Raw genomic sequence first — 57,157 nt, forward strand, 5'->3', positions numbered from 1 at the left:
GTGACTTCAAGCAGTTCGGTCTCTCCAGCTGTTGAATCCTACGGGGACGGCGCTTTGCGTGAGGAGAACTTCATGGATACCTTGCGGCTAATGCAGCAGCATAAAAAAATATCAAACAACGTAGCCCCATTCATTAATCTGGATGAATCCATAAGTTATCTCGGGGAGCACGGCGTTAAGCTGTATGGAGTTGTTGTTACAGGTCCGGTAAAGGAGCTCCTGAAGCTCCGGGAGGATACATGGATCAGCAATATCCGGATTGGGGAAGTTCGGCTGTGGAACTGGCGGGAATAGGGAACTGAACTATAGAGGCAATCATGCATTTTGGACTCGATCGCTTAAGGGAAACAACCGGTTTACTTGCTTCTCCCACGCGCAAATCGTACAATTAGCAGAATATTAATGATTATGGCTGCTTGCGATACTTGCGCGGGCAATATGGGGATTAGGAGCTGAAGCTGATGAAAATAGGAGTTGTATCGGATACACATATGTCACGGAACGCGAAGTCGTTGCCGCAGGCGCTTGTGGCGGAATTCCGCCATGTTGACCAGATTCTGCATCTCGGGGATTGGGTGGCGCTGGAGATCTATGAAATGCTGTCGCAGCTCGCGCCGGTTGAGGGGATTGCCGGCAATAATGATGGAGCCGAGATTATTCAGCGGTTCGGGGAGCGCAAGATCATTACGCTGGAAGGTGTGCGTATCGGGATGATCCACGGACATGCCCCGTATTCGCGCAAAGGTACGGACGGGAATGCACTGCTCGCTTTTGAAGGTGATGAAGTGGACTGCATTCTATTCGGTCATTCTCATCAGCCGCTGATGCGCAGGGAAAACGGCATTCTGCTGTTCAATCCCGGATCACCGACCGATAAGCGGCGGGAGAAGCAGTATTCATTCGGGCTGCTGGACATCGAAGACGGCATAATCAGTGCCCGGCATGTCTTCTATGACTCCAGGGACTAAGTAAGGAAATAGGAAGCATTGTCCAAACTAAAATGCATTCTCTCCATGTTCACCTGGCAGCTGAACTTTTAAAATAATGTATACATCTTATTATTGGCTGTTGCCGGAAAGTTGGAATGATGATGCCGGAGTATCGTTTGGAACGTGCTGGCCTTGAAGACCTTGAACAGATTGCTCTGTTGTTTGATGAATATCGCGTGTATTATGGTCAGGTTTCCGATCTTCAAGGCGTCCAGTTTTTCCTGAAAGCCAGACTGGAGGCGGATGAGTCCGCAATTTGGATGGCTGTAACGGGGAACGGCGCTAATAAGGAGGCCGGAGGGTTTGCCCAGCTCTATCCATCCTTCTCCTCGGTGAGCATGCAGCGGCTCTGGATACTGAATGATCTGTATGTGGCCGCGGAGCTGCGCGGACAGGGTTTGGGCTCCTTACTGCTGGACGGTGCCCGGGAGTTCGCTTTGAGCACTGGAAGCAAAGGGCTGACCTTGACTACGATGACAGATAATACTACTGCGCAGCGTCTATACGTTGCGAAAGGCTATGTTCGGGATGATGAGTTCTACACTTATAATCTATTTTTGAATACCAAGCAGGAATAGTAAGGGGCGTTAATGTGGATAACAGCAATAAACTGGCGGTTTTTTTTGATTTGGATGATACTTTGTACGATCATTTGGTGCCTTTCCGGGAAGCGGTACGCGAGGTTTTGGCCCCGGATGAGGACAGTCTGGACTATGCGGAGCTATTTTATAAAGTGAGGCATCACAGTGACCAGCTCTGGCCAAAGTATTTGCGGGGCGAGCTTGAGCTGGAGGAGACGCGGGTGCAGCGTCTGGAGCTGGCTTTTGCCGAATACGGGATGGACCTTAGCCGGGAGCAGGCAGCCCAAGTTCAGGCGTCCTACATTGGCCGGCAGTATTCCATTCAGTTCATAGACGGTGTAGAAGAGCAGCTGCGGCGGTTCATCGCTCTTGGGCACAAGGTGGGGATTATCACCAATGGCCCGAAGGCTCACCAGATGAGCAAGCTGCGCGGACTTGGCATCGACAAGCTGATTCCGGAAGAGATGATCTTCATCTCGGATGCCGTTGGGCTGGCCAAGCCGGACCCGGAGATCTTTGCCCATGTTAACCGCGTGAGCGGAACAACAGCGGAGAACTCGCTGTATGTCGGAGATACCTGGGATAATGATGTGGTTGGCGCGCTTGCAGCAGGCTGGAAAGTATGCTGGTACAATCCGCGCGGCAGACAGCCGGGAACCGGTCATAGCCCAAGCTTCACCTTTGCCAGTTACCAAGAATTCAGCGAGCTTCCGCTGATCTGAGGAGTAAGCGATACGGAATACAAAATAAGCGGCGGAGCCTCAGCTCCGCCGCTTATTCGTTCTATGGTTCCGAAAGACAAGGGGATATAGGCTTCGGATTATGAATGCCCCTTATCTTCTTCTTAGTTACTCCGCAAAGCTATACGTTGGATCCGTGAGCTGCAGTCTCTCTCTAATGCCTGAAGTGGCATAGATTTTGTTGTCATCGGTAATGAAGAAGGCTTCCACGTCCTCCGGCAGAGCTTCAAGGTAGGCCATGCCTTCCTCAAGCCCCATCAGGAATACGCCGGTGGACAAGGCATCTGCATCCGTTGCGTTCGGGCTCATAATCGTAATGCTCTTTAAGCCGTTCTGGGAAGGGAATCCTGTACGCGGGTCAAGTATATGGTGATAGCGGACATTATCCTGCATGAAGTAACGCTCATATACACCCGAAGCATCAATGACCTCGTCAGAAATCTTGATGGTGCCGAGCTGAGTGCCGCGTCTCTGATCGGGGTCCTGCAGGCCGATGTTCCACGGTGATCCATTCGGCTTGTTGCCGAGGGCAATGATGCTGCTGCCGCCAAGGTTGATCATCGCGCTGTCCAGACCCTGCTCCTTCAAATAATCGGCGATCCGGTCAGCGGCATAACCTTTGCCGATTCCGCCCATATCGAGCACCATGCCTTCTTTAGCCAGCATCACGGTCTTCGCTGCTTCATCTACAATAATATCCTTGTAATTGATCAGGCTCTTGGCATGTTCGATATTTGCTTGCGGAGGAACCTGCTTGCCGCCGTTGCCGATATCCCACAGATCCACCAGCGGACCGATCGTCGGATCGAACAGCCCGTCCATCTCTTCGGCATATTTAATGGAAAGTTTGACAATGTCCAGGGTTTCATCAGATACAGTAACAGCTTCCTTGCCTGCAGCCTGGTTGACCGCGTAGATTTCTCCATTTTCCTTAGTGCGGCTGAACTCTATATCCATCCGTTCCAGCATGGCCTGAATGTCGTCCATATTTTTCTGCTCGGCATGATCGCCGAAGACCTTAATGTTAACGACCGTATTATAAATGTAAAAAGTCTGCTCAAGGGATTTCGTTCCGCCTTGTTCCGAAACTTTTTCACCGCCTGAGGTATCGGAAGTACTGGCATCGTCTTTATCCTTGTTGCCTGTAAGCATCCAGATGCCGGCAACGGCAACGATAATGATGACGAGAGCGACCAGAATTAGCGTCGTTTTTTTGTTTTTAAACATATTCCACCATCCATAAAAGTAGTTTCTTGAACTCATCTTTACTATCATACCCCAGAAAGAATGGCAATGGATACTAATTTCATGACATTTTGCGGATTAAGAAGACCGAAAGAAGCAGTCCGCAGAAACAGCAGAAACACCCGCTTCCCGAAAGGGCAGGCAGGTGTTTCTGCTGTTGTCCATTATGAAGTTTGTGTGGAGAGCGTTAGTCCAGCATATATTCGCTGTATTTATTCTTGCGGGGATTGAGTACAAAGAGGATGCCGCTGATATAGCCTGAAACCGCATTGAAGTTGCGCTTCAGAGTTGATTTGCCGGTCAAATAAGTCAGCGTCCACAACAGGGCAGCGTAGTTCTTCACCGGGGCTTTGCGCAGATTGAGCAGGTAATAATGGTTCACCGCGGTTGCACGGGCGACGCGTCCCGCTTTATCACGGGAGCTTGGGGATTCATGATGGGTAATCTTCATATCCGGGTTGATTACAAGCTTGCCGTATTTGCTGGCCAGATGGCACATATAAATATCATCAGCCACGGCATAGCTGGTCATCCAGGGGTAAGGTTTCATATCCCTCAACGCCTCACGTTTGAAAGACATATTGCAGCCGTGGAAGAAATCCGTTTCAAAGGTATCCTCCGTTTCTCCCCAGAGCAGCAGTGAGCCTGCCAGCGTGCTGGCCGACAGTCTGCCGGGCGAAGCCGACATTTGGCAGGTAAGCACGCCGAGCAGCTTGCCGGATTTGCTGCTGGAGAGGCCTTTGGCGATGCCGCCTACTCCGACAATCGCCGGATCGGCCGCATAGGTGTCTAGCATCCGGCGGATATACAGCGGATCATCCAGCTCGGCGTCATCATCGAAGCTGAGCACAATGTCTCCGTCGATCAGGTTCAGCGCTTCGTAACGGGAGAGCCAGACGCCAGGTTTGGTTTTGCGGTAATAACGCAGCTCAGCACTTGGCATCTGCGCCAGCACCTTGCGCAAATAGTCCAGGACATTCTCCTCAATATCGCCATCATCAACAATCAATAGCTCGATCGAGACGTCTTCCAGCTCTGTCTGCCTGCCGATGGATTCAATACACAGCGTAAGATCGCTGATCCGGTTGCGCGTGGGAATTACTATAGACACATCATGCATGCCGCTGGCTCCTTCTGGGACGCCTATCGTCCGCTAGTAATAGTAGTAATGATGTAAAGCACCGAAAGTACGTGTTGATCTAATTTTACTCCCCCATAAGTAGGGCGTATATACCACTTTCGTTTACTTTTATGTAGCATTTGTGTTTTTTGGTTTTTAACTATATAATTGTAAGTGACGTATTATTTGTTAATGGTAATATCAATGTATTCACAATCCCATTAGGAGGAATTCAATGTGAGAATAGATATATGGTCCGATTACGCCTGCCCGTTCTGTTATATCGGCAAAAGACGGCTTGAACACGCGCTGAGCCAATTTCCTGACCGCGACAAGGTGGAAGTGGTGTACCGCAGCTTTCAGCTGGATCCGAATGCCCGTGCAGATGCAAGCAGGGATATTCATGATCAGCTGGCCGCCAAATATGGCATGACCCGCGAGAAGGCCAAAGCGATGAACGAACAGCTGGCGGAGCAAGCCAGAGGTGTCGGCCTGGAGTTCAACTTCGATACGGTGGTGCATACCAATACCTTCGACAGCCACCGATTGAGCCATTATGCCGCTGCTCAAGGAAAGGCTGCGGCAATGACTGAGCGGCTGCTGCGCGCATATTTTACCGATACAGTTAATATTGGAGAGCGCAGTGTTCTGGTTTCGCTGGCCGGCGAGGTTGGACTGGACGCTGCCGAAACCGCAGCGATGCTGGAAAGCGATGCCTACGCGGCTGAAGTGAATGAAGATATTGAAGAAGGGCAACGCCTTAATATAACCGGCGTCCCCTTCTTCGTCTTCAACAATAAATATGCGGTATCCGGTGCACAGCCCGGCCCGGTATTTTCCGAGGTGCTGGAGACAGTATGGGCGGAGGAGAAGACCGCTCCGGTACTCCAGGTTGTCGGCAAACCACAGTCACAGGCACCGGATGCCGAAGGCTGCGATGACGGTTCTTGCAGCATCTGATTGAGCGCGTTAGGGTCCATACAACCCCATAGTTAGTCAATGCACAAAGAAACCTCTCCCTTGCGTGATCAAGGGAGAGGTTTCTTGATTATCTATGATTTTATTATCTTAATGAAGTCACAAGGCTCGAAAGTAATGTCCGCACATCATACTGGTACTGATTGATTGGCTCAACCGGACGGTTGATGCCGAGCAGGGTGTAGACGGCGATTCTGGCCGCTCTGACGGAATATTCCTCGGTGAACACCACATCGTCCGGAATTTCGCAATATTGACCGACGAATGCGAGGTTGGTTGAGCCCTCTGGCACGACCAGCGGTCTGTCGCTGCCGAGTCTCGGCATGAACTGGGAAGTAATATACGGCATCATGCACGGGATACAGTTGGCGGTTGCCATAATCTCAGCTTTATGCTCTTCAAAGTGCAGATGTCCGATCAGCTCTTCCATGATTTCTGCCCCGGTACAGTCGCTCATTTTCTTCTTGACGAAATCGCCTACCTTGTCAGGATACAGCCCATAGCCCCAGAACACCTTAACATGCTCAGGCTGACCGCGGAAATGCGGCTGGAACGCCAGCACTACGGACATGAACCAGCTCGAATCCTTGAAGGTGACGAGTGCGCCGGTGCCGGCCCGGTTGCGTGTGAATTTCTCCATCAGATCAAAGAATTTGGAGTCTTCGAACGTAACGGTGAACGATTCCCACTTGGAGCCGTCGACATGATCGTCGAAGGATGACGGATTGCCGAGGCCAGGTTTTTTGGCGGCAATGTTCTCCCAGAGCTTCCACGAGCTGCCTTTGCCGTTGAGACGCGGTGCGGTGCTCATCGAACCGAGGCTGGAGCCTTCGGTCATGGAGCCGTTTGTGACGATAACCAGATCGCCGTCTTTCACTTCAATAACATCTTCCACGCCTTGACGCAGCACGTTCATCTTCGTGACAGTGATGCCGTCGCCGTCTTTGAACTGCAGGTCAGTTACTGTACATTTCAGCGTAAAGTCTACACCGAACGGCTCCAGATATTTGTGCAGCGGAAGGATGATCGAATCGTATTGATTATAAGGTGTGCGGGTGACACCTTCGAGCGTTTGAATTCTTGGGAATTCGTGAATAAAGCGCAGCATGTATCTTTTGAACTCAATGGCGCTGTGCCAAGGCTGGAAGGCGAAGGTGGTCGCCCACATATACCAGAAATTCGTCTCGAAAAAGTGTGGAGCGAACCAGTCGTTAATCCGGGCCTTGCCCATCTTTTCCTCTGGTGTAATAATCAGCTTGCCCATTGCCAGCCGGTCGGCCATATCGAAGCCCATCGACAATACGTCTTCAACTTCACCCTTGCTGTTCACCAGTCTGGCGTTGGAATGGGTAGGGTTGGCGTCGTCGAATTCGGTAATTTCTTCCCGGACGGACTTTCCCGGATGGTCGATCGAAGGGATGGTGTTGAGAAGCTCCCATAAATTCTCATAGGCTTCATCGTTCAGCATCCGTCCGCCGCGAATGACATACCCATGCTCTACACTGCCTGCGCCGTCATTGCTGCCGCCGAGGATCTTCATCTCTTCAATAATGTGGATGTTCTTTCCCGGAAAATCGCAGTCTCTGACGAGGTATGCCGCACCCGCAAGGGATGCAATCCCGCCGCCGACAAAATAAACCTGTTGGTTACCGTACTCTCTTTTCACTGAATACTCGCCTCCATAGGGTTGCTGATTGCTGTTGCTACCCCTAATGTAAACCTAGGCCGATCCAGAAGGTATAATCAAAACCGCCAGAGTGTATGGATTTTGGTCACTTTAGGCAAAGTGTATAGTTTTTTTACAGTAATTAACAAGGTTCTACAGGGAAGGAAGGTGATCTGAGCGGGTTGCCAAAGGTAATATGCCAATGCAGGTGCTTGGAATCCTGATAATTGCCTAAGTTCGTGAGAACTCTGCAAGCTCCGTGCTCTTGCGTTACCATGGCGGCGACCTGCTTGATAACGCCAAATAACTCAAGAAATAATTCAGTGTCCTCTTCTTCAAGGGTGAGAAGTGAGGAGATATGCTTTTTGGGGATAGCTACAATATGCACGGGATAAAAAGGTTTCGTATGATAATAGGCTAGCACATTTTCTGTCTCCAGCACTTTATGTACCTGGGTTTTGCCGTTCAATACCTCATCGCAATAAAAGTCCTCTGTCATGGTGGCCTCCTGATTTTTGCATATTTTTCACTTCAAAGTCTTAAATTCCACATCGTTTCTGCAATTCTTGCCCAATAGATCGCCAACTGGATCCAATTACCCCAAAAAAGCTGCGCACCCTAAGGTAACGACAGCTTCTTCTCGTATTTATGCAGCGCCTTCAGAAAATTCCCTTCAATCAGCACACTGAGCTGCTCAATCATATGCTTCGGCTGATCCTTCATCCCTTCGCGCATCCACTGAATGATAAGCCCGGTAAAGGCGAGAGTGTAGAAGTTGGCGATGAACCGCTTGTCTTCGGCACTAACCTCCATTCCGCTTGACAGCTCCTGAATGACGCCCATAACCAGACCGTTGGTCACGTCGTACAGATAAGCATCAAGGTGGGATCTGCCGAGAGAATCCAGCGTATTACAGCAGAAGGTTTTATTACTCTCGATATAACAAAAGATTCTGTAGAACCCGTCCGTCCATGTGTTGTAGCTCCGGTACTCAGCAATGCTCTCTACTGCCTCCGTCTTGTAAATCCAGCCCAGCAGCTCAAAAATATCCTGAAAATGATAGTAGAACGTCTGCCTGTTCAGCCCGCAATCGTCGACAAGATGCTTTACCGAGATTTTATTGAGCGGGGTGTGCTCCATTAAGTGCTTTAACGACTGGGCCAGCGCTTTTTTGGTCAAATAGGAAGTGGACATGACAATATCACCTCATCATTTGTTCGGATTATTCAATTGTTTCGCTTGTGGACCCCGTGGATCTAAGGTTTCCGCAGCTTCCTGATCAGCAAATAACTGCCTTCGACGATAAGACCCAGAACGAAGCCGCCCGCTGTAAACACGATCAAAGACAGAAATCCCGCAAGATCCTCCCAGCCAGACATGTCCTGGTAAGTGTATTGATACATGGTGCCCAGTCCGAAAACAATGCCAATGGTGCTGATCAGCCATACCAGCTTGGCGCCAAACCACCCGAAGCTGTGCAGAATTCCGGAGACTACAAGGGCGAGCGCCGCAAAACGGGCAAAGACCGGAAGGTCGAAGTTTTCCCCGAGCAGCAAAAAACGGTGCAGAGCCAGCAGCAGCCAGAGAATCAAGGTATAAATCAGGAACCAGACGAACCAGCGATTGCTTTTGGCGGGAGGCAGGAACTTCAACATGGCTTCACCTCACTGTGATATTAGACCTTCTCCAGTTCCTCAGCGCTTCTAAGCAGAAACTCAAGCAGGTCCGGCAGATCGTCCATTTGCTCTTCATTAATTTGTCTCTTGAATGCGAGAGAGACGCAGCAGGTGTATAGGCCGCTATTGCTGCCGAAGGGGAAGCTTAGCGATTGTAGGGGAGTAAGCTCCGGGCCCCAAATCCCGGTGAGAATCTGTTCGATAGCAGAGCATTGGGTGGGGATATCCCCGATTTCCAAATGAAAACGCAGCAGCAGATTACAGCCGGGAACGGAATCCGGGACTTCCAGTATTTCATCACTGAGATCCTTCACCGACGAGCGGAGAACCAGTTCACTTGTTACCTTGCTGCTGCCGGCCAGCTTGAAGGAGAGGGTGAATTCCCTGGACATCAACGCCAGGTCCAGCAGATCGGAACGGTTCGTGACTACCAGAATTCCATCCAGATTATCATAGTCATAGATCTGATTCTCTAAGGAAACCTTAATATTCTCAAAGACAGTAGGGTGGAACACTGAATGCACCTTCTTGATTTTCTCTACATTGTACCATGTGGGGAATGAGAGTGAAAATTCACAAAACACAGTTGACAAGTGGGCATTATGAGAATAAGATGATTACCACATTATGTGAGGTTTTTGGTTAAATTTTAAATATTTACAATAAGCTAGAATAGTCATTGAAAGGGCGGCAGTCCTTTGAGTGTCAGCTGATGCTCATGGCTGATTATATAACCGACTATACACATTTATATAGTTGTATATTACGGGTTGATTTTACGACAGAAGGTTGTGCAATTATGAATTTGGATTGGGAATTTATACTGGAGAGCTTGCCGCTTTCCGGGGATGCGATGTGGCTGACAGTGAAGCTGGCATTCTGGGCGATTCTGTTCTCTACTGTTCTGGGACTGCTGTTCAGCATTATTTTGTATTACAAGGTGCGGGGGCTCCGGATGGTGATTCATGCCTACGTCGAGCTGTCGAGAAATACGCCTCTGCTGGTCCAGCTGTTCTTTCTCTATTATGGTTTGCCTAAGGTAGGCCTTCGCCTGAGCGAAGTGACCTGTGCCATTGTCGGCCTGACCTTTTTGGGCGGCAGCTATATGACCGAGGCGTTCCGCAGCGGAATTGAAGCGGTAAGCCGAACGCAGCTGGAATCCGGGCTCAGCATCGGGCTATCCAAATTTCAGCTCGCCAGGTATGTGATTTTTCCGCAGGCGTTTGCAATCAGCATTCCTTCTCTGGGAGCCAACGTGATTTTTTTGCTGAAGGAAACCTCGATTGTCGGCGCCATTGCTTTAATGGACCTGATGAATGTGGCGAAGGATCTGATCGGCATGCATTATAAAACAGCGGAATCCCTGTCGCTTCTCGTGTTGTCCTATCTTGTCCTTGTGCTTCCACTGTCGCTGGTCCTGACATGGCTGGAAAGGAAGGTAAGGTATGCAGAATTCGGGGATTGAGGTGCTGTTTGAAGGATCAAATTTTGAGCGGCTGCTGGGCGGTCTGCTGGTCACGATAGAGATTTCGTTCATTTCCATTGCAATTGCAATGGTGCTTGGCATTGTGATGGGGCTCTTGAGAACCCTGAATTCGAAACCGCTAAGATTTGTCCTGCGGCTCTATCTGGAGGCCTTCAGAATCATCCCGATTCTGGTCTGGCTCTACGTGGTGCATTTTAGTTTTACTCCCCTGCTCGATATCGATATCAGCGGAGAGGCTACCTCTATCCTGGTATTTAGTTTATGGGGAGCAGCCGAAATCGGAGATATCGTACGCGGGGCATTGGAATCGATGCCAAAACATCAGGACGAATCCGGCAAAGCGCTGGGCCTCAGCAAAGGGCAGCTGTACCGGTATATTCTGATTCCGCAAGCGGTCCGCAGAATGGTGCCGGGTTCGATCAATCTGGCCACTCGCATGGTCAAAACTACCTCGCTCGTTGTGCTGATCGGAGTGATCGAGGTGGTGAAGATCGGGCAGCAGATTATTGAGCTTGGGGTGATCAAGGCGCCGAATGCTTCCTTTTGGGTCTACGGCTTTATTTTCATTCTTTATTTCGCCGTATGTTTTCCGTTGTCCAGGATTTCCAAGAGAATAGAGCGCAGATGGCAAAATTAGCATGCAGGAAGGAAGAAGGGCGATGGCAGATTCCAGAGAGATTTTGCTGGAGGTAAAAGGGCTGGAGAAAAGCTTTGGAGACCGGAAGGTTCTGAATAATATAGAGCTGCAGGTGGCGAAGGGGGAAGTTACAGTTATTCTGGGCCCGTCGGGCTGCGGGAAGAGTACCTTTATGCGATGTCTTAACGGCCTGGAGCCGATTGAGGGGGGAGAAATTTGGTACCGGGGGCAGAATCTTGCCGGGAACGCTGTAGATTGGCGTGAAGTAAGGCAGCATATCGGCATGGTTTTTCAAAATTATGAGCTGTTTCCCCACATGACGGTTATAGACAACATTCTGCTCGGCCCGCTTAAGGTACAGAAGAGAGACGGCAAGGAAGCGCTGAAGCAGGCAGAAGAGCTGCTTAGCAGGGTTGGACTGCTGGACCGCAAGGATGCGTATCCCCGTCAATTGTCCGGGGGGCAGAAGCAGAGAATCGCGATTGTCAGAGCGTTATGCATGAATCCGGAAATTATGCTATTCGATGAAGTGACGGCTTCTCTTGATCCCGAGATGGTGCGGGAAGTGCTGGATGTCATTCTGGGTCTGGCCCAGCAGGGAATGACCATGATCATTGTGACCCATGAAATGGGTTTTGCCAAGTCTGTTGGAGACCGGATCATATTTATGGACCAAGGTAAAATTTGCGAAACTGCGGCTCCGCAGCAATTTTTCACCAAACCGGCGACAGAGCGTGCCCAGCACTTTCTGGATATATTTCAGTATTAACAAACTATATAGAAATTGGGGATGAAGAGGGATGAAAAAGAGTTTGAAATTTGCAGTATCGGTTATGGCAGCTGGAGTGCTTTTGCTGGGTTTGACCGCATGCGGCAATTCGGGGAACAACAAGGAAGAGGCCGCTTCTTCAAAGTTTGCTTCTATTGAAGAGCTTAAGAAAAACGACAAGATCCGGATCGGTGTGTTCGCCGACAAGCCGCCGTTTGGTTATGTGGACTCCGAAGGCAAAAACCAGGGGTTCGACGTTTATATCGCCAAAAGATTTGCCAAGGATTTGCTGGGGGATGAATCCAAGGCAGAGTTTGTGCTTGTGGATGCAGCCAGCCGTGTGGCCTATCTGGAATCCAATAAGGTTGATATTATTATGGCTAACTTCACAGTAACCGATGAACGCAAAGAAAAAGTGGATTTTGCCGCTCCTTACATGAAGTTGTCCTTTGGGATCGTTTCTCCCGACAGCGCGCCGATCACTTCCATTGACCAGCTGAAAGAAAAGGGCCAAAAGCTGATCGTAGCCAAAGGTACAACTGCCGAAACCTACTTCACAAAAGAACATCCGGAAATCGAGCTGCTTAAATTCGACCAGTACACAGAGATTTTTGCGGCACTTAAAGACGGACGCGGCGCAGCTATTGCCAATGATAATACGGAACTGATCGCGTGGGCTAAATCCAATCCCGGCTTTACCGTAAGCATCCCGGCTTTTGGCGGCCAGGATACGATAGCGCCGGCAGTTGCCAAGGGCAATACGGAATTGCTGAACTGGATCAACACCGAACTTGAGACGCTGGGGAAAGAGCAATTTATTCATCAGGCGTATAAAGAAACGTTAAATGAAGTATACGGGGAAGGCTACACCGGTGATTTGGTTGTTGAAGGCGGAAAGATCGAGTAGTACAGAGAAAGACACCCGGGAGGGTGTCTTTTTGCATCCATGCGGAGCCACCGAAATAACGATAACAGGTCTGAAATACAGGTGCTTGGTGTGATCAGGAATCAGTTGGTTGGCGCAGGGGCTGTGTATTTCAGGAATGTCTTGGGAATGGCGCTTTCAAAGGTCAGCAGTTCTCCCGAAGTCGGATGAACGAAGGAAAGCACGCGGGCATGAAGGCCAAGGCGGCCTACGGCCTTAGTCTCTGCGCCGTATTTTTTGTCACCGGCGATAGGGTGGCCGATGTCAGCCATATGCACACGGATTTGATTTTTGCGTCCGGTTTCCAGTTGTACTTCCAGCAGAGAGAAATGGCGGTTGGCTTGAATAAGCTTGTAATGAGTTATGGCATGAAGCCCGTCGCCTTCATGGGGACTGGAATACATCTTGAGGGTCGAAGTTTCCTTCAGCCAGGAGCTGATGGTCCCTTCGGCCTTTTTGACGGCCCCTTCCACGAGTGCCACGTAGGAACGTTCCTTTACGGTTTCCTTCCACGTATTTTGCAGCTTCTGCTGAATGGCTTCACTCTTGGCAAACATCATCACGCCTGAAGTATCACGGTCCAGCCGGTGAACGACATAAATACGGTTGCGCGGATTGGTGAGGCGGACATGCTCCATCAGCTGGCGGTATGCCGTTAATTCATTGTCTTCACCGGTGGCGATGGACAGCAGTCCTGCATCCTTCTGGATAATAATCAGATCATCGTCCTCATAAACGATGGTAAGCAGGGTCATCTCTTTGGCCTGTACTTGCTTCTCTTGGTCAATGGTTACAGTCTGACCCGGATGCAGCTGGAAATTGTGCCGGGTTATTGGTTTGCCGTTTACGGAGACCTGTCCGCGGGCGAGCAGTGACTTGACGGAGTTCCGTCCCTTGTTTGTGATTACGCTAAGCAAAAAAGGCAGCAGCTCTGCGGGCTCAGTTATGGAATAGCTTTTGACGGCAGCCTGTCCCTTCGCTTTGGCAGTGATGCCAGGCTTAGCGCCTGATTTATGGTTTCTTGCCCCTGATTTTGGCTGTGCTTGGGAGGGGCCTCCGGGCTTGCCGCCCCGTCTGCTTGCCTCTTTGGGATTTCGTCTGGTGTTCATGCCTGCATTCTCCGTCCTCTAATATTGTATTCCTCAATATACCATGGGCCGTGAAGAAATACTATGGAGGGGTCCCTACATAACACTAATCAGCCCGACAATAATGAGGATAGAGAGGGCTCCATAGATTCAGCCAGCACAAAGGCCAATTTTCTGGAAAGGAAAATTGCGGATATCTATCAAGTGTTGCTTTGAACGGTGATTTTTATGTAATGATTTGAAAATGAACCTCCGGTTTTACCACTCCGGTTGTTGCTCATTAGTCTTTTGCCCGGTAAACTAAAGAGAGAAAGTTCTAAGGAGTTTTGAGAGATATGAAGATGCAAGCACCTACTATGGAACAGGCGCAGGCTGAACTGCAAAAATATTATGGCTATCCCGACTTCCGGGAGGGCCAGAAAAAGATTGTCGAGAGCTTGCTGGAGGGCCATGATACGCTGGGCATCATGCCAACCGGAGGCGGAAAATCGATCTGCTATCAGGTTCCGGCGCTGCTGCAGCCGGGGCTGACGCTGGTCATCTCGCCTCTGATCTCGCTGATGAAGGATCAGGTGGATGCACTGACCACAGCGGGGATACCTGCTGCCTATATCAACAGCACCTTAAGCGGCAAGGAAGTGAATGAGCGCATCCGGGCTGCGCGCCGCGGTGAGCTGAAGCTGCTTTATGTTGCACCCGAGCGGCTGGAGCTGGACTGGTTCCGGTTAGAGATGGCCGGGTTATCCATCTCATGCGTGGCTGTGGATGAAGCACACTGTGTATCCCAGTGGGGCCATGATTTCCGCACCAGCTACCTCGCGGTATCCCCTTTTGTAGAGGAACTGCCGCAGCGGCCGATTCTTGCCGCATTTACCGCGACTGCTACCCCGGAGGTCATGGAGGATATGGTCCGGCTGCTGCGTCTGCGCCAGCCGGGCGTCTTCATGACCGGGCTTGGCCGGGATAATCTGGCGATGTCTGTGCTGCGCGGGGAGAACAAACGCGAATTCGTTCTGGATTATACCGCTACTCATTCTCATCAGCCGGGTATTGTATATGCGGCTACCCGCAAAGAGGTTGATGATCTCTATCAAAGACTGCAGGCGTCGGGAATCGCTGCCGGACGCTATCATGCCGGAATGAATGACCAGGAACGGGCAGAGAGCCAGGAAGGTTTCCTGTATGACGACATCCGTGTGATGGTCGCTACCAATGCCTTCGGGATGGGGATCGACAAGTCCAACGTACGTTATGTTATCCATTACAATATGCCGAAGAATATGGAAGCTTATGTTCAGGAAGCCGGACGTGCCGGACGGGATGGTGAGCCGAGTGAGTGTATCCTGCTCTTCAGCGCGCAGGATATTATGACGCAGAAATTTCTGATTGAACAGAATCCGCAGGACCCGGAGCGCAAGGCGAATGAATACCGCAAGCTGCAGCAGATGATCGATTACTGCTACACCACCCGCTGCCTGCGCAGTGCACAGCTGAATTATTTCGGTGAAGATCACGGGGACAAGCCCTGCGGCATCTGCAGCTCCTGTACGGATGAACGGGAACTGGTAGACATGACAGTGGATGCGCAGAAGATTTTCTCCTGCATCCACCGCATGCGTGAACGTTACGGTGTGGCGCTGGTTGCTTCGGTGCTCAAGGGCTCACGCAACCAGAAGGTGCTGCAATACGGCTTCGAGCAGCTGCCGACTCACGGCGCGATGTCGAGCCGTACGGAGAAAGAGATTACCGAGAGCATCAATGTGCTGATCTCGGAGGGATATCTGGCCCTGACAGAAGGCCAATATCCTGTGGTGCGGCTGCAGCCGCTGGCTGCCGAGGTACTGCGCGGCCAGCGTGAGGTGCAGCAGCGCGTGGCCCGTCCTTCACGCACCGGCGGAGCCTCCGGCGGGCGGGACCGCAGCCGGTCGCGGGATCTTTCGCCGTCGGCCGTCAACGAGACGGTCTTCGAGCAGCTGCGCCTGATCCGCCGCGAGCTGGCGGGACGCGAGCATGTCCCGTCCTATATCATTTTTAATGATGCGACCCTGCGTGAGATGAGTGTGGTTTGCCCGCAGACCGAAGCGGAGATGCTGAGGGTGAAGGGTGTCGGGGAAGTGAAGTACCGGAAATACGGCAAGCCGTTTCTGGAGTTTTTTCAAAATGAAATGTAAAGAAGGTTATTAGGCATGAGAATCGTCCTGGCCACATTAAACGCCAAGTATATCCACACCTCGCTCGCCATCCGTCTTCTGAAGGCATACAGTGAGCATGAATTCGAAGATATCCTTCTGGCGGAATACACTATCAAAGATCCCGTGATGAATATCGTGTCAGACCTATTCCAGAAGAAGCCCGATGTTATCGGCTTTTCCTGTTATATATGGAACATCGAGGAGACCGTCAAGCTGATTGGCATACTCAAACAGGTGATGCCGGAGGTCACCATCGTGCTAGGCGGGCCGGAGGTGTCTTACGAGCCGCTGTACTGGATGAAGCGGGAAGCCGGGATTGATTTTGTTGTAAACGGCGATGGGGAAGAGACCTTCCACCATCTGCTGCAGGAATTGCGGGATGAGCGCAAGTTCCATTTTGTGTACGGTGCGGCTTACCGTAAGGGCGAAGAGCTGATTGTCAATCCGCCGCGTCCGAAGACGGATCTGAATACACTGCCGACACCGCACCGGTTTCCGGATGATCTGCCGGATCTCAGCAAGCGGATCGTTTATTTTGAAACCAGCAGGGGCTGTCCCTTCAACTGTCAATTCTGCTTGTCCAGCATTGAGGTAGGGGTACGCTATTATGATATCGAACGGGTCAAATCCGATTTGCTGTATCTGATCGAGAACGGAGCCAAGGTGATCAAGTTTCTTGACCGTACCTTTAATATCAACCGCAGCTATGCCATGGAGATGTTCCAGTTTCTGATTGATAACCACCAGGGCTGCGTGTTCCAGTTCGAGATTACGGCGGACATCATGCGGCCGGAGGTCCTGGATTTTCTGGCCCAGAACGCTCCTCCCGGCGTCTTTAGATTCGAGATTGGCGTGCAGTCAACCAATGACGAGACCAACGAGCTGGTCAAACGCCGCCAGAATTTCACGAAGCTATCGCGTACGGTGATGAAGATTAAGGCCAACGGCAATATCGATCAGCATCTCGATTTAATTGCCGGACTGCCCATGGAGGATTATTCCACTTTCCGTAAAACCTTCAACGATGTATTTGCCATGGAGCCGGAGGAGCTGCAGCTTGGGTTCCTGAAAATGCTGCGCGGCACCGGACTGCGTGCCCAGGCAGCCAAATATGACTATACCTATATGGAACATGCCCCGTATGAGATTCTCAGCAGCCATGTGATGCCGTTCTCCGATATTATCCGGCTCAAACGGCTGGAGGATGTGCTGGAGAAATACTGGAACAGCCATCGGCTCGACCATACGGTGAAATACCTGATCCGCCATGTGTTCCAGTCGCCGTTTGATTTCTTTCAGGAATTCGGGGATTACTGGGAAGATCGGGGCTGGCAGAAGATCGGCCACCAGCTGGAGGATTTGTTCACCCGTCTGCATGCCTTCCTTACAGATCGCGGGACAGATGCCATGGACATCATTACCGGGCTGATGAAGCTTGATTATTTCCTGGGGCACAAATATAAGCCGCGCAAAATCTGGTGGGATGTCTTGCTGGATAAAGCGGATTGGTCCAAACATATGAAGGATATCGCTGCTCATCCGGGATTGATATCCCCGCAGCTGGCGGAGGCCGGATACAGTGAACGTGAACTGCAGAAGTTCATGATGCTGGAGGTGCTGCCTTTCCGTTTGGAGACGGTACTGGATTCGATCAGCGGCCTGCGGGCCGATGAAGGCTTGGCTGATGCAGAAGCGAGTGCAGAACCGAATGTGGAGATGAGTGGTGTGTCTGGCAATATCGGTGAAGCGAACGCAGCAGCGGCGGCCGTAGCGGTAAATGACAGGGCCACGGCTGTGGCCGAAGCTGAGGCAAGAGTGGAAGGAAACACGCTGCTGATTGTGCTGTACCAGCAGGATGACAGCCAGCGGGCACAGTATTATACACTGCCTTTGTAGAAGGAGGATTCTTCCGGCTATGAGCAATCAACCTCCGGTCAGATTGACTTTGTATGAAGAGAAGCTGCGGGAAGGGCTGCTGGCGTTTCAGCTTCCTGCGGAGCAGGCGGAATTCACCGGCTTGCCTGAGGAGACTATAGATGGTGCCTTGCAGGACGAGGGGAAGGTTCCGGTTGTTATTATGGCTGGAGAAAAGCCGGTAGGATTTTTTATCCTGCATACCGGAGCGGATATCGCCGACTTCTACCACCATTGGTCCGAAGCGTTGCTGCTGCGTGCGTTCCTTGTTGACTATGCCAGCCAGGGGCAAGGGTTTGCCAAGGCTGCAATGGCTTTGCTGCCGGGTTTTGTCCGTATTCATTTTCCGGCAGTCCGTGAGGTGGTGCTGGCTGTGAATGAGCGCAATCTCCCGGCAGGAAATCTCTATCTGCGTGCCGGTTTTCGGGATTACGGTCTGCGCAGGAGCGGTGCAAAAGGATCGCAGATGATTCTGCAGTATTCGCTTGAGGAATTCAGCGCAGGTTCTGGCGGGGACATGGACAACGGGGACGGCTGCAAGAGCGGCTGATTGAGAGCATGACCCGCAGTCCGCTGTTTGCAACGTTCTCAACGGAGTGTCAGTTACATTATTCTGTTTGTTCATAGGCTGGACTTTCGACGGCTTGACTAAAAGTTTGTTCAAAAAAACAGGCATTCCATTATTTCTGGAATGCCTGTTTTTGTTCAAATATAAGAATTTATATGCTTCACGCTATAAATTATCCTTCTATTTCTCGCTGAAACGGATACCGTCCTTTTGAGGACGGCGAAGCCGTTTCCACTTGGCTTTTATATTGCATTCGATTGAAGCAGAGACTCGGCAGGGAGGTGCCGGACCAGCCAGTCTAACACGTCGGCTGTGACCTCGTTATGATTCACTTCGTTCAGCATTTCATGTCTGCCTTCCGGATACAGCCTGTACTCCACATCGCTTAATCCTTGCTCCTTGTAGATGCTGGCCAATCGCAGCACACCTTGCCCCTGCATACCCACAGGGTCCTTGGCCCCGGAGAACAGATACACTGGCTTATTCTTGCATAATGTCAGCAGTGTTTCGCGGGACTGGATTTCGCGCAGCAGCCGGAAGAAATCCCGGAAGAAGCGGGTGGTGCAGATCGCGCCGCAGAAAGGATCTGCGATGTAACGGTCCACCTCCTGCGTGTCACTGCTCAGCCAGTCAAAAGCCGTTCTTACCGGAGAGAAGGAACGGTTGTAAGGGCCGAATACGAGGCCGTTCAGCATTACGCTGCGATGAAGGGCTCCCTGCAGTCTGAACTGCATCCCGGCCAGTGCTTCCCCGGCTCTCAGCATATTGCGCGGACCATTGGTGCCGCTGAGAATAAAGCCGGCGTATATCTCATTGCCATGCTCACACATCAGCTTCTGTGCCAGGAAGGAGCTCATGCTGTGGGCGAGCAGGAAGATCGGCAGACCTTCATGCCGGGAAGAGGCAATCCCGGCAAGCTGCAGCATATCGCGCCGCATCCAGTAGAATCCGTTCTCCCCGGTATCGCCAAGCAGGTTCACCTTCCCGGCAGTTTTGCCGTGCCCACGGTGATCATTGGCATAAACTGCATATCCGGCCCCGGTGAGCGCTAATGCGAAGCGGGTATAACGTGCAGCCGTCTCACACATGCCATGCGCAATTTGCACGATGCCCCTGACCGGAGCTTCTGGCTCCGGCAGCCATTCGTACACATGAATATTCACGCCGAGGGGATCGGTCATTGTAAAGCTGTTTTCCTGCATTATCCTGCCCTCCTAAAAGTTTGTAAAACATCTGCTTCCTTGATCATACGCCGTACCCACTCCGCTCTGAAGCATTAGCTTGTTATGTGAGTGATACATCTGAGTATTGTAGGAATCGCTGATATAGCTCTTTATCGGAAAGAGTAACGAGAGAAAACCCCGCTTTACACTGATTCCCTGCGATGAAAGCGGAACCCGCGGCTGATCTTAGTTCTCGACTTCTGGCTTCCGCTTAACCTCTAGTTGCCTTATAAGTATGAATTTTAGGGCAAATAAGAACGCAGCACGGTGGAGTGGCCTTCGATTCCGTAAGAGCCAAGGGTTGCCGGAAGCAGATAACATTCTCCTGCGGCATAAGGCTGGGAACCGCCTTCCCACGTCAGGTGTCCGCTGCCTTCGCAGATGACGAGAATGGTGAAGCTGTCCGGAGTCGTGGCAAGCTCCCATTGTCCGTTTACAAGGCCTTTTTCAACGATGAAATAAGGAGAGGAGGCGATTTGCAGCCATTCTCCGGGAACAGCGCCGTCTGTCTTCATCGAGGTGGCTCCCGCACCTTCATAGGCGGTTACATTCAAAGAATCCTCAATATGAAGCTCGCGCGGCTTGCCGTCCAGTCCCGGACGGTCATAATCATAAATCCGGTATGTAGTGTCAGAGTTTTGCTGGATTTCGGCAACAACGACTCCTGCGCAGAGAGCGTGAACGGTGCCCGCAGGAATATAGAAGGAATCTCCGGCTGAGACGGTAATCTCCTGAAGACTGTCCATAACGGTTCCATTCTCCAGTGCATCTCGCAGTGTCTCCCTGGTGACATTTTCTTTCAGGCCGTAAATAATCTTGGCACCCGGCTTGGCGTCCAGCACGTACCACATTTCTGTCTTGCCCAGTTCACCCTTCGGCAATCCTTCATAGTCATCTGTAGGATGCACTTGCACGGAAAGGTTGTCATTGCAGTCCAGCAGCTTGATCAGCAGGGGGAATCTTCCGCCTTCTTCGCTGATGCCTTTGCTGCCGAACCATTCCTGTCCGAATTGCTCACGGATTTGATCTAGGCCCTGTCCGGCGAGTTCGCCGTTTACGACGGAAGAGGTGCCGTTCGGGTGATCGGCGATCATCCAGCCTTCGCCAATATGGCCCTCCGGCAGTTCGAGCCCGAATTTCTCCAGTGCGCGGCCGCCCCAGACGCGTTCTTTAAACTCCGGCTGAAATTTTAAAGGATATGGTTTTGTCATCACAACATCTTCCTTCCAATTTGTAATATTTACTTGCTTCTGTTACTTACAGCGTGTCAATTTTGTGAGCTGAATGCCAAAATGCCCGATTTTGCTCATTGCTATTTAGGCTTCAGTTCCTTTTTTCTTCTCTACGGCTACTACGTAGGGAGCGGAAGACCGCTGCAGCTGGCGGTACACAATGCTCTGCGCCTCCTGCTGGGCAAGCCCTGCCGCCCATGACTCAACGGCGGAGGCTTCGCGGTCTCCGCCGTCATGGCCCGGGTAGAGCACCGCCGTGACGATGCCGCCCGGGCGCAGCAGCGAGAGCGCGGCCTCCAAGGCGGCCAGCGTGCTCTCCGGCTCGGTGATGATGGTCTTGTCGGCATCGCCGGAAGGCAGGTAGCCGAGGTTGAACATCACCGCCGACACCGTTCCGCGCCACTCCGGCGGAACGGCATCCGCCATCGCTGCATGGCTGCGCTGCAGCAGCGTCACGGGAGAAAGCGCTGACGGCGCTTCCTCCCGGGCCAGCCGCAGGCGCTCTTCCGCAAGCTTCAGCGCCGCAGGCTGAATGTCGAAGCCGTACACCCCGCCTCGCGGCCCGGCCGCCTTGGCGAGGAACAGCGTATCGGCACCGGTGCCCACGGTGGCGTCAATGGCTCTGCCGCCGGACATTAGGCGTTCGGCGGTTAATTTATGAGCAAAGCTAAGGACGGACATAAAGCCCATTAGCTCTTCCTCCAGTACTTACCCTGCCAGGTGTCGCGTGCAACCAGCTCATCATCAATTGCGTTCAGCACTTCCCATTTCTTAAGGCTCCACATAGGCCCGATCAGCAGATCGCGCGGGGCATCCCCGGTCAGACGATGAACAATCATCTCCGGCGGCAGGATTTCCAGCGAGTCGGCGATCAGCTTGACATATTCGTCCTGCTCCAAAAAGCGCAGCAGGCCAGCCTCATATTGCTTGACCATCGGCGTTTTGCGCATGAGATGCAGCAGATGGATTTTGATGCCCTGAACACCCATGCGGGCAACAGCCGAAACAGTTTCCAGCATCATTTCATGAGTTTCCTGCGGAAGCCCGTGGATGATATGGGTACAGACGCGGATGCCGTGACGGCGCAGCTTCTCGACAGCTTCGACATAACACTTGGTATCATGGGCGCGGTTGATCAGTTCGGAAGTGGAATCATGAATGGTCTGCAGACCCATCTCCACCCACAGGTACGTACGCTGGTTCAGCTCGGCGAGATATTCGACGACATCATCCGGCAGGCAATCCGGACGTGTGGCGATGGCAAGTCCGACCACACCCGGCTGCTGCAGAATCACTTCATAATATTCTCTCAGCTCCTCGACCGGAGCGTACGTATTAGTGTAGGCCTGGAAATAACCGATATACTTTGCATTCGGCCATTTCAGATGCTGTCTGTCGCGCACATTGTTGAACTGGGTAACCAGATCGTCGCGGCGGCTTCCGGCGAAATCGCCTGATCCTCTGGCGCTGCAGAAGGTGCAGCCTCCTTTGGCGATAGAGCCGTCACGGTTAGGGCAGGTGAAACCGGCGTCGAGCATTACTTTGAATACCTTGGTATCCATCTGTTCGCGCATTTCGTAGTTCCAGGTATGAAATCGTTTATCTCCCCACAGCAGTGGAGAAAAGGTCTCTAGAAGACTCAACAGGTGCAGCTCCTCTCTTAAATATAAGAACGTTTATTTTTAGGGCTGAATGACTGCTTTCCCCCTGAAGTTATCCTTATATTGTCGCTAAAATGACGGTGTTCCGGAAAGGCAACGTAGAGCCATTTTATTTTAACCTATCCATTGTAACAAAAAACAGCGCCCAGCGTAACATTGGCGCCTGCGGAATCCGTGAAAAAAAGGCTAAAAATAAAGGGTTTTCACTTGTTAATGCTTACACATTATGTTATATTTAAATTGTAAAAAACCTGATACAGCAAGCAAAATCTTCATTTATTGAATTCATAATTTCGTGTCGTCCGATCCATAATAAAACCCAAGAGGTGATCACGATGAATTCTCAAACATCATATGCCGAAGGCAAAGGCTCCATTGATGTGCAATTGACTCCTGATGAAGCGCTTGCGCTTACGGGTGTGGAGTTTAATGGCAACCATAAGATTAAGACAGAAGCGCAGCGCAAGATCAGAAATGCGTTCGAGAAGAAATTTGATTTTAATACACCGGCAAGGTAGACTATGAACTGTTGAACTAGTGGACCCCAATTCCAAATACAACATAAAAGGGAATTCTCCGGCGGATTTTTTGCCCCCGTCGGAGAATTCCCTTTTCCTTTTGGCAAATATATGTAGAAAATGACGGAATCAGCATCTCTTCACTGAAATCCCTTTACTTTTGCAGATAAGTTCGGCACAATATTGCAAGTGATAGTTATTGTAATAAGTGAATAAGCGGAGGAATACCTATGCGTTTACGCGGAAGAAAAGGAATACGTGAAAGCCTGGAGGAACAGACCGATCTGGTAATCCTCGATCCACGCAGCCTCAAGGGGCGGTGGTCTGAATTGTTCGGCAACGATCATCCGATTCATGTGGAATTCGGAATGGGCAAAGGACAGTTCATTAGTCAAATGAGCTTCAAATATCCCGATATTAATTTTATCGGCGTTGATATGTACGATGAATTGATCCGCCGCGCGGCTGAGAAAGCCCGTTTGGTGTGGGAGCCGGCAGGACATGAGACGCCGCCTAACCTCAGAGTGGCACTCGCCAATATTAACTACGCGGAGGAAGTGTTTGCTCCAGGAGAGCTGGAACGTATCTATTTGAACTTCAGCGATCCCTGGCCGAAGAGCAAGCATGCCCGCCGCCGCCTGACGCATCCGCGTTTTCTTGACAAATACCGCGGGTTACTCAGTCCGCTGGGGGAAATTCATCTGAAGACAGATTCCCGGAGCCTGTTTGAGTTCTCCCTCAATGCGTTTGCCGACTATGGGCTGCAAATGAAGAATATCTCTCTTGACCTGCATGCGGACGGTGTCATCAATGAGGAGCATGTCATGACGGAATATGAGACCAAATTTTACGGCCGTGGCGTCAATATCCAGCGTTGCGAAGCGATTGTCGGGGCAGAGGCGCTGGAGCGGTATCAGGCCGCCCGGCTGGATAAATACCGGCTGTAGAACAGTTAATGCCGATTTATGTCTCCACCAAAGCAGAAGCATACAAAAATGGCAGTCCAAGGAGAAATTCCTGGACTGTCTTTTTTATATGTTCCCTTGTTCTTGTGGGCGTTATTCGAGCATATCAATAATGCTTTGGGCGCTTTGCAGCGGATTAAACCTGGCGATCGCTTCCAGATGGCTTTTTCGTTTGGCCTGCACGTCCTCATAGTTGTAGAGCAGCCGCTCCATCCATTTGTCGACTACATCCAGCGATGAAATCGGTTCTCCAAGACCTGCAGCCGTGAAGTAGCGGCAGTTCTCCTCTTCCTGACCTGGCAGGGGGTGATGGAAGAGCATGGGGATACCCTTGGCCAGCCCTTCGCTGCAGGTCATTCCTCCTGGCTTGGTAACGAGCAGATCGGATACCTCCATCAGCTTGTCAATCTCGCGGGTAAACCCGATCAGGGAGATATTGGGATGAATGTACCGGTGGTCCTCGTTCATCTCGCTCAGCAGTTTATCATTCGTGCCGAGACAAAAGACAATCTGGACTTTCTCCCGCCAGCTCGCCAGCGCTTCGTTCACGACTTCATCGTTCATCATGCCCCAGCCCCCGCCCATAACCATAACCGTCGGTAAGTCCTGCAGGCCGAACTGCTCCAGAATTTCCGTTCTTCCGGGATGTTCCCAGAAGTTGGGGTGAACCGGCATGCCGGTAACCTGGATTTTGGCGGCAGATACGTTTCGCCGGCGCAGCTTGGCTTTGACCTCCGGAGTGGATACCAGATACCGGTCTACCTCAGGGCTGATCCAGGTGGCATGGGCATCATAATCCGTGATCACCGTAACGAGCGGCGCTTTGAAGGCCGGATCCAGCCGTTTCAGGCGGGATACCACAGCGCTGGGTATAAAGTGAGTGCAGACGATAATATCGGGCCTCAGCTGCTTTACAATATTTTGCGTATGCGTATAAAATAAGCGGTGCAAGGCAAGCGTGGTAAGACGATTAAATGATTTCTGGTGACGGTACACGTACCCCATCAAGCGGGGCTGGGTCGTCACTGTTTTGCGGTATGCCGACACAACAAGAGGCGCCAGCTTTGGATTCAGGAAATTCCCTAGCTCCAGCACCTTCGTTTGCACTTGGGGCGATAACTTACGCAGGCTGCTCGACAGCGCGTAGGCTGCCTGCGTATGTCCTGCGCCAAAACCTTCCGACAGCAATAAAACTCTTTTTTTGCGCAATGTTGGATTCACCTGTTCCCGGATGGATTTCGCCGATATGACTTGTGATGCAGGCTTCAGATCCATAAAACAACGGTGCCTGCCGCAACGCCAGTGCCGATAACCGCTCCTGCAAGAACGTCAGAAGGATAATGCAGTCCCAAATAAATGCGGGAGAAACCGACAATAGCGGCCAGAGGCAGCAGGAAAACGGTCAAGGCAGGGTAAGCCGCCATATAAGGTACCGTTGAGGCGAAGATAGCTGTAGTATGACCTGATGGAAAAGAATGATCTTTAAGCGGATTGTGAAACGTATTCGTTCCCGGCAGCGCCAGATAAGGACGCATGCGCGGGTATAACTTTTTAGCAACAGCGACGGGCAGGTGGCTGACAGCCAGAGCCGTGAGAGCCTGGAGTCCCGTTGTTTTCAAAGGCTGGGGTGAGAGCGCCCAGATTAGCACATTGATACCGATAGCGCTTGTAGCTCCGCCCAGATGGGTTAGATAGAAAAGCCAAAAGTTCAAAAAAGGGTTGTGCAATCGTCCGTTGATCCACTTGAAAATTTGCCGTTCCCAGAGATGTAGTTTCATGAATAAATGTTTCATACTTTGTCCCTCCGATAGTCCGGCTGAGGATAATAAACGCAGCAGCAGCCACTCGATCCAAGACCTGAAAGCTGTCTTTATCATACGTTTTTAAAGCAGTCCATTTCAAGAAAAAGCTCGGTTAAGGTCGGAAAATGCCAGTTTTGACTTAACAACCCCTTACACCTTACAATGATTCAAGTAGGCGAAACATGTTTATAAGGTTACAGAGAATTGAGGAGTCCGCCATTTGGTATCTCTATAACATCTTTATAAACGGGATAGATATAAATTGAAGCCTGCTCCACAAAAAGGGGAAACTCTTGGTCTACTGTAAGGAATGCAACAAAAGGGTCAGAAAGAACGTTTAATAAGACAGAGAGAAAAAAAGAAAAAAGCACACCAAGAGTGAAAAAGGGGGCATCAAAAGATCATGACAGACGCATTGTTTGTTACGCTCCAAGTGATCTTGGCGGCAATCGCAGTCTATCAGTTCACATTATCGTTGTTTGGACTGCGCAAGAAAAAGAATAAGGTACAGTTCGGGCCGGAAAAATCATTTGCTGTATTGGTTGCCGCGCACAACGAGGAAGAAGTCGTCGGCGCATTGATGGAGAATTTGAAACAGCTTAATTATCCCCAAGAGTTGTACGATGTATTTGTCATCTGCGACAATTGTACAGACGGCACCGCAAGAATTGTGCGCGAGCACGGAATGAATGCCTGTGTCCGCACCAATACCAACCTTCGGGGCAAGGGTTACGCAATCGAGTGGATGCTCAAGGAACTATGGGCGATGCCGAGACAGTATGATGCAGTTGTCATGTTCGACGCCGACAACCTTGCGCATACCGAATTCCTCACAGAGATGAATAATGATCTCTGCGCAGGCGGGCGCGTAATTCAAGGCTATATTGATACAAAGAATCCGGAGGATTCATGGATTACTGCTGCATACGGCGTATCTTACTGGTACATCAACCGTTTGTGGCAGCTGTCGCGCCATAATTTGAACATGGCCAACTTCCTGGGCGGAACCGGCATGTGCTTCGAAACCAATCTGCTTAAAGAGATGGGCTGGGGAGCAACAAGCCTTGTCGAGGATTTGGAGTTTACGATGCGCAGCGCATCCAAAGGCGTATTTCCAAAATTCAACTATGACGCCAAGGTATTTGATGAGAAGCCGCTCACGTTCAAAGCATCCTCCAGACAGCGGCTGCGCTGGATGCAGGGACACTTTACAGTGGCCCGCCGCTACTTCTTCCCTTTGCTGTGGCAAGCCATTAAAGAACGCAGCCTGACGAAGCTTGATCTCGCGCTGTATGGGGTGAATGTCTACATCGTGCTGCTGACGTTCCTGATGACTGCTGTAATGTGGGTAGACACTTCGCTGCTTAATGGTCCGCATATTGCCAATATTTACGGTCATTTGCCGTTGTGGCTCAGCTTCTTTGCAGTCGGCGCCAATATTATCACCTTCCTGCTGGCCATGGCGCTGGAGAAGGTCAAGTTCAAAAAAGTGTATCTTTACCTGCTGGTCTTTCCGGTGTATCTGCTGTCCTGGTATCCAATTACGTTCTATGCCTTCTTCACGCAGAACAACAAGCAATGGAGCCATACCAAGCATACGCGTGTCGTGCGGCTTGAGGAAGTTCAGAGCAAGCAAGGATAAGCCCGGATTTTCACAAAAGAACATGTTGACACTCCTTGCGGAGTATTGTATAGTATTCAAGTATGCAAAACATAGGGATTGCAAGCAGAAGCACCGGCTTCTCACCTGACTGGCAAATACGCCAGCTGGTTTTGATCTCAATGCTTTATGAATGGTTATAATTCATGAACGTTGATCAAACGGGGTGTCGGGGAGTTACCGGCATCCCTTTTTTATGGAGAACCGTAAATAAAATAATTGTAAAGTAGATCCGGAGGTGGAGTATTATCAGTAAGGAACATATGATCAATGATGAAATTCGGGCCAAAGAGGTTCGGTTGGTTGGAGCGGAAGGCGAGCAAATCGGAATTAAGCCGATCCGCGAAGCGCTGCAAATGGCGATTGATCTTAATCTTGATTTAGTCAACGTAGCACCGCAGGCGAAACCGCCGGTATGCCGCATCATGGATTACGGCAAGTTCCGTTATGAAACACAGAAGAAAGAGAAGGAAGCACGCAAGAACCAGAAGATCGTGGATCTTAAAGAAGTATGGTTCCGTGCCAACATTGAGGAACATGATTACCAAACCAAGTTCCGCAATGTGATTAAGTTCCTGGGCGAAGGCGATAAAGTGAAGTGCTCCGTCCGTTTCCGCGGACGTGAGATTACCCACGCTAGCATCGGCCAGAAGATTCTGGAACGTGTTAAGACCGAAGTGGAAGATATCTCTGTTGTTGAGCGCCAGCCTAAGCTGGAAGGCCGCAGCATGATTATGATTCTGGCTCCTAAAGCCCAATAATTTGGAGTCACTTGCACAGCAATTTGGCGCCGCATAATATTCAAGGAGGAAACACCATGCCTAAAATGAAAACACATAGCAGCCTGAAAGGCCGCTTCAAAATTACCGGAACTGGTAAAGTACTGCGTTACAAAGCTCACAAGAACCACTTGCTGTCCCACAAATCGAAACGCGCTAAACGCGTATTGAACGGCAATCCAGTAATGGCCCCTGGGGATGTAAGACGTTTGAAACAAGGACTCGCTAACTTGAAATAGTTTTATCACACATTTTTGGGAGGTTTATTAATATGGCAAGAGTTAAAGGCGGATTTGTAGTTCGTCGTAGACATAAAAAAGTGTTGAAATTGGCAAAGGGTTATTTCGGTTCCAAGCACCGCATTTTCAAAACAGCTAACGAGCAAGTAATGAAATCGATGGTTTACGCATACCGTGACCGTCGTCAAACTAAACGTAACTTCCGCAGACTGTGGATCGTTCGTATCAACGCAGCAGCTCGTTTGAACGGCCTGTCTTACAGCAAGCTTGTATTCGGCCTTAAATTGGCTGGCGTAGAAGTGAACCGTAAAATGCTGGCTGACCTGGCAGTAAATGATCTTAACGCATTCAACTCCCTGGCTGTTGTAGCCAAAGAGAAGATCAACGCGTAAGAGGGATAAATAAACCGAAAAGCACCACCTGCGGGTGGTGCTTTTTTTGCGCGGTGACATTCAGAGAAGCCCCCTGCCGGCCAGATTCTGTAAGGGAGGGGGCTTGCAGTAGGAATTTTATTCCCAGTACTTGGTGGTACTCAATTGTGAAGCCAGCTTTTTGCTGTTTGTCCGTCTTAGTTTGCGCAGCTCTGAACGTTCATTGGCGGATTCGCTGATCAGCTTCTCTTCATCGGTCTCGGGGATAATAGCCGGAACTGGAGCAGGTGTGCCATCCTCGTGCACCGCTACAAAGGTCAGGAATGACGTAGCGGCGACAACGCGCTCGCCTGTGTATAAGTTCTCCGAGATAATCTTCACAAATACCTCGATACTTGTGCGTCCTGTCCAAGAGACGAAGGATTCGAAGCACACGGAGTCCGTAGGTCTGATTGGCAGAAGAAAGTCAACGGAGTCAGCAGAGGCGGTTACCACATTCGTGCGGCAATGGCGCATAGCCGAGATGGAGGCAACCTCATCAATGGTGCTCATCAGCTTGCCGCCAAACAGGGTTTTGTGGTTGTTGACATCATTCGGGAAGACGCGGCCGGTTTTGAACACGCGGGATTCACGGCTGTATTTAAAGGCGGGCGCGACTTGTGGGGTGTTTTGTTCATCCATATTTTTCAGTACTCCCTTTTCATGCAAGATATAAACAATCATGATAATAGAAAATACATTTGTGTGCAATAATATTTATAAGGTTTTAGGAATATGTTTAACTATTTTGAGCTTTCCTAACATCAAATAGACATAAGTATAACATTTTGTGTCAGGGTAAGCGTTTTCTTGGTGAAAAATGCAAATTATTATTGACCTGAGGTCATTTATAGACTGGATTTTAGGTTTTTTTACAGTTATAATTTGATCTAATGGTATGTCCAAGCAGAACACAGAAGACATCCAATTTCTTAAGGGGGATCACATTCGATGAAAAAGGTTTTCAAATTGTCGCTCGTTATGTTGATGGCAACCAGTGTCATTTTGGCAGGTTGCGGTAACAAAAAGGACGGCGCATCCGACGTTAAGGTAGGGCTGGTTACAGACGTAGGCGGGGTAAACGATAAATCGTTTAACCAATCTGCCTGGGAAGCCCTGGAAGCTCTTAATAAAGAATCCGGTGTGGAAATTAAATATCTGCAAAGTAAAGCCAACGCAGACTATGTGCCAAACCTTAACCAATTCGTAAAAGGCGGCTACGATCTGACTTGGGGGATCGGCTTTGACCTTGGAGACGCTTTGCTGGAAGTAGCTAAAGCAAATCCGGATGCCAAACTGGCAATCATCGATAACGTTGTAGACGCTCCAAATGTTGAGTCCGTTACTTTCGCTGAGAATGAGGGTTCCTTCCTGGTGGGTGTTGTTGCCGGTTTGACAACTAAAACTAACAAAGTGGCCTTCATAGGCGGTATGGACAGCCCGGTTATCAAACGTTTTGAAGTTGGCTTCAAGGCCGGCGTAGAAGCAGTTAATCCTGAAGCAACAGTAACGAATACTTATGCAGGCGCTTATGACAAGCCTGATACTGGTAAATCCCTGGCTGCTACCCTGTACGATGCCGGAAACGACATCATCTTCCCTGCTGCCGGCCAAACTGGCAACGGCGTGTTCAATGAAGCTAAATCCCGCAATGATGCAGGCGGCGATAAAGTATGGGTAATCGGCGTAGACAAAGACCAATCCATAGAATTTGGCGACGATGTAACTCTGACTTCCATGATCAAACGTGTTGACGAAGCGGTTAAGAAGGTTTCCCAACAAGTGGTCGACGGAACATTCAAAGGCGGCACTACAACCGTACTGAGTCTGAAAGACAACGGCGTAGGCCTTCCTGAAACATCAAAAGCCAACGTATCCGAAGAAATTCTGGCTAAAGTTGAGGATTTCAAGAAACAAATCATCGATGGCAAGATCACTGTTCCATCCGAGTAAGCATTGAGTCATTCTTACAGCTTTACAATAACGTAATAAGGAACAAGGCCGGTTCTATAGCTGGCCTTGTTCCCTGTTAAAAGTTATACGTGAACACAGCAGTGCCGCCTCGCAAGGGGCGGTACAGCCGTGTCTGTATGTCTATTATATATTCTGTGATGAGGGTGATTCCATGAGTGCTGCGGCTCCTGTCGTAGAGTTGAAGCAAATCACAAAACGCTTTCCCGGTATTGTAGCGAACGACTCTATAAGTCTGACGCTGGAAAAAGGGGAGATCCATGCGCTGCTGGGTGAGAACGGTGCAGGTAAGTCCACCTTGATGAATATCGTATTCGGACTATACCAGCCCGATGAAGGCAGCATCGAAATCGACGGGAAACCGGTTATTATCGATAGCCCTAATAAAGCTATTGAGCTTGGCATTGGTATGGTCCACCAACATTTCAAGCTTGTAGAGCCTTTTACGGTCACCGAGAACATTGTTCTGGGCATGGAACCGAAAAAAGGACTTAAAATCGACTATAAATCAGCTTCGGAGCAGGTTCGCAAACTATCGGATCAATATGGCCTGCAGGTCAATCCAAATGCCAAAATTCATGACATTTCGGTCGGCATGCAGCAGCGGGTAGAGATTATGAAAACCCTGTATCGCGGAGCGGATATACTTATATTCGACGAGCCTACCGCTGTATTGACGCCGCAGGAGATTACTGAGCTTATGGCGATCATGAAGCGGCTCGTTGCAGAGGGCAAATCCATTATTCTAATTACACATAAGCTTAAAGAAATCATGCAGATTTCCGATCGGGTTACGATCATCCGTCGTGGTAAGGTGATTGATACCGTTAAAACTGCCGGGACGAATCCGAATGAGCTGGCCGAAAAAATGGTCGGACGCGGCGTGACATTCAAAGTGGACAAGCAGGCTCCGCATGTGGGATCCAGCGTCCTTAAGCTGTCCAATGTCAGCAGCAAGAGCAAGGAAGGCGTATCTGTGCTGAATGGCCTCAGCTTTGAAGTGAAGGCTGGTGAAATCCTTGGGATTGCAGGCGTTGACGGCAACGGACAAAGTGAACTGATCCAGGCGATCACGGGACTCCGCAAAATTGATTCCGGTTCTATTACCGTATCCGGTAAAGAAATTTCTAACCTGTCTCCACGCAAAATCTCGGAAATGAATGTATCCCATATTCCGGAAGACCGTCATAAACACGGGCTTGTGCTCGATTTCAGTGTAAGTGAAAATATGGTATTGGAAACGTACTACAAGAGTCCGTATAACCAGTCTGGCTTCCTGAAGAAAGACGTAATCAATCAGCATGCCGAAGATTTGGTCAAGCAGTTTGATGTGCGTACGCCTTCGATTGAGAATAAAGCCCGCTCTTTGTCAGGCGGTAATCAGCAAAAAGCGATTATTGCGCGGGAAATAGATAAAAATCCGACACTCCTGATTGCGGCTCAGCCGACACGTGGTCTTGATGTCGGAGCGATTGAGTTCGTGCAGAAGCAGCTGATTGCCCAGCGTGATCAGGGCAAAGCCGTGCTGCTGATTTCTTTCGAGCTGGATGAGATTATGAATGTTTCCGACAGAATAGCCGTTATCTATGAAGGGCAAATCGTCGGCGAAGTATTGCCGCAGGATACGAATGACCAGGAACTGGGTCTGATGATGGCGGGCAGCTTGAAGCGGGGAGGAAAAGCGGGTGCATAGACTGAAAAAAATATTTGCGACAGACAGCTATATTGTGCCGATTGTTGCAATAATAATGGGTTTCCTGGTAGGAGCTGTCGTAATGCTGGTCGGCGGATATGACCCTATCCTCGCCTATTCATCCCTGTTCGAGCGTGTATTTGGCAGTGCTTATGATTTCGGTGAGGCAATACGTGAAATGACGCCGCTGATGTTTACCGGGCTTGCCGTAGCATTTGCCTTCCGCTCAGGAATGTTTAACATTGGTGCGGATGGCCAAGTGCTTATCGGTATGACCGCCGCTTCAGTGGTCGGTATTAAGCTGGCCGGACTGCCGCCATTCCTGCTGGTCCCGCTTGCTGTTATCGCTGCAGGGCTCTGCGGCGGTCTGTGGGCCGGAATAGCCGGATTTCTTAAGGCGAAACGCGGCATTAATGAAGTTATCACTACCATTATGCTGAACTGGATCGCGCTCTATCTGGCAAATTACATTGTCAAAACATTTTTACTCCTTCCAAAGCAAAACCGCTCGGAGGATATTCCCGCTTCGCTCTCCATGAACTTCCTTAATTCTCTGTTTGATAACGCCCGTCTGCACTGGGGTACAGTTATTGCGCTTGCTGCAGCGCTGTTCTTCTACGTGTACTTATGGAAGACCAAACAGGGGTATGAAATGCGTGCGGTTGGACTCAATCCGCATGCCGCAGAATATGCCGGGATGAATGTTGGACGCAATGTAGTGAAGGCGATGTTCATCAGTGGCGCTTTCGCCGGGCTGGCGGGAGCAGGTGAGGTGCTGGGCGTATTCCACTATCAATCCGTCTTCGCAGCCTCGCCGGGTTATGGATTTGACGGCATCGCCGTTGCGCTTCTTGGACTGACTCATCCGCTTGGAGTCGTACTGGCCGCTATCCTATATGGAATACTGACGTATGGTTCGCCAGGCATGAGCTTTGGAGCAGATGTTCCACCGGACCTGATCCGTATCGTAATCGGTTCAATTATATTCTTTATTGCGGCACAAGGAATTGTCCGCTGGGTGCTTAAACCGTTTTACTTCAAGCGCAAGAAAGAGAAGGTGTTATAGATGGATCTGCAGACGTTAGGACAACTGCTCAATACAACGCTTGTATTCTCCACAGCGCTCATTTTTGCCGCGCTGGGCGGCATCTTCTCTGAACGCTCCGGGGTAGTTAATATCGGTCTTGAAGGTTTGATGATGTTTGGTGCCTTTGCGGCAGCTGTGGGCGGATATTATGCCCAGGATGCCGGAATGGGGGCATGGGCTCCGTGGGTGGGGGTGATTTGCGCTATGGCTGTGGGTGTGATTGGCTCATTGATTCATGCGGTAGCCGCAATTACCTTTAAAGCCGATCAGACGATCAGCGGTACAGTAATTAACTTCCTTGCTGCCGGCAGTACGCTTTATATAGTTAAGCTACTTTTTGACGGCGCTGGTGAAACACCGCTGCTGGATGGCTTCAAAAAAATACCGGTGCCAGGTCTTTCGAAGATTCCGGTTATTGGCGAAGGGATTTTTAATTCCTATCCGACAACCTATTTGGCGATTGTGCTGGTTATTGTCATTTACTTTGTGCTGTTTAAGACTCCGTTTGGCCTTCGCTTGCGCGCAGTTGGCGAACATCCGAGTGCTGCAGATACGCTGGGTGTCAATGTAAAGCGGATGAGATATATCGGAGTTATGCTGAGCGGCCTGCTGGCCGGTATCGGCGGAGCGACAATTACGCTGACGACTACAGGTACCTTTGGGCACAATACGATCTCCGGTCAAGGTTTTATCGCCATTGCAGCGATGATCTTCGGCAAATGGAATCCGCTTGGCGCATTTGCAGCCGCAGTATTCTTCGGATTCTCCCAGGCTATCCGCAACTATGTGCAGTTGTTTGAATGGTCCAATAGTATCCCTCAGGAATTTATCTTTATGATTCCTTATGTATTGACGATTATAGTACTGGTAAGTGCTGTCGGCCGCTCTTCGGCACCAAAAGCGCTCGGTGAGCCATACGATCCCAGCAAACGTTAGACCCGCAGTTGATTTGAATAGCAGTATTATTCAAAAACGCATTTCCGGCTGTTGCCGAAAATGCGTTTTTTTGTGCAAAGATAAGAATTTATATGCTTCACGCTATAAATTATCCTTCTATTTCTCACTGAAACGGATACCGTCCTTTTGAGGTCGGTAAAGCCGTTTCCACTTGGCTTTGAGTCATATCTGCAGGGGATGCAGTGTGGCTAAACCGCAAGTTATTGCTACTCTTTCGCTGGACAGGGCATGTGTACAGGCGAACAGCAGACGCGCCGAATAAACTGTGTTGAAACTTATGCGAATGCATATGAGACAGGTGTGTAAACAGATGCTTATAAAATTTTAGGAGGGATATTATGGCACAGCCGGTTACAAAGAAACAGGTAATGAAGCTGGTGGGCAGAAATATCGTTGCAGTGAAAAAAGATGGTTCTAAAGTGACGGGCAAGCTGCTCCGCATTTCTGGAAACCGTCTGATCCTACAGCGTGTCAGCGGTAAGAAAGTACAAACCAAAGCATTGATTCCGCTGGTGCTGTTTGATTTGCTTGCCATAGGTACGGCCCCTTATGCCGGCGGATATGGCCCTGGTTATGGAGGTTACCCGTATGGAGGCAATCCATATGGTGGATACGGTTATAACAAGTATGGAGGATATGCTCCTGGACCTTATGGCGGAGCTCCGGTACCTCCGATTGGCTTTTTCTAAGAAGTTTATAAGCAGCAGAGTCAATTGAACTGCTTTTCAAACTCATAACAGTAGTTTTGCGCCTGATAACGGGCTACTCTGTAGCCCATTTTTTGATAAAAGGAAATACCGGCAGTATTTCCAGTATCAACAGCAACCTTGGCCCGCTGACAACCGCGAGATAATGCAAATCGCTCTGCGCGGTCCATGAGCATATTCCCCCAATGTTTGCGCCTAGCTGCAGGAGCTACGGCCAGCATATCAATATACAGCAGATCACCGTGCAGCATAAAGTGGACAAACCCCAGCGGATCGCTCTCATAGTCTGGGCAGGCTACCAGTGTAACTCCTTGCCCCAAGCGGCGGGGCAGATCTTTTCTGACCTGATTAATTACGGTTTGGGGGAGATGGGATAAAGGGACGAGCTGCTTTTCAATCAGATCCAGAATTACGGTGTCGTCCTGCTTGGGTCTACGGTAACGAATCATAGAGCGCCTCCTTTCCACGCATTGTCGTACATCATATGCCCAGGGTGGTGTGGGCGTTACGGTAGAACAGAACAACAATTTGTGTCAGTTACGGAAATAAGGGTATTGACTTAACCGTGTGAGGAATCATATAATGTGTCTAAACATTTTATCGAACATACATGCATCGGCAATGATGAGGACGAAGTTTTAAGGGCTCTTTTGCTCAGAGAGTGAGAGGAATTGCTGCAACCTCCACCAGAATCCCTTATATACGAGCTCACCTCGGAGCTGTTTTCCTGAAAGGTCCATCGGCAACAGTGGTGGAATTATTAGGGGGAATCGTTTAGTCCGCGTTAGGGACTTCAGGTTACAAAGATTTGGGCCCTGCCTACATCGATGGATTTTTGTTACCTGATAAGGCGTTACATCGCGAGATGTAATGCAAACATGGGTGGTACCACGGAAGATCAACCTTTCGTCCCTCACGCGCTTCTATTTTGCGCGTGGGTGGCGGAAGGTTTTTTTGTTGCCCATAAGATGATGGTTAGCTGCACTGGGTTGGTGAACACTAACTTTCAAGGAGCAAGCCAATTCTTACAGCTGTATAAAAGACGGTCTGTCATTTGCATAATGAATGTTAAATATCGAAGGGAGGAATACTGATGAGCGCGAATATACCGGAAGTGCGGTCTACAGAGCAGTTACGTGAGAAATGGAAGAATCCCGAGGTGATTACGGGATCCGAAGTCCTGCTGCGCAGTCTAGTACTGGAAGGTGTTGATACTGTATTCGGATACCCGGGCGGGGCTGTGCTGTACATCTACGATGCGCTTCATGGCTTCGATGATTTCAAACATATTCTGACCCGGCATGAGCAGGGCGCTATTCACGCGGCTGACGGATATGCCAGAGCGAGCGGCAAAGCGGGAGTATGCATTGCTACCTCCGGACCCGGAGCTACCAACCTTGTAACCGGCATTGCCACCGCCTTTATGGATTCTGTTCCGCTGGTGGTCATCACCGGGAACGTCTTCTCCAGCCTGATTGGAACCGACGCATTCCAGGAAGCGGATATTACAGGCATCACAATGCCGATTACGAAGCATAGCTACCTGGTACGTGATGTTGAGGATCTGCCGCGAATCATTCATGAGGCGTTCCATATTGCCAATACAGGACGTAAAGGTCCGGTGCTGATTGATATTCCCAAAGATGTCTCGGCAGCCAAAATGTTATTCAATCCGGTGCAGCTGCAAGGCGTTAACCTTCGTGGTTATAACCCGCGGACCGTTCCGAACAAACTTCAACTTGATAAGCTGATCCGGGCCATTGATGCTGCAGAACGTCCGATTATTATTGCAGGCGGCGGTGTCATCTACTCCGGAGCGCATGAAGAGATGTATGAATTCGTAAAACGGACGGAAATTCCGATTACGACAACTCTGCTGGGACTGGGCTGTTTCCCGAGTGCGGATGAGCTATGGATGGGAATGCCGGGCATGCATGGCACATATACCGCCAACAATGCTATTCAACAGTGTGATCTGCTGATTAATATCGGTGCCCGGTTTGACGACCGTGTTACCGGCAAGCTGGACGGCTTCGCGCCAAAAGCCAAGATTGTTCATATTGATATCGATCCGGCAGAAATCGGCAAAAATGTATCGCCTGACATTCCGATCGTTGGCGACGTGAAGACAGTGCTGCAGATGCTGATTCCCGATGCACGCCGGGCAGCAGGTGCTGATGCCTGGAGAACACAAATTGCCCAGTGGAAGCTGGATCAGCCGCTTCGCTACAAGGATTCGGAGACTGAGCTTAAACCGCAATGGGTTATTGAAATGATAAACGACACCACCAAAGGTGAAGCTATCGTTACTACAGATGTAGGACAACATCAGATGTGGGCTGCACAATATTATAAATTTAATCATCCCCGCTCATGGATCACCTCCGGGGGACTTGGAACAATGGGCTTCGGATTTCCGTCAGCCATCGGAGCGCAAATGGCGCATCCGGACCGGCTGGTTGTCTCGATCAATGGGGACGGCGGCATGCAGATGTGTTCCCAGGAGCTTGCCATCTGTGCCATCAATAACATTCCGGTCAAGATTGTAGTTATTAACAATCAGGTGCTTGGTATGGTCCGGCAGTGGCAGAATCTGATCTATGAGAAGCGTTACAGCTATACCGACCTCGCCGGCAGCCCGGATTTCGTAAAGCTGGCTGAAGCCTATGGCGTTAAGGGACTGCGGGCCACGAACAAGGAAGAGGCTGGCGCAGCATGGAAGGAAGCTTTGGAAACGCCGGGACCTGTTCTGGTAGAATTCGTTGTTCCCAAAGACGAAAATGTCTACCCGATGGTAACTCAAGGGTCAACCATTGATCAAATGCTGATGGGGGATGAATGACAGTGATGAGACATACGATTGCTGTGCTTGTGAATGACCAACCAGGTGTGCTGCAGCGGGTTTCAGGGTTGTTCGGCCGCCGGGGGTTCAATATTGAGAGCATTACGGTGGGTCAATCCGAGGAGGTTGGATTATCCCGGATGGTTATTGTTACACTTGGTGACCAGCATACTCTGGAGCAGATTGAGAAGCAGCTCTATAAGCTGATTGATGTTATTAAGGTAGTGGATCTTGGCGCCAAACCGATGGTTGCCCGTGAACTGGCGCTGATTAAGGTCAAAGCTGATCCGGCTGAACGTCCAGAAATTATGGGCGTAGTCGAAACCTTCCGTGCCTCTGTAGTCGATATCGGTACAACAAGCGTGTTGGTGCAGGCTGTGGGAGACACTCAGAAGATTGATGCAATGATTGAACTTCTCAAGCCATACGGCATCAAGGAGCTTTCCCGTACAGGAGTTACAGCGATGATTCGCGGCAATGCCTAATTGTCATAATTTACGGCTTTAACGGATTACTGCTGGTTTGCATTAATTTGATAAGATCATTTTGAATTTCCCCGCTAAAGAGCGGGGACTTGAGGAGCAGCCTGAATCTCAATCCGGATCACCACCGCGGGTTGGCGCTCTTGAAGTACCCGCTCTTTACGATGGGTCCCAAATTAAAGGAGGATATTGACAATGGCAGTGACAACGTACTATGAACAGGATGCAGAACTTAGTGTGTTAAAAGGGAAGACAATTGCAGTAATCGGGTACGGTAGCCAAGGGCATGCCCAGGCGCAAAACCTGCGCGACAGCGGGCTTCAGGTTGTCATCGGCCTGCGCGAAGGTAAATCCTTCGAAACCGCTAAAAATGACGGATTTGAAGTATTGCCGGTAGCTGAAGCAGTATCCCGTGCAGATGTAGTGCAAATTCTCATGCCGGACGAAACACAGGCATCCGTATATAAGAATGAAATTGAACCGAACCTCAAAAGCGGCGCAGCGTTGATGTTCTCCCACGGCTTCAATGTGCATTTCGGCCAAATCGTTGCTCCTAAGGATGCAGATGTGCTGCTGGTAGCACCGAAATCCCCGGGTCACATGGTTCGCCGTACTTATGTTGAAGGCTTCGGCGTTCCTGGCCTGATCGCCATCGAGCAGGATGCAACCGGAAATGCTAAAGCAATCGGCCTTGCTTATGCCAAAGGCATTAGCTGTACCCGCGCAGGGGTTATCGAAACCTCATTCCGTGAAGAAACCGAAACCGATCTGTTCGGCGAGCAGGCTGTACTTTGCGGCGGTGTATCCGCTCTGATCAAAGCCGGCTTCGAAACTCTTACAGAAGCAGGATATGCTCCTGAAATGGCATACTTTGAATGTCTGCATGAACTTAAACTGATCGTTGACCTCGTGTATGAAGGCGGACTTGCCACTATGCGCGATTCCATCAGCAACACTGCTGAATACGGCGACTATGTAACCGGCCCACGCATTGTTACGGATGAAACCAAAAAAGCAATGAAGGCTGTGCTTACCGATATCCAACAAGGTAAATTTGCCCGTGACTTTATCCTTGAGAACCAGTCCGGCCGTGCTTTCCTTACAGCTACCCGCCGCAACGAAGCTGCTCATCCGGTAGAAGTAGTAGGCAGCCAGCTGCGTGAAATGATGCACTGGATTAAGAAATAGGCTCATATACTTAAGATTATTGAAACTATAGTGCAATCCTCAGATGCGGCCGTAACTTTTGCGGGCCGCATTTGAGGGTTTAAGCACAATTTTCAGGAGGTGCTCAGCATGCGGAAAATTTATGTGTTCGACACGACGCTGCGTGACGGAGAGCAGTCGCCGGGTGTGAACCTCAACACACGAGAGAAAGTCGAAATCGCTTACCAGCTGGAAAAGCTGGGCATTGACCGGATGGAGGCGGGATTCCCTGCGGCTTCACCGGGTGATCTGGCAGCGGTAAACGCAGTGGCAAAAGCCGTGAAGAATGTTACACTGATCGGTCTTTCCCGCTCCAGAGAGAGTGACATTGATGCGGTGAAAGAAGCGCTGAAGGGAGCGCAGGACCCCTGCATTCATATTTTCCTTGCCACGTCACCCATCCACCGCCAGCACAAGCTGCGCATGGATAAAGCACAGGTGCTGGAGACCGCGCAGTCCGCTATCCGCTATGCCAAGAAATATTTTTCCAAGCTGGAGTTTTCACTGGAAGATGCGGGGCGTACAGAGCGTGACTTCATGGCCGAGATGGTGGCTATGGCCATCCGTGAGGGTGCCGATGTAGTGAATATTCCTGATACGGTAGGTTATTTGAATCCTTCGGAATACGGAGCTATTTTTAAATTCCTGAAGGACAATGTACCGGACATCGAGCGGGTTCAGCTTAGCGCCCACTGTCATAATGACCTGGGTATGGCTACTGCCAATACGCTGGCTGCGATCCAGAATGGTGCGGATCAAATCGAAGGCACAATCAACGGTATTGGTGAGCGTGCCGGAAATACGGCGATTGAAGAGGTCGCGCTGGCGCTGGAGACGCGTAGTGAGTTTTTTGATGCAAAAACTTCGCTGGTGCTGTCGGAAATTTCACGCACAAGCCGTCTGGTCAGCAAGCTGACCGGGATGGTGGTACCGGGCAATAAGGCGATTGTTGGTGCCAACGCCTTTGCCCATGAATCGGGTATTCATCAGGATGGCATGCTGAAGGAGAAGACTACCTACGAAATCATGACACCTGAGACCATCGGCCTCAAAGAGAGCAAGCTAGTGCTTGGCAAACACTCTGGACGTCATGCCTTCCGCGATAAGCTTAGCGATCTGGGATACGATGTTTCTGAAGAAGAGTTGAACGTTGCTTTCGCAAGGTTCAAGGATCTTGCGGATAAGAAGAAGGAAGTGTCCGATGAGGACATTATGGCGTTGCTGGAAGAAAGGCTGATTGATACGCCGGAAATTTTCAGCCTGCAGACGATTTACGTTACCTATGGCAATGAAGCTACGCCAACCGCCAAGGTGGTTATTAAAAGCCAGGAGGCGCAGCCGATTGTGGCGGTGGCCGAAGGCAACGGCTCGGTGGATGCGATTTATAATGCCATTGATCAGGCTACCGGTGAGGAAGTGACACTCGGAGATTATTCGATTAAAGCGGTCAGCCGGGGCAAAGACGCGCAGGGCGAGGTGCATGTCGTACTGTCGCAGGGTGAAGTGGCCGCACAGGGCCGCGGACTGAGCACGGATATTCTGGAAGCCAGTGCCAGAGCCTATTTAGATGCGCTCAACAAGCTGCTGGAGAAACGAAAAACCTACACGCAGCGTGATCACGCCCAGCTGTAAAGAAGACCAGTGTCTCTAAACAAGTTCTTATCGAGCTGTCAGTACAGTGGAATAATGTCTGCTGTACCGGCAGCTTTTTTGATTGCAAAAAAGGAGGGGTGCATTCTAGAGGATTCAGTGAATGTGCTGCTTCCAATTATGATACCAGCGCTCAATATTTACGGGCAGCTCAATGCTGAGCTCCCTGTTCAGCAAATCCGTGAGGATGTTGTATTGCTCGACTACCGCCGAACGTTCTCCTATGCGGTCATAGACCTTCATGAGGCCTAAATGGCCTTGCTCAAAATAAGGCTGCAGCTGTACAATCCGCTGATACACGGTCACCGCCTCCGGGATTTTTCCGCAGCCGATATAGAACTCGGCCATCTCCATCGCATGATGCAGCCAAATGCTTCGCAGGCGCTGGCGTTCACTTTCTGCCCACAAATAATCATAGTCGGCCAAATAATCGCCCGAGTAAAAGCCAAACCAATACTGGTACTGCCCATAGTTTCCAGCATTTATCGGCTCAAGGGAGAGGATTCCTTTTTCCCATTCTGCACTGTCTACCAGCTTGCTTCCTGTTTCCAGCTTATAACCTTCCCCGCCGCTTAGATTGCTGATCCGCAGATCTGTCTTCCCTTGCTTTAGGCATTGACGCACCTGGTAAATAGTTGTATACAGATGGTTGGAAGCCTTCTTTAAATTGAAATCAGGCCACAACAGATCAATCAGCGTGTCTTTACTGATGAAGCGGTTTCGGTGATGAAATAAATAGGCGAATAATTCCTGCCCCTTTGCGGTACGCCAGCGGATGTCGTGCAGCTGCAGTCCGTTCCGTTCGAACCGGAGACATTGAAAACAACGGATCATTATTTTACTCCCCTTGTTCTCTTGCGGCTCCTGGTGCATTTTTTCCTCCACACGCGCGAGGGTCTTTATTAGCCGTTCCCTTCGCACAGGCTTCAGAACATAGTCAAGGGCATGAAGCTCAAAGGCATCCACTGCATAGCTGTTATAAGCGGTCACAAAGACAATGCTCGTCCGGGGGCAGTGAATTTGAATGATTTCTGCTGCCTGCAGTCCGTTTAATTCGGGCATATCAATGTCGAGAAAGATAACGTCTGGGTTCAGGTAAGCAGCTTCGCTGACGGCTTTCCTTGAATCTGTGAAGGTAGCTACAATCGCAACAGTCTCCAGCTCCTCCAGCATTCTCTTCAAGTTCATGAGAGCAAGCCGCTCATCATCCACAAGCACTGCGCGAATCATTGAATCACCACCAATTTACTATGAGTTTTTAATTCGGGTTGTTAAGGCATTCACTAGAATAAGTTTGATTTTGCCATAATAATGAGGTGATTTCGACAAGAAAAGGCATTAATCCTTCAAAAAGGAATTTATCCTGTTGTAAGATATACATAATGAGCTTGAAAGTTCACGACAAAAAAATATTTAAACACGTTGCAGGGAACTCCGGTTGCCCGGCGTCTAACTTTATGAAGCTGAAGGAGGGGAGAATACTGGAAGAGACGGAGTGGATTTCTGCTGTGCTAAGCGGCGAGCACCAAGCCTTTGGGCATCTGGTCAATCGTTATCAAGGCATGGTGTACAGAGTATGTATCAAAATTACGGGAGAAGCCGAGTCGGCCAAGGATATGGCCCAGGAAGTCTTCATAAAAGCCTACAAGGCACTTCCCTCCTTCAGGGGGCAGTCTTCATTCTCCACCTGGCTGTACCGGATTGCTTACCGGACCTGTCTCGACTGGAAACGGGCAAATGACAGGGAGTGGCGGCACCGCAGTATGGCGGATTACACGGAGAATGACTGGGTAACGACGCAAACACCTGAATCTGCGGTGCTGCGCAAGGAAGCCTCGCAGGAGCTGGACGAGAATTTGAACAACCTCACAGAACCGTACCGGTCGGTCGTGCAGTTGTATTATTTTCAGCGTCACTCCTATCAGGAAATTGCTGATCAAAAAGGGATTTCAGTCAAAACAGTGGAATCGCAGCTCTACAGGGCCAGACAGATGATGCGTAAAAGCGGGGAGGAATGGCGATGAATTGTGCAACAGTAAAAGAATGGATGCCACATTATATCGAAGGCTTGCTATCTCCAGAAGTGGAGCTGAATGTTCGTCTGCACATTGAATCTTGTCCCGACTGCGCGCAATGGCTGGAAGAAGCCAGAGGGCTGGCGGCACTGTGGAGCGAGATGGAGACGGGCGGTGAGCCGGTGGATCTTCCCGAGTATCCCGATTTTACTGCTGATGTGATGTCACGTATTGAACAGCTTGAAACCGGGCGCAGAGAGCGTACCGTTAAATCGACTATGTCCAGACGCCGGACTGCACCGGGAACCTCATGGATGCATTATGGACTTGCTGCTTGCTTAACCTTCCTGCTGCTGCAACTTGGAGTATTTGAGAATCTGGCTTATGGCATCAATGAAATTAACGGGCATATGTCAACTTCAGTCACTTCCTGGTTTAATGCTCAGGGAAGCGCTAAATAGAAAAATTAACACTAAAGGAGCATATTAGATGATTAAAAAAAGACGCTGGCTGACGTTTCTGCTCGCGATGGTTCCAGGGATTGGCCACTTATATCTGGGATTCAAAAAGTTGGGCCTTCAGTATATGATTGGAGCATCGCTCTGCATCATACTTATTCCTTCCATGCCGACGGTATTTCCATTCGCCCTCGCGGCCTTATGGTTCTACCAGCTGTTTGATGCGCTGCAGAAAGCGGCCTGGATGAAAGTATCCGCCGCTGAGCATGAGCGGATGATGTTTCATCCAGACAGTTTCGGAGCGCCGTGGACGATGGGGATGCCTGCGGCTCCAGATTATCCGCATGACGATCTGAATCCGGTCTGGGTGGGGATCGGCTGTGTAGTAGTGGGTTTCTTGCTGCTATTGATTACTGCTTTCCCGTGGCTCTGGCACATTCTCACAGATATGAACATCGGGGCAATTCTGCTGTCGCTTGGTTTAATCGGGTACGGGCTTAGTATGCTTAGAAAAAATCCTAAAGTATAGAGAAATGGGGAAATGAACCATGGGGAGATGGAAAATCGGCAGTTTTACGGCCGCAATTGGCTGCATCGTGCTGGGTGTCATTATTGTACTTGCCCAATTTGATGTGGTAACGTATGACGCACTGGGTTTTATCTGGCCCGCGTTGCTCATTCTGTTCGGCCTGGAAATGCTGCTCAGGCTTTTCATCAGATCAGAGGTTAAGAACCGTGTCAGCGGTTGGGCAGTTGTCCTGATCATTGTGCTGGTCGCAGCCAGTGGAGCACAGACTGTGCTGACCGGCGGCTCAATAAGCCGCATTCTCGGCAAGACACAGTTGGCTCCGCTCAGCGGAACCGTGGAGGTAAAGCCGGAAATCAAGAAAATTAAGATTGAATTGCCGAACGGGAAGGTTAAGGTTCAAGGTGTGGAAGGCAGCACGCTTGATTATGAAGGCAGCCTGGAGCTTCCTGGTAAATCTGCAAGTGAAGCAGCAAGTGCGCTGGAAAAGAAGTGGAAGGTGACGACGGAAGGAGACACCCTAACTCTGGAGCTGGACGAAGAAACGACTTGGCTCAATATTCAAATCGGATTTAATTTCAAGGATCCGTACCTGAACGTCAATCTTCCTATGAATCTGGCTGTGGAGGTTGACACCGGCGATGGTTCAGTTGAGGCTTCAGACCTGAAGGCTGGCATTGAAATCGACACCAGCAACGGCACCCTGGATATTCATGATGTTGCCGGAGGTGTAGATGCCCACACGAGTAACGGCACAATGGTGGTGAAGGAGGTCCAGGGGGAAGTGAAGCTTGTCAGTTCCAACGGAGCGATCACCCTGGGGAATATAGACGGCTCCTTAACGGCCAAGAGCAGCAACGGCAGGATTACCATTGACTCGGCGGCTACAGGCGACTGGGAGCTCAAATCCAGCAACGGCAAAATTACCGCCAGCCTGCCTGCAGCAAGCGATGCAAAGATTACTGCTGACACCAGCAACGGTGCGCTGAAGGGGAATATCAATTGGCAGCGCGACGGCGATAACCATGGAACCGCCGTACTTGGCAGCGGAACTCATAAGGTATCTTTATCAACCAGCAACGGTGCAGTGACCGTGGATACGACTGAATAACAAAAATAAGGAGCTGTTTCCCCGTAGAGCACAAGGGGAGCAGCTCCTTATTGCTTTATAAGATCAATAGAAGGACAGGGTTCTGCCGGTCTGCTTCTGCCGATTGGCTGAAGTTAACGGCCCGTTGCGTTCTACCAGGCGTAGGCTTTCGGGGCTTCCCCACCGGGTCCCGGGAAGATTTCATCCAGACGCTTCAGCACGGATTCCTCCAGCACAATCTCCAGGCAGCGCAGGGCGCTTTCGAATTGCTCTAGCGTCCGCGGCCCGATAATCGGCGCCGTTACGGCAGGGTTGGCCAGCAGCCAGGCCAGAGCGATATTATCCTGTGGCTCCCCGAGCTCACGGCTTAAATCGGCAAAAGCCGTAAGCTGGCTCTTGTATTGCTCTACACGTTCAGAGTTGCCGCCGCTGCGGCTGCCCTCAATCTTCTTGAGCGCATTGCGGCCAAGAAGTCCGCCGTCGAGCGGGCTCCACGGAATAATGCCGAGGCCGAGATTCTTCGAGGCAGGCAGCACCTCAAGCTCAGGGAGACGGCAGGTCAGACTGTATTTATGCTGCTCCGATACGAGACCTAGGAAACCGCGGGCTTTCGCTTCCATCTGCGCCACGGCAATATCCCATCCGGCAAAGTTACTGGAGCCGACATAGCCGATTTTGCCTTGGCTTACAGCGAGCTCAAATGCACCCCACAGCTCGCCCCAGGAAACCTTACGGTCGATATGGTGCATCTGGTACAACTCGATGTGATCGGTCTGCAGGCGCTGTAGTGAGCCTTCCAGATGGCGGCGGATAATATAGGAGGACAGGCCTGCTTCATCGTTGGGTCCGTCCAGTTTGTCGCTCATTGCCCCGTAGACCTTGGTGGCCAGCACAACCTTTTCACGCCGGCCGCCGCCCTGCTTGAACCAGCGGCCGATGATCGTCTCCGTCAGTCCGGAGTTTTCACCCCATCCATAAATGTTAGCGGTATCAAAAAAGTTGACCCCGGCATCAAGCGCAGCATCCATAATGCGGAAGGCTTCCTTCTCATCCGTAATCGGACCAAAGTTCATCGTTCCCAGACATAGGCGGCTGACCTTCAGACCGGACTTGCCAAGCTTCGTGTATTGCACTCCGCAACCACTCCCTCAATCCATTTTGACGAACAACTGCATACTAATTGTAAACAACTTAAGAAACAAGAGCAAACGCAGCAGTACTTGCAGAAATCAGCAATAAATATATATACAAAATTAACCAGTCACCTTCAAGTACAAAAATACTTCGAGTACAACGCAAACCGCAATTTTCAGAATTACCAACGCAGGTCCTCTGGATACGGGAACCGACCAGGTAACGGGTAAATTTCAAGGCAGCTATTCTCTTGTTTATGCCAACGGACAAACAATAAACCTGGGAACGATTGGGGGTTCCAGCCTGTCCGGCGGACTCAACAATTATCTGGCTCCGAATGCCTCTCTGGTAGTCACCGTAAAGAACGCCAATGCCAATTCGCAGAATGCTTTTAAGATCAGATTCGATAATCATTAATTCATCAATGACAAGCTTGTGGTAAAAGGGCTCTCCAGTCAGACTGCAAGAAGATGACTGGGGAGCCTTTTGTGCGAACTTGTGGATACAGCACTTACTTCAAGTCTGGTTGACTTATAGGAGATACCTATCACTTCCATAGAATCTATATCTTTGTCCTTTTCCCGGCGGTATGATACAACAATATAAAGAAGAACTATGTCTGCGTGCAGCAGGCAATCTAAGGAGTGACTGGAATGAGCGAGGTTAAAAAAATTGCCGTAATTGCCGGGGACGGTATCGGACCTGAAGTTGTAGCAGAAGCTGAAAAAGTACTCAAGAAAGCGGAAGAGGTATTCGGGTACACCTTTGAAACTGAGCATGCGCTGTTCGGCGGCATTGCGATTGATGAACGGGGAACCCCGCTGCCGGAAGATACACTGGAAATTTGCCGCAGTGCAGATGCAGTGCTGCTCGGAGCCGTCGGCGGACCGAAATGGGACAACAATCCGAAGGAGCTGCGTCCGGAAACAGGATTGCTCGGTATCCGCAAAGCACTGGGGCTGTTCTCCAACCTGCGTCCGGCTGTTGTATTCGATTGCCTGAAGGATGCGTCAACGCTGAAACCGGAAGTGCTGGAAGGCACTGACCTCATGGTTGTGCGGGAACTGACGGGCGGTATTTATTTCGGAGAGAAGCTGCGCCGCCAAGGTGAGCATGGGGAAGAAGCTGTTGATACCTGCGTTTATAACGTAACGGAAGTGGAACGTATTGTCCGCCAGGCCTTTGAAATTGCCGGTAAACGCCGAAATAAGCTGGCGAGTGTCGATAAAGCGAATGTTCTGGAAACATCCCGCTTATGGCGTGAGGTTGTGAACAGAATTGCTCCGGAATATCCGCAGGTGGAATTGGAGCATGTGCTCGTGGACAATTGTGCAATGCAGCTGCTGCGCCGTCCTTCCAGCTTCGATGTAATTGTTACCGAGAACATGTTCGGAGATATCCTGAGTGATGAAGCGGCTATGCTGACCGGTTCCATCGGTATGCTGGCTTCAGCTTCACTGGGTGAGGGCAGCTATGGCCTGTATGAGCCGGTCCACGGCTCTGCACCTGACATTGCCGGCCAAGGTCTGGCCAATCCTATCGCGACCATCCTGTCGCTTGCGCTGATGTTCCGCATGACCTTTGGCTATGAGGAGGCAGCAGCTGCAATTGAGACCGCTGTGGCTGAAGTGCTGGATGCAGGCCACCGTACGAGCGATATTGCAGTAGACAAGAGCAAAGCGATCAGCACAACTGAAATGGGCGATCTGATTGTTGCGGCGATCCGTAAAGCGTAAAGTACCACAGCTTACCTCCTTTGACTCAGAAAAACAAAAAACTTCACAGAAAGTTGCTTATTTATAATAATTATAAAAAAGTAATGAATGTAATATTGACTTTGATTTTGTACGATGATACCATTTGGTCTATAGCAATAAGAAATTGACCAACCATCATAATTCAAGAAAAGCATATTGCGCCGGTTTCCTCGCGGAGCTGTCACAAGTGGTTGTTTTTCTTACATAATCAAAGGAGGATTTAAGCAATGGCAGAACGTTTGGTAGGTAAACCAGCCCCTGATTTCACTATGGAAACAGTAACGGGCGACGGTAAAGATTTTGGTAAGGTAAGCTTGTCCGACTATCGCGGCAAATGGCTTGTATTCTTCTTTTATCCGCTTGACTTCACTTTTGTGTGCCCGACAGAAATTACAGCATTGAGCGATGCTGCTGCTGATTTTGCAGCACTCGATACAGAAATTCTGGGTGTGAGCATCGACTCGATCCACAGCCACAAAGCATGGCTTACCACACCAAAAGATATGAATGGTCTTGGACAAGTCAACTTCCCGCTTGCTTCGGACATCACGAAGAAGGTTGCCAGTGACTACGGCGTCCTGATCGAAGAAGAAGGCGTGGCGCTTCGTGGACTGTTCATCATCGATCCTGAAGGCGAATTGAAATATCAAGTGGTTAACCACAATGATGTAGGCCGCAGCGTAGAAGAAACACTTCGTGTTCTGCAAGCCTTGCAATCCGGCGGACTGTGCGCTATGAACTGGAAACCAGGCGACAAGAACCTGTAAGCCTATGTCTTTAAGCGTTCTTTGATATACTAATGAGAACCTCCTTGCGGGAGCAATTCCCGGAAAGGGGGTTTTTTGCAACAAAGAGCCCTTATTTAACGGTATTTCGTTTTAAAACGGGCGCAGAGGTTAATATATAGCCTGAAGGAGAGGAATCTCTCCACGCATCTTGTAATACAATAATACCAAATCAATGGAACTTACCAAGGAGGGTGAACAAGTATGAGCTTTTGCTGTGGAGCGAGTATGGTTGGAACTAAGGGAACCCTAAAACATTATCGCACGCAAGTCCATAATGTTCCCCTGCTTTTTTGTCCGGTATGCCACCGGGTAGAGGTACATTACAAAGTCGAAAATGAGTATGAGATTCTGGCAGAGTATGCTCATGGCGACGGGGTAACTGATGTTGATTTTCAGGACTATGTGATGGAAGACGAGGAAGCGATCTTCGAAAACGTCATTAATGTGGAGAGTGAAGATCCTCTCGCCATTGTGCGGAATCAGATCGATATGGCGCTTGACCTGCTGGCTGTTGCCAAGCAGATCGAAGATACCAAATGGGAACGTGAGCTTAAGAAGCGCCTGGCCGTAATGAGCCAGCGGCGCCATCGCTTGCAGCAGAAAGCATAAGGTCACCAAGAATACGATGGGATAGCCCTGGAATATTTCATTACGGAAGCCTTCGCGGCAGCGAAGGCTTTTTTTTGTAGTATTCCTTAATAATGGACAACCTTTGGTACGGAAAAGAGCGGAATTTTGTTTTGGATCGATATTTAATGTGTCTTAAGAATCATTTTAGAAATATTTTTAGGATTCGACAGTTTCTCCGATTGCGTTGTCTTCTTCTCTTGGATATGATTGGAATATAGTTGAAACGGTTGGATAATATAATACGATTTCCGAATGTTCTGGCGGCTTCGTCATATACTCAAATACATAGTAATTTGATGTCGCTTAAGCGTCTTCGTCAAATGCAGTAAAAGGGGGAACTTCGTATCGTGATAAGCCAATATCAAGAAAGCTTGCTTTTACCGGCAAGAACGTTTCAATCCGGATCAATGGACACTACATATGAGGATGTTCTGGAGCATGTTGACAGTGGGATATTACTTTTTGATGAAGAGGGAGTTCTAACTTTTGTTAATAAACAAATGTATGGCATGCTTGAACTGAACCGCCATTCTCTATTGGGCTGCACGATGGCCCATCTGTTATCCCACATCCAGCTCGGCCGCTTTAAGAAGAAGCAGGTACTGCGGAGTTATCGGGAGATGGTGCAAAAGGGGAAGCAGAGCTATGAATTCGTAGATGAATACGGCCGTTACTGGCGGGCTTCATTATGCTGCGGAGAGCAAATGAAGGGCAGTTATTTGTTTACGGTCAAAGAAATCTCCGATTACAAGCTGATTGAGCAAACTGCTTACCAGAATGACAGCCTGGCTATGCTGGGCAAGCTGTCCGCTTCCATCGCCCATGAGATTCGTAATCCGCTCACAGCGATCCGCGGATTTATTCAATTGCTGCATCCTCATCTACATCAACTGGGCAAAGAAGAATACGGCAGAATTATACTGGCTGAAATTGACCGCGCCAATGACATAATTCATGAATTCCTGACTTCTTCCAAGCCTTCGGTCCCGCAGGTCAGCATGATTCCTGTATCGGCATTGCTTAAAGAGGTTGTCCTGCTTACAGAGAGCGAAGCCTTGATGAAAGGCTGCCAGATTAATCTCCACCCGCTACATGGCGATATGATTATCTCCGGCGATGTCAAGCAAATGAAGCAGGTGGTACTGAATATGATTAGAAATGCATTGGAAGCGATTACAGAGCGAGATGATGACCAAATTGGAAAGATTGAGGTAGGGGCACGCCGGGAAGGGGCGGAGGTCCGTATCTTTATTTCCGACAATGGCAAAGGGATGGATATCTTAACACTGGACAGGTTGTTCAACCCTTTCTTTACGACGAAGGAAAACGGGACGGGGCTTGGGCTGTCCGTAAGTGACAGGATCATCAAGGATCATGGCGGCTGCATCTCTGTAAGCAGCAGAGTCAACGAAGGCACCCGGTTTGTCATTTCTTTGCCGCTTATTCAGTAAAAGGGGGTTCTAGGCGGATTTTTGGACAATACTGAGTTATACTTAATAAGCGAAAGAGGCTGATTCCTGCATTGCACAGCTTAGTGCAGGAATCAGCCTTATCTGCGTTATTAGCCGGATTATTAAAATGGAAGATGATTGGAGGGGTTCTATTGAATATTGAATGGAGCTGCGGCGGCTCAATAGCTGCCATAAAGGGCGATGTTCTTTGCTATATAGTTTCACAAACAGAAATTGAGGCGGGCAGTCTTGCAACAGAGTGGAAGGAGCGAATGGATCCGCTGGTCAAAGCCGGGCTTTTTACGGGCAAGCTGAATCAGACCTATACACTGCCTGCCGGGGAGACATTTGAAATTCCTGTCATTCTGCTGGCCGGGAGTGGCAGCGGAGATTTGGATGCAGAGGAGATCAGGGTGCTGGCGGCCCAAGTATCCCGGGCTGCATTACGGCTGAAGGCGGCAACACTCGTGATGCAGTTACCTGCCGGCTTAAAGGTGAAAGAGCCGGAAATGACTGCTCAGGCGCTTACAGAGGGCTTTGTACTGGGGGCGTACCGGCGCAAACATTATAAGCAGGAGCAGCCTCCGGTCGCAGGATTGACCTCCATTACATTCCATAGTGAGCTGAAGGTAGAAGAAGCTGAGGGGAATAGCTGGAGTCAGGGGATAGAGCGGGGGCTGGCCTTTGGCGAAGCAACGAATCTGGCCCGGGACCTAACCAACCTTCCCGGCAACCAGCTGACGCCGTCTGCGCTTGCGGCCGCGGCGATTGATGTGGCTGAACGTTATGGATTTCCTGCTGAAGTGCTGGATGAACGGGAGATTGAACAGAAGGGCATGGGAGGCTTGCTTGCTGTCGGCAAAGGCAGCATTCATCCGCCCCGTATGATCGTCATTCGCTATCAGGGAACAAACGAGTGGAAGGACGTCGTGGGAATTGTCGGCAAGGGCATCACTTTCGATACCGGCGGCATCTCACTGAAGAGAGCACCAGGCATGGAAGAGATGATCAGCGATATGGGCGGTGCGGCAGCCGTGCTTGGGGTCACAGAGGCGCTGGGCAGGTTGCGCCCGAAGCTCAATGCCGTAATAGTTATTCCTTCTGCCGAAAATATGCCTTCAGCCAGTGCTTTTAAGCCAGGGGATATTGTGACCTCTCTCAGTGGAAGAACCATTGAAGTGCTAAATACTGATGCCGAAGGCCGGATAGTACTGGGAGACGGACTTACCTATGCCCGGGAGTGGGGAGCGGAGCGGTTCATAGACGTAGCTACCCTCACAGGGGCTGTACTGTCCATACTGGGGGATGTTGCCACAGCAGCCGTTACCAATGACCAGATCTTTATGCAGGAGCTCCTGGAGGCTTCCAGGTTGTCCGGGGAGAAGATATGGCAGCTGCCGGTGTATCCCGAGTTCCGTGAGATGCTGAAAAGCGAGGTCGCGGATGTCCGCAATGCTGCCGGGAGATTCGGGGGGGCTACAACAGCCGGATTATTTATCGGCGAGTTCGCTGAAGGCCTGCCCTGGATTCACTTGGACATTGCCGGAACGGCATTCCTCTCCAGGGAGCGGGGGGTTAATCCGAAAGGTGCCACGGGTGTAATGGTCCGGACGTTGCTGGAATATCTGCTGGGAATAAGTCAGCAGCCCCCATCCTAGAGAAAGATCTCACCAAACAAAAAGCCGTAAAGCTCCATCATCCGGAGCTTTACGGCTTTTCCAATGCTGATCATTCATCCGGCAGAGCGGCCTATACGGTTCCGCTGGATTTTTTGGCTTTTACTTGGGAAGTAAAGGACTGTATGCCGTTCATGATCTTGTCGCGGGTATCTTTATTTTTCAGTAAATAGGCTGCTCCCAATGCTACCGTGGTAAATAACGTTTTTTTGGTGTTCATGGTTATTCCTCCTTGGGTATTGGTCTTCGTTGCAGTTGCTTATAACAAACATACCCGTATGGCGGGGAATTCAAACCCGTTTATTTCTTCCTGTCCGTCCGTGCTTACGGTTAAAGCTTGTTATTTGCTGCTCCTCCACCGCAGGAAAACGGGGAGTCCAGGGATGCTGCCGCGCAGGTTTTTCCCTTGTCACAGCCAGCACAAGCCCCCTGTTTGCCCTTTTGAACATGCCGGTAAATCATCCAGCCGGAGTAACCAAACACAGCCGCTATAATTAAAATATTTATTATCATTGCCAAGCCCCGCTTTCATCAAGAAATCTGTTTGTTGGAGATTCTAGGACCATCCCAATAAACGTCCGCCCTGGAAAATAACCAGAGATACGATATATGCCAGTACGAGAGAGTAGCCCATGGAGAAGAAGGTCCACTTCCAAGATGCTGTTTCCTTCTTAATAACTCCTACAGTAGCCAGACAAGGAATATACAACAGGATAAAGGCCATGAAGCTGATTGAGCTTAGCGGAGTAAAGACTTGGGAAATTTGTCCTTCCAGTCCAGCAGCATCCGGAGCATGATAAATAATATTCATGGTAGATACTACGACCTCTTTGGCCAGGAATCCGGGTACAAGCGTTGAGCCTGCCTGCCAGGTCCCAAAGCCAAGCGGGGATAGCAGTGGTGCAATCATCCCCCCGAATTTTGCCAGGAAGCTATGATCCATTTCAACGTTGAATCCGCCGGGACCTGCGTAAGACATCAGCCAAATAATTACCGAGCCGGCGAGGATAATAGTTCCCGCCTTGCGCAGAAAGCCCTTGCCCTTCTCCCAGGTACTGCGGCAAAGCGCTTTGAGCTGCGGCATCCGGTAAGGAGGAAGTTCGATAATAAAGATGGACGATTCATTCTTAAACAGATATTTGGAGAACAGCTTACATAGGATTAGGGCAAACACGACACCCATGACATACATTGCCAGTACGGCAGTGGCCTGCTGGGCCGGAAAGAAGACCGCTGCAAACAGCAGGTATACCGGCAGTCTTGCTGAGCAGGACATGAGCGGCATCAGCAGTGTGGTCAGCATACGGTCTTTGGGCTGTTCAATACTGCGCGCAGCCATAATGGCCGGCACATTGCAGCCGAAGCCGATAATGAACGGGATGAAGGCTTTGCCGTTAAGACCCATCCGCTCCATCGTGCTGTCCATCAACAGGCAGACACGCGCCATGTAACCGGAGTCCTCAAGGAAGGAGATCATCAGGAACAGGATGAAGATCTGTGGAACGAAAACTACCACACCACCAACACCGCCGATAATACCGTCTACAATAAGCGCATGCGTGAAGCCGGAAGCTCCAATGGTTTGAAGCAGGGAAGTCGCGCCTTCACTGATCGGACCGGAAATCCATCCGTCTACAATATCCGATAAAGGTCCGCCTGCCCAGTCAAAGGTTGTTTTGAACATCGCGTACATAAAGGCGATAAACAGAGGTAATCCCAAGAAACGGTGTGTCAAAATGGAGTCGAGTCTTTCCGTCAGATTATGCGGTTTCTGTGCTGTTGTATCCATCGCCGCCAGACATACGGCACGAATATAATCCATACGGATTGAACGAATCCATTGCGGAAGGGTCAACGCCAGCTTCTTGTTCTGTAGTTCGCTTTGACAGTTGTCGCAAATCGTCAACAGGCGGTCTGTATTTACACGTTTCTTGAGCAGTTCAAGGACGACAGGATTTTGTTCCATCAGTTGGAGCGCGACCCAGCGGCGGTTTGGTAAACCCGGGGTATGCTGTAATTCCAGCTCAATCGAAGAAATGGCCGCTTCAGCCAATTCACCATAATCAAGTTTGAAGTTGACCGGGGGAATTGTCGTTCTTTTCTCCAGAACGCTGAGCACTTGTCCGCTTCCTTTGCCGGTTCTGGCGATCAGGGGCAGCACGGTAATGCCGAGACGCTCTTGCAATATTTCATGATCTACAACAATGCCCCGTGCTTTGGCAACGTCGATCATATTCAGACCGAGCACGGTAGGTTTGCCGTATTCCAGCAATTGCAGGGTAAGCAGCAGGTTCCGTTCCAGCTGGGAGGCATCCACAATATTGATCAGGGCTTCCGGCGATTCATCGATCAGGTATTGGGCAGCTACACCCTCATCCCGGGAGAGCGGATGCAGCGAATAGATTCCGGGCAGGTCGATCAGCTTTCCTGCACCGTTTTTCAGGCTGCCGACTTTTTTCTCCACGGTTACACCGGCCCAGTTCCCTACATATTCATAGGAAGAAGTAAGTGTATTAAAAAGGGAGGTTTTTCCTGTATTGGGATTTCCCAAAAGTGCTATTGAACTCATGATACATTCACCTCAATGCGGGAGGCTTCCTTCCGCCGAATGGCAAACAGCTGGCCGTTGCACTCCAGAGTAACAGGCCCCCAGAAAGGTCCTTTTCCCTTGAGCCGGATATTTACGCCTTCGGACACCCCTAGATCAGCCAGACGGCGCCGTAATATGGGGTTCATTCCTTCTATTTTATGGATGGAGCCTGTAGAGCCCGGTTGTAATCGCAGTAAGGAGCAGGATGTAGAAGTCATTTTCTATCCCTCCAAGAGAGACTGATAATCAATCTCATTCATTTTCTTGTACTGTAGCATTTCGTATAGAGATTTACTGTGATTTATGTCATTGTTATGTTGTTGTGAAAATGATACGAAAGAAACCTGGAATTTTCTTTACAACTTCTTCTTCACTAAAGTATGATTGTACGATAATGATTGCATAGTAAGTCTATGCTGGCGGAAATAATGAAGGATATGTGGAAGGGAGAACAAATAGTGAAGAGTAATCAGAGTAAAATTGTAGATTGCACCATTCGTGACGGAGGACTGGTGAACAACTGGGATTTTAGTGTTGAATTTGTGCAGAATCTGTACGCCGGATTGAACGAGGCCGGTGTTGAGTATATGGAAATCGGATATAAAAATTCGCCGAAGCTGCTTAAGGGAGCAGAGGGAGCAGGCCCGTGGCGTTTTCTGAACGATGATTTCCTGCGCAAGGTCATCCCGCAAAAGGGGAACACCAAACTTTCCGCGCTTGTAGATATCGGCCGCGTGGATGTTAATGATATTCTGCCGCGCAGTGAGAGCATGCTGGATCTCATCCGTGTAGCCTGCTATAGCAAGGATGTGGACAAGGCTTTGCAGCTGGTGCAGACCTTCCATGATCTTGGGTATGAGACAACGATCAATATTATGGCTTTGTCGAATGTGATGGAGAATGAACTGCTGGAAGCATTTGAACAAATCCGCGAGAGCGTGGTTGACGTTGTATATATTGTAGATTCTTACGGCAGCCTGGATCATAATGATATTCATTATCTGGTGGAAAAGTTCAGAACGCATTTGCCGAATAAACGTTTGGGCGTACATACCCACAACAATCTGCAATTGGCCTTCTCCAATACTCTTATTGCATCCGAGAAGGGTGTAGAACTGCTTGATGCTTCCTGTTACGGCATGGGCCGCGCCGCAGGCAACTGCCCGACCGAGCTGCTGGTTACCCATCTGAAAAATACAAAATATACGCTGCGGCCTGTTCTGGATATCGTTGAGCGGTTGATGATTCCTCTGCGCGAGAAGGAAGAATGGGGATATATTATTCCTTACATGATCACCGGAACACTGGATGAACATCCGCGCTCTGCAATGGCGCTGCGTTCTTCGGAAGACAAAGATAAGGCTGTAGAATTTTATGACAAGCT

Annotated in this window: 59 protein-coding genes and 1 other annotated feature (2 of these 60 running past the window's edge); of the genes, 37 read left to right on the forward strand and 22 right to left on the reverse strand. The window is 50.0% G+C overall.

Annotation, left to right across the window (positions count from 1 at the left end; genetic code table 11):
* From NSS79_RS06920 to NSS79_RS06935, 4 genes are all read left to right on the forward strand, one after another.
* On the forward strand, positions 1-294 hold the end of the coding sequence (locus NSS79_RS06920; protein WP_342438785.1) for an anti-sigma factor. Its footprint begins 915 nt before the window's first position; 294 of the gene's 1,209 nt are visible here — the last part of the coding sequence; its start codon lies beyond the left edge, outside the window; the stop codon is at positions 292-294.
* A 167-nt stretch (positions 295-461) separates the two neighbouring features.
* On the forward strand, positions 462-968 hold the full coding sequence (locus tag NSS79_RS06925; RefSeq protein WP_076112664.1) for a metallophosphoesterase family protein: 507 nt from the start codon (positions 462-464) through the stop codon (positions 966-968).
* Between the two features lie 116 nt (positions 969-1,084).
* Positions 1,085-1,567 (forward strand): GNAT family N-acetyltransferase, encoded by a 483-nt coding sequence (locus NSS79_RS06930; protein ID WP_231578386.1) that lies wholly within the window; start codon positions 1,085-1,087, stop codon positions 1,565-1,567.
* Positions 1,568-1,581: 14 nt separating this feature from the next.
* A complete protein-coding gene (locus tag NSS79_RS06935; protein WP_341090536.1) occupies positions 1,582-2,292 on the forward strand; it encodes an HAD family hydrolase in 711 nt (236 codons plus the stop codon).
* Between the two features lie 126 nt (positions 2,293-2,418).
* On the opposite strand, the gene NSS79_RS06940 is transcribed toward NSS79_RS06935, so the two are convergent.
* Positions 2,419-3,537 carry an FAD:protein FMN transferase gene (locus tag NSS79_RS06940; protein ID WP_342438786.1) on the reverse strand — a complete coding sequence of 373 codons (1,119 nt, stop codon included), beginning with the start codon at positions 3,535-3,537 and terminating at the stop codon, positions 2,419-2,421.
* A 205-nt stretch (positions 3,538-3,742) separates the two neighbouring features.
* A complete protein-coding gene (locus NSS79_RS06945) occupies positions 3,743-4,675 on the reverse strand; it encodes a glycosyltransferase (protein WP_340894262.1) in 933 nt (310 codons plus the stop codon).
* Between the two features lie 237 nt (positions 4,676-4,912).
* Here NSS79_RS06945 and NSS79_RS06950 point away from each other — a divergent pair, with 237 nt between their 5' ends.
* Positions 4,913-5,635 (forward strand): DsbA family oxidoreductase, encoded by a 723-nt coding sequence (locus NSS79_RS06950; protein WP_341090540.1) that lies wholly within the window; start codon positions 4,913-4,915, stop codon positions 5,633-5,635.
* 103 nt (positions 5,636-5,738) lie between these two features.
* Here NSS79_RS06950 and NSS79_RS06955 read toward each other — a convergent pair whose 3' ends face one another.
* From NSS79_RS06955 to NSS79_RS06975, 5 genes are all read right to left on the reverse strand, one after another.
* Positions 5,739-7,319 carry an oleate hydratase gene (locus tag NSS79_RS06955; RefSeq protein ID WP_342438787.1) on the reverse strand — a complete coding sequence of 527 codons (1,581 nt, stop codon included), beginning with the start codon at positions 7,317-7,319 and terminating at the stop codon, positions 5,739-5,741.
* 142 nt (positions 7,320-7,461) lie between these two features.
* On the reverse strand, positions 7,462-7,818 hold the full coding sequence (locus tag NSS79_RS06960; RefSeq protein ID WP_342438788.1) for an HIT domain-containing protein: 357 nt from the start codon (positions 7,816-7,818) through the stop codon (positions 7,462-7,464).
* Positions 7,819-7,937: 119 nt separating this feature from the next.
* Complete coding sequence (gene dhaS, locus NSS79_RS06965) at positions 7,938-8,513, reverse strand: dihydroxyacetone kinase transcriptional activator DhaS (protein ID WP_342438789.1); 576 nt, start codon at positions 8,511-8,513, stop codon at positions 7,938-7,940.
* Between the two features lie 62 nt (positions 8,514-8,575).
* The gene (locus NSS79_RS06970) at positions 8,576-8,974 is read right to left on the reverse strand and encodes a hypothetical protein (RefSeq protein WP_342438790.1); all 399 of its coding nucleotides are present in this window, start codon (positions 8,972-8,974) and stop codon (positions 8,576-8,578) included.
* A 20-nt stretch (positions 8,975-8,994) separates the two neighbouring features.
* Positions 8,995-9,510: a hypothetical protein gene (locus NSS79_RS06975; RefSeq protein ID WP_342438791.1), complete on the reverse strand. Its 516-nt coding sequence runs from the start codon at positions 9,508-9,510 to the stop codon at positions 8,995-8,997.
* Between the two features lie 284 nt (positions 9,511-9,794).
* Between NSS79_RS06975 and NSS79_RS06980 the strand changes: the two genes are divergently transcribed.
* The 4 genes from NSS79_RS06980 to NSS79_RS06995 are packed head-to-tail and all read left to right on the forward strand — an operon-like array spanning position 9,795 to position 12,794.
* Positions 9,795-10,460, forward strand: a complete 666-nt coding sequence (locus NSS79_RS06980; protein ID WP_342438792.1) for an amino acid ABC transporter permease — start codon at positions 9,795-9,797, stop codon at positions 10,458-10,460.
* Positions 10,441-11,118 carry an amino acid ABC transporter permease gene (locus NSS79_RS06985; protein ID WP_038587228.1) on the forward strand — a complete coding sequence of 226 codons (678 nt, stop codon included), beginning with the start codon at positions 10,441-10,443 and terminating at the stop codon, positions 11,116-11,118. The genes NSS79_RS06980 and NSS79_RS06985 overlap by 20 nt, the downstream gene beginning before the upstream one ends.
* Before the next feature lie 22 nt (positions 11,119-11,140).
* Entirely contained in the window at positions 11,141-11,887 is a 747-nt protein-coding gene (locus NSS79_RS06990) for an amino acid ABC transporter ATP-binding protein (RefSeq protein ID WP_342438793.1), read from the forward strand.
* Positions 11,888-11,918: 31 nt separating this feature from the next.
* Complete coding sequence (locus tag NSS79_RS06995) at positions 11,919-12,794, forward strand: cysteine ABC transporter substrate-binding protein (protein ID WP_342438794.1); 876 nt, start codon at positions 11,919-11,921, stop codon at positions 12,792-12,794.
* 101 nt (positions 12,795-12,895) lie between these two features.
* On the opposite strand, the gene NSS79_RS07000 is transcribed toward NSS79_RS06995, so the two are convergent.
* Positions 12,896-13,921, reverse strand: coding sequence for an RluA family pseudouridine synthase (locus tag NSS79_RS07000; RefSeq protein ID WP_342438795.1), 1,026 nt, complete (start codon positions 13,919-13,921; stop codon positions 12,896-12,898).
* A gap of 314 nt (positions 13,922-14,235) precedes the next feature.
* Between NSS79_RS07000 and recQ the strand changes: the two genes are divergently transcribed.
* Genes recQ through NSS79_RS07015 form a run of 3 tightly spaced genes read left to right on the forward strand, consistent with a single transcriptional unit; the run spans position 14,236 to position 18,556 of the window.
* On the forward strand, positions 14,236-16,071 hold the full coding sequence (recQ, locus tag NSS79_RS07005) for a DNA helicase RecQ (RefSeq protein ID WP_038587234.1): 1,836 nt from the start codon (positions 14,236-14,238) through the stop codon (positions 16,069-16,071).
* Positions 16,072-16,086: 15 nt separating this feature from the next.
* Complete coding sequence (locus NSS79_RS07010) at positions 16,087-17,988, forward strand: radical SAM protein (protein WP_342438796.1); 1,902 nt, start codon at positions 16,087-16,089, stop codon at positions 17,986-17,988.
* Positions 17,989-18,007: 19 nt separating this feature from the next.
* On the forward strand, positions 18,008-18,556 hold the full coding sequence (locus tag NSS79_RS07015; RefSeq protein WP_342438797.1) for a GNAT family protein: 549 nt from the start codon (positions 18,008-18,010) through the stop codon (positions 18,554-18,556).
* A 260-nt stretch (positions 18,557-18,816) separates the two neighbouring features.
* Here the strand turns inward: NSS79_RS07015 and NSS79_RS07020 are convergent, their stop codons facing one another.
* The 4 genes from NSS79_RS07020 to NSS79_RS07035 form a co-directional block, all read right to left on the reverse strand.
* Positions 18,817-19,776 carry an alpha/beta hydrolase gene (locus NSS79_RS07020; protein WP_342438798.1) on the reverse strand — a complete coding sequence of 320 codons (960 nt, stop codon included), beginning with the start codon at positions 19,774-19,776 and terminating at the stop codon, positions 18,817-18,819.
* 263 nt (positions 19,777-20,039) lie between these two features.
* Complete coding sequence (locus NSS79_RS07025; RefSeq protein WP_038587240.1) at positions 20,040-21,008, reverse strand: type I phosphomannose isomerase catalytic subunit; 969 nt, start codon at positions 21,006-21,008, stop codon at positions 20,040-20,042.
* Positions 21,009-21,113: 105 nt separating this feature from the next.
* Positions 21,114-21,719 (reverse strand): class I SAM-dependent methyltransferase, encoded by a 606-nt coding sequence (locus NSS79_RS07030; RefSeq protein WP_076112649.1) that lies wholly within the window; start codon positions 21,717-21,719, stop codon positions 21,114-21,116.
* Positions 21,719-22,672, reverse strand: coding sequence for a TIGR01212 family radical SAM protein (locus NSS79_RS07035; protein WP_342438799.1), 954 nt, complete (start codon positions 22,670-22,672; stop codon positions 21,719-21,721). Before NSS79_RS07035 ends, NSS79_RS07030 begins: the two co-directional genes overlap by 1 nt.
* Before the next feature lie 353 nt (positions 22,673-23,025).
* On the opposite strand from NSS79_RS07035, the gene NSS79_RS07040 reads away from it, so the two are divergent.
* Both NSS79_RS07040 and trmB read left to right on the forward strand, forming a co-directional pair.
* Positions 23,026-23,208: a hypothetical protein gene (locus NSS79_RS07040; RefSeq protein ID WP_038587245.1), complete on the forward strand. Its 183-nt coding sequence runs from the start codon at positions 23,026-23,028 to the stop codon at positions 23,206-23,208.
* A 230-nt stretch (positions 23,209-23,438) separates the two neighbouring features.
* Entirely contained in the window at positions 23,439-24,155 is a 717-nt protein-coding gene (trmB, locus tag NSS79_RS07045) for a tRNA (guanosine(46)-N7)-methyltransferase TrmB (protein WP_038587248.1), read from the forward strand.
* A 111-nt stretch (positions 24,156-24,266) separates the two neighbouring features.
* On the opposite strand, the gene NSS79_RS07050 is transcribed toward trmB, so the two are convergent.
* Positions 24,267-25,382, reverse strand: coding sequence for a glycosyltransferase (locus NSS79_RS07050; RefSeq protein ID WP_342438800.1), 1,116 nt, complete (start codon positions 25,380-25,382; stop codon positions 24,267-24,269).
* A gap of 56 nt (positions 25,383-25,438) precedes the next feature.
* Complete coding sequence (locus NSS79_RS07055; RefSeq protein WP_342438801.1) at positions 25,439-25,966, reverse strand: phosphatase PAP2 family protein; 528 nt, start codon at positions 25,964-25,966, stop codon at positions 25,439-25,441.
* Positions 25,967-26,378: 412 nt separating this feature from the next.
* Between NSS79_RS07055 and NSS79_RS07060 the strand changes: the two genes are divergently transcribed.
* The 4 genes from NSS79_RS07060 (at position 26,379) to rplT (ending at position 29,045) form a co-directional block, all read left to right on the forward strand.
* Positions 26,379-27,617 (forward strand): glycosyltransferase family 2 protein, encoded by a 1,239-nt coding sequence (locus NSS79_RS07060; RefSeq protein WP_342438802.1) that lies wholly within the window; start codon positions 26,379-26,381, stop codon positions 27,615-27,617.
* Between the two features lie 76 nt (positions 27,618-27,693).
* Positions 27,694-27,838: a sequence feature (ribosomal protein L20 leader region), on the forward strand.
* Between the two features lie 60 nt (positions 27,839-27,898).
* On the forward strand, positions 27,899-28,396 hold the full coding sequence (gene infC, locus NSS79_RS07065; protein ID WP_038587254.1) for a translation initiation factor IF-3: 498 nt from the start codon (positions 27,899-27,901) through the stop codon (positions 28,394-28,396).
* Between the two features lie 56 nt (positions 28,397-28,452).
* A complete protein-coding gene (rpmI, locus tag NSS79_RS07070; RefSeq protein ID WP_036696104.1) occupies positions 28,453-28,653 on the forward strand; it encodes a 50S ribosomal protein L35 in 201 nt (66 codons plus the stop codon).
* A gap of 32 nt (positions 28,654-28,685) precedes the next feature.
* Positions 28,686-29,045 carry a 50S ribosomal protein L20 gene (rplT, locus tag NSS79_RS07075; RefSeq protein ID WP_038587257.1) on the forward strand — a complete coding sequence of 120 codons (360 nt, stop codon included), beginning with the start codon at positions 28,686-28,688 and terminating at the stop codon, positions 29,043-29,045.
* A 117-nt stretch (positions 29,046-29,162) separates the two neighbouring features.
* Here the strand turns inward: rplT and NSS79_RS07080 are convergent, their stop codons facing one another.
* Positions 29,163-29,705 (reverse strand): acyl-CoA thioesterase, encoded by a 543-nt coding sequence (locus NSS79_RS07080; protein ID WP_038587259.1) that lies wholly within the window; start codon positions 29,703-29,705, stop codon positions 29,163-29,165.
* Between the two features lie 309 nt (positions 29,706-30,014).
* Between NSS79_RS07080 and NSS79_RS07085 the strand changes: the two genes are divergently transcribed.
* From NSS79_RS07085 to NSS79_RS07105, 5 genes are all read left to right on the forward strand, one after another.
* On the forward strand, positions 30,015-31,016 hold the full coding sequence (locus NSS79_RS07085; RefSeq protein WP_342438803.1) for a BMP family ABC transporter substrate-binding protein: 1,002 nt from the start codon (positions 30,015-30,017) through the stop codon (positions 31,014-31,016).
* A 172-nt stretch (positions 31,017-31,188) separates the two neighbouring features.
* On the forward strand, positions 31,189-32,727 hold the full coding sequence (locus tag NSS79_RS07090; protein WP_341090579.1) for an ABC transporter ATP-binding protein: 1,539 nt from the start codon (positions 31,189-31,191) through the stop codon (positions 32,725-32,727).
* Positions 32,720-33,793 carry an ABC transporter permease gene (locus tag NSS79_RS07095; RefSeq protein ID WP_342438804.1) on the forward strand — a complete coding sequence of 358 codons (1,074 nt, stop codon included), beginning with the start codon at positions 32,720-32,722 and terminating at the stop codon, positions 33,791-33,793. The genes NSS79_RS07090 and NSS79_RS07095 overlap by 8 nt, the downstream gene beginning before the upstream one ends.
* A complete protein-coding gene (locus NSS79_RS07100; RefSeq protein ID WP_038587267.1) occupies positions 33,794-34,750 on the forward strand; it encodes an ABC transporter permease in 957 nt (318 codons plus the stop codon).
* Positions 34,751-35,109: 359 nt separating this feature from the next.
* On the forward strand, positions 35,110-35,460 hold the full coding sequence (locus NSS79_RS07105; protein WP_342438805.1) for a hypothetical protein: 351 nt from the start codon (positions 35,110-35,112) through the stop codon (positions 35,458-35,460).
* A 20-nt stretch (positions 35,461-35,480) separates the two neighbouring features.
* Here NSS79_RS07105 and NSS79_RS07110 read toward each other — a convergent pair whose 3' ends face one another.
* A complete protein-coding gene (locus tag NSS79_RS07110) occupies positions 35,481-35,927 on the reverse strand; it encodes a GNAT family N-acetyltransferase (RefSeq protein WP_038587271.1) in 447 nt (148 codons plus the stop codon).
* Positions 35,928-36,571: 644 nt separating this feature from the next.
* Between NSS79_RS07110 and ilvB the strand changes: the two genes are divergently transcribed.
* The 4 genes from ilvB to NSS79_RS07130 all read left to right on the forward strand — a co-directional run bounded on the left by ilvB (position 36,572) and on the right by NSS79_RS07130 (position 41,640).
* Positions 36,572-38,320: a biosynthetic-type acetolactate synthase large subunit gene (ilvB, locus tag NSS79_RS07115; protein WP_342438806.1), complete on the forward strand. Its 1,749-nt coding sequence runs from the start codon at positions 36,572-36,574 to the stop codon at positions 38,318-38,320.
* Entirely contained in the window at positions 38,317-38,805 is a 489-nt protein-coding gene (ilvN, locus tag NSS79_RS07120; RefSeq protein ID WP_342438807.1) for an acetolactate synthase small subunit, read from the forward strand. The genes ilvB and ilvN overlap by 4 nt, the downstream gene beginning before the upstream one ends.
* Positions 38,806-38,997: 192 nt before the next feature.
* The gene (gene ilvC, locus NSS79_RS07125) at positions 38,998-39,990 is read left to right on the forward strand and encodes a ketol-acid reductoisomerase (protein ID WP_342438808.1); all 993 of its coding nucleotides are present in this window, start codon (positions 38,998-39,000) and stop codon (positions 39,988-39,990) included.
* 108 nt (positions 39,991-40,098) lie between these two features.
* A complete protein-coding gene (locus NSS79_RS07130) occupies positions 40,099-41,640 on the forward strand; it encodes a 2-isopropylmalate synthase (RefSeq protein ID WP_342438809.1) in 1,542 nt (513 codons plus the stop codon).
* Positions 41,641-41,754: 114 nt separating this feature from the next.
* Here the strand turns inward: NSS79_RS07130 and NSS79_RS07135 are convergent, their stop codons facing one another.
* Entirely contained in the window at positions 41,755-42,888 is a 1,134-nt protein-coding gene (locus NSS79_RS07135) for a response regulator (RefSeq protein ID WP_342438810.1), read from the reverse strand.
* Between the two features lie 227 nt (positions 42,889-43,115).
* On the opposite strand from NSS79_RS07135, the gene NSS79_RS07140 reads away from it, so the two are divergent.
* From NSS79_RS07140 to NSS79_RS07155, 4 genes are read left to right on the forward strand one after another with little or no spacing between them, the layout of a single operon-like run.
* On the forward strand, positions 43,116-43,682 hold the full coding sequence (locus NSS79_RS07140; RefSeq protein WP_052091868.1) for an RNA polymerase sigma factor: 567 nt from the start codon (positions 43,116-43,118) through the stop codon (positions 43,680-43,682).
* Positions 43,679-44,134 (forward strand): zf-HC2 domain-containing protein, encoded by a 456-nt coding sequence (locus tag NSS79_RS07145; RefSeq protein ID WP_038587280.1) that lies wholly within the window; start codon positions 43,679-43,681, stop codon positions 44,132-44,134. Before NSS79_RS07140 ends, NSS79_RS07145 begins: the two co-directional genes overlap by 4 nt.
* Positions 44,135-44,162: 28 nt before the next feature.
* Positions 44,163-44,660 (forward strand): hypothetical protein, encoded by a 498-nt coding sequence (locus NSS79_RS07150; RefSeq protein ID WP_038587282.1) that lies wholly within the window; start codon positions 44,163-44,165, stop codon positions 44,658-44,660.
* 19 nt (positions 44,661-44,679) lie between these two features.
* Complete coding sequence (locus NSS79_RS07155; protein ID WP_342438811.1) at positions 44,680-45,768, forward strand: DUF4097 family beta strand repeat-containing protein; 1,089 nt, start codon at positions 44,680-44,682, stop codon at positions 45,766-45,768.
* Between the two features lie 131 nt (positions 45,769-45,899).
* On the opposite strand, the gene NSS79_RS07160 is transcribed toward NSS79_RS07155, so the two are convergent.
* Positions 45,900-46,880, reverse strand: a complete 981-nt coding sequence (locus tag NSS79_RS07160) for an aldo/keto reductase (RefSeq protein ID WP_038587286.1) — start codon at positions 46,878-46,880, stop codon at positions 45,900-45,902.
* 654 nt (positions 46,881-47,534) lie between these two features.
* Here NSS79_RS07160 and leuB point away from each other — a divergent pair.
* The 5 genes from leuB (at position 47,535) to NSS79_RS07185 (ending at position 53,165) form a co-directional block, all read left to right on the forward strand.
* Entirely contained in the window at positions 47,535-48,617 is a 1,083-nt protein-coding gene (leuB, locus tag NSS79_RS07165) for a 3-isopropylmalate dehydrogenase (RefSeq protein WP_342438812.1), read from the forward strand.
* A 248-nt stretch (positions 48,618-48,865) separates the two neighbouring features.
* On the forward strand, positions 48,866-49,405 hold the full coding sequence (locus NSS79_RS07170) for a peroxiredoxin (protein WP_038587292.1): 540 nt from the start codon (positions 48,866-48,868) through the stop codon (positions 49,403-49,405).
* A 222-nt stretch (positions 49,406-49,627) separates the two neighbouring features.
* Positions 49,628-50,035, forward strand: coding sequence for a hypothetical protein (locus NSS79_RS07175; protein ID WP_038587294.1), 408 nt, complete (start codon positions 49,628-49,630; stop codon positions 50,033-50,035).
* 368 nt (positions 50,036-50,403) lie between these two features.
* On the forward strand, positions 50,404-51,507 hold the full coding sequence (locus NSS79_RS07180) for an ATP-binding protein (RefSeq protein WP_342438813.1): 1,104 nt from the start codon (positions 50,404-50,406) through the stop codon (positions 51,505-51,507).
* A gap of 152 nt (positions 51,508-51,659) precedes the next feature.
* Positions 51,660-53,165: a leucyl aminopeptidase gene (locus NSS79_RS07185; protein WP_342438814.1), complete on the forward strand. Its 1,506-nt coding sequence runs from the start codon at positions 51,660-51,662 to the stop codon at positions 53,163-53,165.
* 91 nt (positions 53,166-53,256) lie between these two features.
* On the opposite strand, the gene NSS79_RS07190 is transcribed toward NSS79_RS07185, so the two are convergent.
* The 4 genes from NSS79_RS07190 to NSS79_RS07205 form a co-directional block, all read right to left on the reverse strand.
* A complete protein-coding gene (locus NSS79_RS07190) occupies positions 53,257-53,403 on the reverse strand; it encodes a hypothetical protein (protein WP_342438815.1) in 147 nt (48 codons plus the stop codon).
* A gap of 110 nt (positions 53,404-53,513) precedes the next feature.
* Complete coding sequence (locus tag NSS79_RS07195; RefSeq protein WP_342438816.1) at positions 53,514-53,696, reverse strand: FeoB-associated Cys-rich membrane protein; 183 nt, start codon at positions 53,694-53,696, stop codon at positions 53,514-53,516.
* A 43-nt stretch (positions 53,697-53,739) separates the two neighbouring features.
* Positions 53,740-55,752: a ferrous iron transport protein B gene (feoB, locus tag NSS79_RS07200; protein ID WP_342438817.1), complete on the reverse strand. Its 2,013-nt coding sequence runs from the start codon at positions 55,750-55,752 to the stop codon at positions 53,740-53,742.
* Positions 55,749-55,991: a FeoA family protein gene (locus tag NSS79_RS07205; RefSeq protein WP_342438818.1), complete on the reverse strand. Its 243-nt coding sequence runs from the start codon at positions 55,989-55,991 to the stop codon at positions 55,749-55,751. Before NSS79_RS07205 ends, feoB begins: the two co-directional genes overlap by 4 nt.
* A gap of 240 nt (positions 55,992-56,231) precedes the next feature.
* Here NSS79_RS07205 and NSS79_RS07210 point away from each other — a divergent pair, with 240 nt between their 5' ends.
* A protein-coding gene (locus NSS79_RS07210; protein ID WP_179091808.1) for an aldolase catalytic domain-containing protein crosses the window boundary here: on the forward strand, positions 56,232-57,157 show its 5' portion. It continues 34 nt past the right edge of the window; only the first 926 of its 960 coding nucleotides appear in the window; the start codon lies at positions 56,232-56,234; its stop codon lies beyond the right edge, outside the window.

Origin of the sequence: Paenibacillus sp. FSL L8-0436 (assembly GCF_038593025.1) — a bacterium.
Taxonomy (GTDB): Bacteria; Bacillota; Bacilli; order Paenibacillales; family Paenibacillaceae; genus Paenibacillus_AQ.

Coding starts and splice junctions, on each gene's coding strand:
- NSS79_RS06925 (WP_076112664.1), top strand. CDS start 462: ATGAAAATAGGAGTTGTATCGGATACACATATGTCACGGAACGCGAAG.
- NSS79_RS06930 (WP_231578386.1), top strand. CDS start 1,085: ATGATGATGCCGGAGTATCGTTTGGAACGTGCTGGCCTTGAAGACCTT.
- NSS79_RS06940 (WP_342438786.1), bottom strand. CDS start 3,537: ATGTTTAAAAACAAAAAAACGACGCTAATTCTGGTCGCTCTCGTCATC.
- NSS79_RS06945 (WP_340894262.1), bottom strand. CDS start 4,675: ATGCATGATGTGTCTATAGTAATTCCCACGCGCAACCGGATCAGCGAT.
- NSS79_RS06960 (WP_342438788.1), bottom strand. CDS start 7,818: ATGACAGAGGACTTTTATTGCGATGAGGTATTGAACGGCAAAACCCAG.
- dhaS (WP_342438789.1), bottom strand. CDS start 8,513: ATGTCCACTTCCTATTTGACCAAAAAAGCGCTGGCCCAGTCGTTAAAG.
- NSS79_RS06970 (WP_342438790.1), bottom strand. CDS start 8,974: ATGTTGAAGTTCCTGCCTCCCGCCAAAAGCAATCGCTGGTTCGTCTGG.
- NSS79_RS06980 (WP_342438792.1), top strand. CDS start 9,795: ATGAATTTGGATTGGGAATTTATACTGGAGAGCTTGCCGCTTTCCGGG.
- NSS79_RS06985 (WP_038587228.1), top strand. CDS start 10,441: ATGCAGAATTCGGGGATTGAGGTGCTGTTTGAAGGATCAAATTTTGAG.
- NSS79_RS06990 (WP_342438793.1), top strand. CDS start 11,141: ATGGCAGATTCCAGAGAGATTTTGCTGGAGGTAAAAGGGCTGGAGAAA.
- NSS79_RS06995 (WP_342438794.1), top strand. CDS start 11,919: ATGAAAAAGAGTTTGAAATTTGCAGTATCGGTTATGGCAGCTGGAGTG.
- NSS79_RS07000 (WP_342438795.1), bottom strand. CDS start 13,921: ATGAACACCAGACGAAATCCCAAAGAGGCAAGCAGACGGGGCGGCAAG.
- recQ (WP_038587234.1), top strand. CDS start 14,236: ATGAAGATGCAAGCACCTACTATGGAACAGGCGCAGGCTGAACTGCAA.
- NSS79_RS07010 (WP_342438796.1), top strand. CDS start 16,087: ATGAGAATCGTCCTGGCCACATTAAACGCCAAGTATATCCACACCTCG.
- NSS79_RS07015 (WP_342438797.1), top strand. CDS start 18,008: ATGAGCAATCAACCTCCGGTCAGATTGACTTTGTATGAAGAGAAGCTG.
- NSS79_RS07020 (WP_342438798.1), bottom strand. CDS start 19,776: ATGCAGGAAAACAGCTTTACAATGACCGATCCCCTCGGCGTGAATATT.
- NSS79_RS07025 (WP_038587240.1), bottom strand. CDS start 21,008: ATGACAAAACCATATCCTTTAAAATTTCAGCCGGAGTTTAAAGAACGC.
- NSS79_RS07030 (WP_076112649.1), bottom strand. CDS start 21,719: ATGGGCTTTATGTCCGTCCTTAGCTTTGCTCATAAATTAACCGCCGAA.
- NSS79_RS07040 (WP_038587245.1), top strand. CDS start 23,026: ATGAATTCTCAAACATCATATGCCGAAGGCAAAGGCTCCATTGATGTG.
- trmB (WP_038587248.1), top strand. CDS start 23,439: ATGCGTTTACGCGGAAGAAAAGGAATACGTGAAAGCCTGGAGGAACAG.
- NSS79_RS07055 (WP_342438801.1), bottom strand. CDS start 25,966: ATGAAACATTTATTCATGAAACTACATCTCTGGGAACGGCAAATTTTC.
- NSS79_RS07060 (WP_342438802.1), top strand. CDS start 26,379: ATGACAGACGCATTGTTTGTTACGCTCCAAGTGATCTTGGCGGCAATC.
- infC (WP_038587254.1), top strand. CDS start 27,899: ATGATCAATGATGAAATTCGGGCCAAAGAGGTTCGGTTGGTTGGAGCG.
- rpmI (WP_036696104.1), top strand. CDS start 28,453: ATGCCTAAAATGAAAACACATAGCAGCCTGAAAGGCCGCTTCAAAATT.
- rplT (WP_038587257.1), top strand. CDS start 28,686: ATGGCAAGAGTTAAAGGCGGATTTGTAGTTCGTCGTAGACATAAAAAA.
- NSS79_RS07080 (WP_038587259.1), bottom strand. CDS start 29,705: ATGGATGAACAAAACACCCCACAAGTCGCGCCCGCCTTTAAATACAGC.
- NSS79_RS07085 (WP_342438803.1), top strand. CDS start 30,015: ATGAAAAAGGTTTTCAAATTGTCGCTCGTTATGTTGATGGCAACCAGT.
- NSS79_RS07090 (WP_341090579.1), top strand. CDS start 31,189: ATGAGTGCTGCGGCTCCTGTCGTAGAGTTGAAGCAAATCACAAAACGC.
- NSS79_RS07100 (WP_038587267.1), top strand. CDS start 33,794: ATGGATCTGCAGACGTTAGGACAACTGCTCAATACAACGCTTGTATTC.
- NSS79_RS07105 (WP_342438805.1), top strand. CDS start 35,110: ATGGCACAGCCGGTTACAAAGAAACAGGTAATGAAGCTGGTGGGCAGA.
- NSS79_RS07110 (WP_038587271.1), bottom strand. CDS start 35,927: ATGATTCGTTACCGTAGACCCAAGCAGGACGACACCGTAATTCTGGAT.
- ilvB (WP_342438806.1), top strand. CDS start 36,572: ATGAGCGCGAATATACCGGAAGTGCGGTCTACAGAGCAGTTACGTGAG.
- ilvN (WP_342438807.1), top strand. CDS start 38,317: ATGACAGTGATGAGACATACGATTGCTGTGCTTGTGAATGACCAACCA.
- ilvC (WP_342438808.1), top strand. CDS start 38,998: ATGGCAGTGACAACGTACTATGAACAGGATGCAGAACTTAGTGTGTTA.
- NSS79_RS07130 (WP_342438809.1), top strand. CDS start 40,099: ATGCGGAAAATTTATGTGTTCGACACGACGCTGCGTGACGGAGAGCAG.
- NSS79_RS07135 (WP_342438810.1), bottom strand. CDS start 42,888: ATGATTCGCGCAGTGCTTGTGGATGATGAGCGGCTTGCTCTCATGAAC.
- NSS79_RS07140 (WP_052091868.1), top strand. CDS start 43,116: ATGAAGCTGAAGGAGGGGAGAATACTGGAAGAGACGGAGTGGATTTCT.
- NSS79_RS07145 (WP_038587280.1), top strand. CDS start 43,679: ATGAATTGTGCAACAGTAAAAGAATGGATGCCACATTATATCGAAGGC.
- NSS79_RS07150 (WP_038587282.1), top strand. CDS start 44,163: ATGATTAAAAAAAGACGCTGGCTGACGTTTCTGCTCGCGATGGTTCCA.
- NSS79_RS07155 (WP_342438811.1), top strand. CDS start 44,680: ATGGGGAGATGGAAAATCGGCAGTTTTACGGCCGCAATTGGCTGCATC.
- leuB (WP_342438812.1), top strand. CDS start 47,535: ATGAGCGAGGTTAAAAAAATTGCCGTAATTGCCGGGGACGGTATCGGA.
- NSS79_RS07170 (WP_038587292.1), top strand. CDS start 48,866: ATGGCAGAACGTTTGGTAGGTAAACCAGCCCCTGATTTCACTATGGAA.
- NSS79_RS07175 (WP_038587294.1), top strand. CDS start 49,628: ATGAGCTTTTGCTGTGGAGCGAGTATGGTTGGAACTAAGGGAACCCTA.
- NSS79_RS07190 (WP_342438815.1), bottom strand. CDS start 53,403: ATGAACACCAAAAAAACGTTATTTACCACGGTAGCATTGGGAGCAGCC.
- NSS79_RS07195 (WP_342438816.1), bottom strand. CDS start 53,696: ATGATAATAAATATTTTAATTATAGCGGCTGTGTTTGGTTACTCCGGC.
- feoB (WP_342438817.1), bottom strand. CDS start 55,752: ATGAGTTCAATAGCACTTTTGGGAAATCCCAATACAGGAAAAACCTCC.
- NSS79_RS07205 (WP_342438818.1), bottom strand. CDS start 55,991: ATGACTTCTACATCCTGCTCCTTACTGCGATTACAACCGGGCTCTACA.